This is a genomic window from Bacillus sp. TH30 (assembly GCF_016650875.1).
Lineage (GTDB): Bacteria > Bacillota > Bacilli > Bacillales > Bacillaceae_G > Bacillus_A > Bacillus_A mycoides.
Window position 1 is genome coordinate 749,730 of the sequence record NZ_JAEKEY010000002.1, and the last position, 57,671, is coordinate 807,400.

General features: G+C 34.8%; 47 protein-coding genes, 5 pseudogenes, 1 riboswitch and 2 other annotated features (2 of these 55 cut by a window edge). Of the genes and pseudogenes, 15 read left to right on the top strand and 37 right to left on the bottom strand.

The features are described from left to right. On the bottom strand, nucleotides 1-47 hold the 5' end (the start) of the coding sequence (locus JFU20_RS06000) for a multicopper oxidase family protein (protein WP_242488150.1). It extends 1,345 nt beyond the left edge of the window; only the first 47 of its 1,392 coding nucleotides appear in the window; its start codon is at nucleotides 45-47; its stop codon lies off the left edge, out of view. A gap of 483 nt (nucleotides 48-530) precedes the next feature. On the opposite strand from JFU20_RS06000, the gene msrA reads away from it, so the two are divergent. Next, a complete protein-coding gene (gene msrA / locus JFU20_RS06005; RefSeq protein WP_044440446.1) occupies nucleotides 531-1,064 on the top strand; it encodes a peptide-methionine (S)-S-oxide reductase MsrA in 534 nt (177 codons plus the stop codon). 166 nt (nucleotides 1,065-1,230) lie between these two features. Here msrA and JFU20_RS06010 read toward each other — a convergent pair whose 3' ends face one another. From JFU20_RS06010 to JFU20_RS06030, 5 genes and pseudogenes are all read right to left on the bottom strand, one after another. After that, complete coding sequence (locus JFU20_RS06010) at nucleotides 1,231-1,431, bottom strand: hypothetical protein (protein ID WP_002141267.1); 201 nt, start codon at nucleotides 1,429-1,431, stop codon at nucleotides 1,231-1,233. Between the two features lie 204 nt (nucleotides 1,432-1,635). Next, the gene (locus JFU20_RS06015) at nucleotides 1,636-2,532 is read right to left on the bottom strand and encodes an RCC1 domain-containing protein (RefSeq protein ID WP_201038452.1); all 897 of its coding nucleotides are present in this window, start codon (nucleotides 2,530-2,532) and stop codon (nucleotides 1,636-1,638) included. Between the two features lie 162 nt (nucleotides 2,533-2,694). Beyond that, nucleotides 2,695-3,337 (bottom strand): annotated as a pseudogene (locus JFU20_RS06020) (FusB/FusC family EF-G-binding protein). A gap of 110 nt (nucleotides 3,338-3,447) precedes the next feature. Further along, complete coding sequence (locus tag JFU20_RS06025) at nucleotides 3,448-4,134, bottom strand: DUF421 domain-containing protein (RefSeq protein WP_002126773.1); 687 nt, start codon at nucleotides 4,132-4,134, stop codon at nucleotides 3,448-3,450. A gap of 155 nt (nucleotides 4,135-4,289) precedes the next feature. Beyond that, nucleotides 4,290-4,553 (bottom strand): CD3324 family protein, encoded by a 264-nt coding sequence (locus JFU20_RS06030; RefSeq protein WP_002012161.1) that lies wholly within the window; start codon nucleotides 4,551-4,553, stop codon nucleotides 4,290-4,292. Between the two features lie 326 nt (nucleotides 4,554-4,879). Here JFU20_RS06030 and JFU20_RS06035 point away from each other — a divergent pair, with 326 nt between their 5' ends. Continuing rightward, nucleotides 4,880-5,584 (top strand): polysaccharide deacetylase family protein, encoded by a 705-nt coding sequence (locus JFU20_RS06035; RefSeq protein ID WP_201038453.1) that lies wholly within the window; start codon nucleotides 4,880-4,882, stop codon nucleotides 5,582-5,584. 39 nt (nucleotides 5,585-5,623) lie between these two features. On the opposite strand, the gene JFU20_RS06040 is transcribed toward JFU20_RS06035, so the two are convergent. Continuing rightward, nucleotides 5,624-6,967, bottom strand: a complete 1,344-nt coding sequence (locus tag JFU20_RS06040) for a sodium-dependent transporter (RefSeq protein ID WP_002012165.1) — start codon at nucleotides 6,965-6,967, stop codon at nucleotides 5,624-5,626. A gap of 303 nt (nucleotides 6,968-7,270) precedes the next feature. Continuing rightward, nucleotides 7,271-7,493: a binding site (T-box leader), on the bottom strand. 220 nt (nucleotides 7,494-7,713) lie between these two features. On the opposite strand from JFU20_RS06040, the gene JFU20_RS06045 reads away from it, so the two are divergent. Continuing rightward, nucleotides 7,714-9,348, top strand: coding sequence for a putative polysaccharide biosynthesis protein (locus JFU20_RS06045; RefSeq protein WP_201038454.1), 1,635 nt, complete (start codon nucleotides 7,714-7,716; stop codon nucleotides 9,346-9,348). Between the two features lie 41 nt (nucleotides 9,349-9,389). Here the strand turns inward: JFU20_RS06045 and JFU20_RS06050 are convergent, their stop codons facing one another. The 6 genes from JFU20_RS06050 to JFU20_RS06075 form a co-directional block, all read right to left on the bottom strand. Continuing rightward, entirely contained in the window at nucleotides 9,390-10,214 is an 825-nt protein-coding gene (locus tag JFU20_RS06050) for a DUF4037 domain-containing protein (RefSeq protein ID WP_201038455.1), read from the bottom strand. A gap of 93 nt (nucleotides 10,215-10,307) precedes the next feature. Beyond that, nucleotides 10,308-10,820 carry a GNAT family N-acetyltransferase gene (locus JFU20_RS06055; protein ID WP_305455150.1) on the bottom strand — a complete coding sequence of 171 codons (513 nt, stop codon included), beginning with the start codon at nucleotides 10,818-10,820 and terminating at the stop codon, nucleotides 10,308-10,310. Nucleotides 10,821-10,913: 93 nt separating this feature from the next. Next, the gene (cysK, locus tag JFU20_RS06060; protein ID WP_201038457.1) at nucleotides 10,914-11,831 is read right to left on the bottom strand and encodes a cysteine synthase A; all 918 of its coding nucleotides are present in this window, start codon (nucleotides 11,829-11,831) and stop codon (nucleotides 10,914-10,916) included. Nucleotides 11,832-11,841: 10 nt separating this feature from the next. Beyond that, the gene (locus JFU20_RS06065; protein ID WP_002012170.1) at nucleotides 11,842-13,053 is read right to left on the bottom strand and encodes an MFS transporter; all 1,212 of its coding nucleotides are present in this window, start codon (nucleotides 13,051-13,053) and stop codon (nucleotides 11,842-11,844) included. Nucleotides 13,054-13,342: 289 nt separating this feature from the next. Beyond that, nucleotides 13,343-14,602, bottom strand: coding sequence for a GTPase HflX (gene hflX / locus JFU20_RS06070; RefSeq protein ID WP_002012171.1), 1,260 nt, complete (start codon nucleotides 14,600-14,602; stop codon nucleotides 13,343-13,345). A gap of 480 nt (nucleotides 14,603-15,082) precedes the next feature. Further along, the gene (locus JFU20_RS06075) at nucleotides 15,083-15,637 is read right to left on the bottom strand and encodes a hypothetical protein (RefSeq protein ID WP_002165983.1); all 555 of its coding nucleotides are present in this window, start codon (nucleotides 15,635-15,637) and stop codon (nucleotides 15,083-15,085) included. A 181-nt stretch (nucleotides 15,638-15,818) separates the two neighbouring features. On the opposite strand from JFU20_RS06075, the gene JFU20_RS06080 reads away from it, so the two are divergent. Further along, the gene (locus JFU20_RS06080) at nucleotides 15,819-16,802 is read left to right on the top strand and encodes a ketoacyl-ACP synthase III (protein WP_201038458.1); all 984 of its coding nucleotides are present in this window, start codon (nucleotides 15,819-15,821) and stop codon (nucleotides 16,800-16,802) included. A 48-nt stretch (nucleotides 16,803-16,850) separates the two neighbouring features. On the opposite strand, the gene JFU20_RS06085 is transcribed toward JFU20_RS06080, so the two are convergent. Then, nucleotides 16,851-18,128, bottom strand: coding sequence for an MFS transporter (locus JFU20_RS06085; RefSeq protein ID WP_201038459.1), 1,278 nt, complete (start codon nucleotides 18,126-18,128; stop codon nucleotides 16,851-16,853). 179 nt (nucleotides 18,129-18,307) lie between these two features. Between JFU20_RS06085 and JFU20_RS06090 the strand changes: the two are divergent. Beyond that, nucleotides 18,308-20,132, top strand: a pseudogene (locus JFU20_RS06090) (leucine-rich repeat domain-containing protein). Between the two features lie 37 nt (nucleotides 20,133-20,169). On the opposite strand, the gene JFU20_RS06095 reads toward JFU20_RS06090, so the two are convergent. The 4 genes from JFU20_RS06095 to JFU20_RS06110 form a co-directional block, all read right to left on the bottom strand. Continuing rightward, nucleotides 20,170-21,918, bottom strand: a complete 1,749-nt coding sequence (locus JFU20_RS06095) for an MFS transporter (protein WP_201038460.1) — start codon at nucleotides 21,916-21,918, stop codon at nucleotides 20,170-20,172. A 36-nt stretch (nucleotides 21,919-21,954) separates the two neighbouring features. After that, a complete protein-coding gene (locus JFU20_RS06100) occupies nucleotides 21,955-22,494 on the bottom strand; it encodes a PadR family transcriptional regulator (protein ID WP_201038461.1) in 540 nt (179 codons plus the stop codon). Nucleotides 22,495-22,673: 179 nt separating this feature from the next. Beyond that, on the bottom strand, nucleotides 22,674-23,486 hold the full coding sequence (locus JFU20_RS06105) for a polyphosphate kinase 2 family protein (protein ID WP_201038462.1): 813 nt from the start codon (nucleotides 23,484-23,486) through the stop codon (nucleotides 22,674-22,676). A 327-nt stretch (nucleotides 23,487-23,813) separates the two neighbouring features. Then, nucleotides 23,814-24,122 carry an alpha/beta hydrolase gene (locus JFU20_RS06110; protein WP_201038463.1) on the bottom strand — a complete coding sequence of 103 codons (309 nt, stop codon included), beginning with the start codon at nucleotides 24,120-24,122 and terminating at the stop codon, nucleotides 23,814-23,816. 89 nt (nucleotides 24,123-24,211) lie between these two features. On the opposite strand from JFU20_RS06110, the gene JFU20_RS06115 reads away from it, so the two are divergent. After that, nucleotides 24,212-24,676: a hypothetical protein gene (locus JFU20_RS06115; protein ID WP_201038464.1), complete on the top strand. Its 465-nt coding sequence runs from the start codon at nucleotides 24,212-24,214 to the stop codon at nucleotides 24,674-24,676. A 19-nt stretch (nucleotides 24,677-24,695) separates the two neighbouring features. On the opposite strand, the gene JFU20_RS06120 is transcribed toward JFU20_RS06115, so the two are convergent. From JFU20_RS06120 to JFU20_RS06135, 4 genes and pseudogenes are all read right to left on the bottom strand, one after another. Then, nucleotides 24,696-24,974, bottom strand: a complete 279-nt coding sequence (locus JFU20_RS06120) for a hypothetical protein (RefSeq protein WP_002135550.1) — start codon at nucleotides 24,972-24,974, stop codon at nucleotides 24,696-24,698. Nucleotides 24,975-25,002: 28 nt separating this feature from the next. Next, a pseudogene (locus JFU20_RS06125) lies at nucleotides 25,003-26,254 on the bottom strand (MFS transporter). Between the two features lie 197 nt (nucleotides 26,255-26,451). Further along, nucleotides 26,452-27,864 (bottom strand): S-layer homology domain-containing protein, encoded by a 1,413-nt coding sequence (locus JFU20_RS06130; RefSeq protein WP_201038465.1) that lies wholly within the window; start codon nucleotides 27,862-27,864, stop codon nucleotides 26,452-26,454. Nucleotides 27,865-28,119: 255 nt separating this feature from the next. Then, a complete protein-coding gene (locus tag JFU20_RS06135; RefSeq protein ID WP_201038466.1) occupies nucleotides 28,120-29,364 on the bottom strand; it encodes an N-acetylmuramoyl-L-alanine amidase in 1,245 nt (414 codons plus the stop codon). Nucleotides 29,365-29,536: 172 nt separating this feature from the next. Between JFU20_RS06135 and JFU20_RS06140 the strand changes: the two genes are divergently transcribed. Next, a complete protein-coding gene (locus tag JFU20_RS06140; protein WP_201038467.1) occupies nucleotides 29,537-30,022 on the top strand; it encodes an 8-oxo-dGTP diphosphatase in 486 nt (161 codons plus the stop codon). A gap of 28 nt (nucleotides 30,023-30,050) precedes the next feature. On the opposite strand, the gene JFU20_RS06145 is transcribed toward JFU20_RS06140, so the two are convergent. Genes JFU20_RS06145 through JFU20_RS06155 form a run of 3 tightly spaced genes read right to left on the bottom strand, consistent with a single transcriptional unit; the run spans nucleotide 30,051 to nucleotide 33,206 of the window. Beyond that, nucleotides 30,051-31,676 carry a YndJ family protein gene (locus tag JFU20_RS06145; RefSeq protein ID WP_201038468.1) on the bottom strand — a complete coding sequence of 542 codons (1,626 nt, stop codon included), beginning with the start codon at nucleotides 31,674-31,676 and terminating at the stop codon, nucleotides 30,051-30,053. A 5-nt stretch (nucleotides 31,677-31,681) separates the two neighbouring features. Then, a complete protein-coding gene (locus JFU20_RS06150; protein WP_201038469.1) occupies nucleotides 31,682-32,293 on the bottom strand; it encodes a DUF4166 domain-containing protein in 612 nt (203 codons plus the stop codon). Nucleotides 32,294-32,297: 4 nt separating this feature from the next. Then, on the bottom strand, nucleotides 32,298-33,206 hold the full coding sequence (locus JFU20_RS06155; RefSeq protein WP_201038470.1) for a DoxX-like family protein: 909 nt from the start codon (nucleotides 33,204-33,206) through the stop codon (nucleotides 32,298-32,300). Nucleotides 33,207-33,398: 192 nt separating this feature from the next. Continuing rightward, nucleotides 33,399-33,585, top strand: a riboswitch (Lysine riboswitch). A 202-nt stretch (nucleotides 33,586-33,787) separates the two neighbouring features. On the opposite strand from JFU20_RS06155, the gene JFU20_RS06160 reads away from it, so the two are divergent. The 3 genes and pseudogenes from JFU20_RS06160 to JFU20_RS30130 all read left to right on the top strand — a co-directional run bounded on the left by JFU20_RS06160 (nucleotide 33,788) and on the right by JFU20_RS30130 (nucleotide 38,576). After that, the gene (locus JFU20_RS06160) at nucleotides 33,788-35,017 is read left to right on the top strand and encodes an aspartate kinase (RefSeq protein WP_002126737.1); all 1,230 of its coding nucleotides are present in this window, start codon (nucleotides 33,788-33,790) and stop codon (nucleotides 35,015-35,017) included. A gap of 356 nt (nucleotides 35,018-35,373) precedes the next feature. Next, a complete protein-coding gene (locus tag JFU20_RS06165; RefSeq protein WP_060751544.1) occupies nucleotides 35,374-35,826 on the top strand; it encodes a VOC family protein in 453 nt (150 codons plus the stop codon). Nucleotides 35,827-37,094: 1,268 nt separating this feature from the next. Further along, a pseudogene (locus tag JFU20_RS30130) lies at nucleotides 37,095-38,576 on the top strand (IS110 family transposase). A gap of 314 nt (nucleotides 38,577-38,890) precedes the next feature. Here JFU20_RS30130 and JFU20_RS06180 read toward each other — a convergent pair. Then, complete coding sequence (locus JFU20_RS06180; RefSeq protein WP_201038473.1) at nucleotides 38,891-40,321, bottom strand: IS4 family transposase; 1,431 nt, start codon at nucleotides 40,319-40,321, stop codon at nucleotides 38,891-38,893. 213 nt (nucleotides 40,322-40,534) lie between these two features. On the opposite strand from JFU20_RS06180, the gene JFU20_RS06185 reads away from it, so the two are divergent. Both JFU20_RS06185 and JFU20_RS06190 read left to right on the top strand, forming a co-directional pair. Continuing rightward, nucleotides 40,535-40,870, top strand: coding sequence for a PadR family transcriptional regulator (locus tag JFU20_RS06185; protein WP_002191906.1), 336 nt, complete (start codon nucleotides 40,535-40,537; stop codon nucleotides 40,868-40,870). Next, nucleotides 40,857-41,528 (top strand): hypothetical protein, encoded by a 672-nt coding sequence (locus JFU20_RS06190; RefSeq protein ID WP_201038474.1) that lies wholly within the window; start codon nucleotides 40,857-40,859, stop codon nucleotides 41,526-41,528. The genes JFU20_RS06185 and JFU20_RS06190 overlap by 14 nt, the downstream gene beginning before the upstream one ends. A gap of 179 nt (nucleotides 41,529-41,707) precedes the next feature. Here the strand turns inward: JFU20_RS06190 and JFU20_RS06195 are convergent, their stop codons facing one another. The 3 genes from JFU20_RS06195 to JFU20_RS06205 form a co-directional block, all read right to left on the bottom strand. Beyond that, nucleotides 41,708-41,914 carry a helix-turn-helix transcriptional regulator gene (locus JFU20_RS06195; RefSeq protein WP_000651002.1) on the bottom strand — a complete coding sequence of 69 codons (207 nt, stop codon included), beginning with the start codon at nucleotides 41,912-41,914 and terminating at the stop codon, nucleotides 41,708-41,710. A 3-nt stretch (nucleotides 41,915-41,917) separates the two neighbouring features. Then, nucleotides 41,918-42,223, bottom strand: a complete 306-nt coding sequence (locus JFU20_RS06200) for a DUF6442 family protein (RefSeq protein ID WP_201039216.1) — start codon at nucleotides 42,221-42,223, stop codon at nucleotides 41,918-41,920. A 490-nt stretch (nucleotides 42,224-42,713) separates the two neighbouring features. Beyond that, nucleotides 42,714-43,928, bottom strand: a complete 1,215-nt coding sequence (locus JFU20_RS06205; protein WP_201038475.1) for an IS110 family RNA-guided transposase — start codon at nucleotides 43,926-43,928, stop codon at nucleotides 42,714-42,716. Between the two features lie 413 nt (nucleotides 43,929-44,341). Here JFU20_RS06205 and JFU20_RS06210 point away from each other — a divergent pair, with 413 nt between their 5' ends. Then, the gene (locus tag JFU20_RS06210; RefSeq protein ID WP_000717614.1) at nucleotides 44,342-44,644 is read left to right on the top strand and encodes a hypothetical protein; all 303 of its coding nucleotides are present in this window, start codon (nucleotides 44,342-44,344) and stop codon (nucleotides 44,642-44,644) included. A gap of 243 nt (nucleotides 44,645-44,887) precedes the next feature. Here JFU20_RS06210 and JFU20_RS06215 read toward each other — a convergent pair whose 3' ends face one another. Then, a complete protein-coding gene (locus tag JFU20_RS06215; RefSeq protein WP_033717956.1) occupies nucleotides 44,888-45,595 on the bottom strand; it encodes an IS6 family transposase in 708 nt (235 codons plus the stop codon). A 251-nt stretch (nucleotides 45,596-45,846) separates the two neighbouring features. Here JFU20_RS06215 and JFU20_RS06220 point away from each other — a divergent pair. Then, nucleotides 45,847-46,014: pseudogene (locus tag JFU20_RS06220) on the top strand (transposase); the annotation flags it as partial. A gap of 399 nt (nucleotides 46,015-46,413) precedes the next feature. Here the strand turns inward: JFU20_RS06220 and JFU20_RS06225 are convergent. Both JFU20_RS06225 and asnA read right to left on the bottom strand, forming a co-directional pair. Continuing rightward, complete coding sequence (locus tag JFU20_RS06225; protein ID WP_201038476.1) at nucleotides 46,414-46,854, bottom strand: helix-turn-helix domain-containing protein; 441 nt, start codon at nucleotides 46,852-46,854, stop codon at nucleotides 46,414-46,416. 144 nt (nucleotides 46,855-46,998) lie between these two features. After that, on the bottom strand, nucleotides 46,999-47,982 hold the full coding sequence (gene asnA, locus JFU20_RS06230; RefSeq protein WP_201038477.1) for an aspartate--ammonia ligase: 984 nt from the start codon (nucleotides 47,980-47,982) through the stop codon (nucleotides 46,999-47,001). 70 nt (nucleotides 47,983-48,052) lie between these two features. Continuing rightward, nucleotides 48,053-48,312 (bottom strand) — a binding site (T-box leader). Nucleotides 48,313-48,720: 408 nt separating this feature from the next. Between asnA and JFU20_RS06235 the strand changes: the two genes are divergently transcribed. Beyond that, entirely contained in the window at nucleotides 48,721-48,852 is a 132-nt protein-coding gene (locus JFU20_RS06235) for a DUF3934 family protein (RefSeq protein ID WP_000047589.1), read from the top strand. A gap of 135 nt (nucleotides 48,853-48,987) precedes the next feature. On the opposite strand, the gene JFU20_RS06240 is transcribed toward JFU20_RS06235, so the two are convergent. From JFU20_RS06240 to aspA, 5 genes are all read right to left on the bottom strand, one after another. Then, entirely contained in the window at nucleotides 48,988-52,194 is a 3,207-nt protein-coding gene (locus JFU20_RS06240; protein ID WP_201038478.1) for a DEAD/DEAH box helicase, read from the bottom strand. A 119-nt stretch (nucleotides 52,195-52,313) separates the two neighbouring features. Then, nucleotides 52,314-53,246 (bottom strand): response regulator, encoded by a 933-nt coding sequence (locus JFU20_RS06245; protein WP_201039217.1) that lies wholly within the window; start codon nucleotides 53,244-53,246, stop codon nucleotides 52,314-52,316. A 2-nt stretch (nucleotides 53,247-53,248) separates the two neighbouring features. Beyond that, nucleotides 53,249-54,547, bottom strand: a complete 1,299-nt coding sequence (locus JFU20_RS06250) for an ATP-binding protein (RefSeq protein WP_088292916.1) — start codon at nucleotides 54,545-54,547, stop codon at nucleotides 53,249-53,251. A 64-nt stretch (nucleotides 54,548-54,611) separates the two neighbouring features. Then, nucleotides 54,612-56,324, bottom strand: a complete 1,713-nt coding sequence (gene malS / locus JFU20_RS06255) for an oxaloacetate-decarboxylating malate dehydrogenase (protein WP_050000287.1) — start codon at nucleotides 56,322-56,324, stop codon at nucleotides 54,612-54,614. 74 nt (nucleotides 56,325-56,398) lie between these two features. After that, a protein-coding gene (aspA, locus tag JFU20_RS06260) for an aspartate ammonia-lyase (RefSeq protein WP_002012229.1) crosses the window boundary here: on the bottom strand, nucleotides 56,399-57,671 show its 3' portion. Its footprint extends 167 nt past the window's final position; the window shows 1,273 of its 1,440 coding nt (coding positions 168-1,440); its start codon lies off the right edge, out of view; the stop codon is at nucleotides 56,399-56,401.

Genomic DNA, 57,671 nt, shown 5'->3' on the forward strand with positions numbered 1-57,671 from the left:
GATGTTCCATCAAAGGTCCATGCATCTACCTTTTTCCCATTTCCCAAATCTACACTTGCTACTTTCGCCGTAATATTAAAAGTTTTTGTAACCCTATTTTCTGCATTTGAATTCGTAAGAGATGTAATTGATTCTGAAGTAGATGTTACGTCTCTTAACTTCTTTTTTCATTTGTACCTGGGTAATTATTAATTAAAAAATATCCGAAAATAACTAACCCTAATAGTAAACATGCCGCAATCAATATATTTCTTAAATCACTTTGTATAAATTCCTTTTTCATATTAGTCTCTCTTTCATTTTTTGTTGTAAACTATTAATTTTCATACGTGGATGCATTGCCTATCACCTCACATATTCACTTCGATTTACATCATAACACTCAGAAAAAAAGAAACTTTGAAGGAATTTTAAAGACTTTATAAAGAAATATATTTCAATTTTTATTCACTTCTAAATCTTTTTTATTGCGCAATAAAACATTTTATATAATACTGTATAAAACATATATATTTAGGAGGATTACAGCAATGTCTGAAAAAACATACGAACTCGCAACCTTCGCAGGCGGTTGTTTTTGGTGCATGGTAAAACCATTTGATGAGCTTCCCGGTATTCAAAAAGTACTTTCCGGCTATGCAGGTGGTCATGTAGAAAACCCAACATACGAACAAGTAAAGACTGGAACATCTGGACATTTAGAAGTTGTACAAATTACATTCGATCCTTCTATTTTTCCTTATCAAAAATTACTAGATTTATATTGGCCACAAATTGATCCAACTGATGACGGCGGACAATTTTTCGATCGTGGTCCATCTTACCGCACAGCAATTTTTTATCATAATGAAACACAAAAAGAGCTTGCAGAAAAATCAAAGCAAACTCTAGCAGAAAGCGGTATGTTTAAAGGTCCTATTGTGACTGAAATCCGCTCAGCTGCACCTTTTTATGAAGCAGAGGAATACCACCAACATTTCTATAAAAAGAATCCAGAGAAATATGCTACTGAGCAAAAAGAATCTGGCCGTGAAGACTTTATAAAAGAAAATTGGCAAAAATAATAATAAAAATGCATCGTACCTTTTAAGTACGATGCATTTTTATCTTTGAAAAAAGTACCATACAATGATGAGAACAACCACTGTTAATATCCAAAGTGCTATTTCATTTTTCACTCTACTCTTTTTCTTAGTCATTTCCTCTCCTCCTAATAGCAATACAACGTATTCAAGATTTCCTCTGTTTAATTGTCCACCTTATATACGTGAATACATCCTTACAAATTCTTATAACAAAACCACCGACGATTCCGATTGCAATTGAAATTACTAACATCTGTACAAAACTAAGAGTAGTTGTGTATGTTATGTAGATAACAATGCATACAAGTAAAACATCCGGTAAAGAAAGCAAAAACTTTTTAAGCATTTCTTCAGCTCTCCTATGCTTTATTTGTAATTTATACTTTCTACTGTAGCTTTGAAATAAAGTTTGTTCAAAAATTCCATTTAGACACTCATTTTATGGAAAAAGAATAAGAACCTCTTTTAAAAAGGGATTCTTATCTACATATCCTATCCCATAATTACTCCTAAACTAGAATAATATTACTAGTGATTTGTTGTGAATTAACTATTTGCCAGGCAATCGGATGTTACGCCAACTACCTACATCGCATTGACCGTATGTATTATCACCTACTGCTACCACCGTGCCATCTAATTTCAGACCGACCGTATGCGCACAACCCGCCGCTATCGCTACAATATCACGCCAATCGCTTACATTACATTGACCATACTCATTCCAGCCGACTGCCACCACGGTACCGTCTGATTTAAGTCCGATTGTATGATTCGTACCAGCTGCTATTGCCATAATATCTTTCCAGCTGCCTACATCGCATTGACCAAGTTTATTATTACCCACTGCCATCACTTTGCCATCCGATTTCAAACCAACAGTATGAAGATAACCTGCCGCCAACTCCACCATACCACGCCATCCACTTACATTGCATTGGCCATATCGATTATTCCCCACAGTCGTCACAGTTCCGTCCAATTTAAGACCGACTGTATGCCAGTCACCCACCGCGACCGCCACAATATCTCTCCAGCCGCTTATATTGCATTCTTCTTCTTTATTTCGCCCCACCGCTATTACCGTGCCATCCGGTTTAAGGCCAATAGTACGACGCCATCCCGCCGCAACCGATACAATATTATGCCAGTCGTTTACATCGCATTGATCATGCTTATTCCACCCCACCGCTTCCACAGTATTATCACTTTTAAGAGCGATTGTATGAGCGTTCCCAGTGTTCGTCGCCATATGAACATTGCCCGCAGCGACTGCTTCAATATCACACCAGCTGCTTACATTGCATTCACCTTCTTTATTTCGCCCCACTGCTACAACCGCGCCATCCGATTTAAGTGCAACAGTATGACCACGCCCCGCTGCTATCGTATCTTTAGGCCACCGTTTCATTTTTAATATCTCTTCTTTCGGTGAAATGTAATTCATGTTTTACCTCCTTGTATATAAGCAACCATATCAAAATAAATATTTTCATCAAATTTTATTATAAATGATCTGACTTTTTATAAATCTATATCTACGAAAAAGACTACTATTACTTCTTTTAAAAAATAAAAACCTCCAGTTTAAATACTAGAGGTTCCTTCTTTATTTCTTCAATCGTTCAATAAAATCGTTCAATTTATCAAGTGATTTCATATTCTGATTACAAGCTACACCATCTTTGCAAATATAGTTTCCCTTTTTCACGAAAGTTCCTGGTATATTACCTTTAATTTCAACTAAAAACATCCCTACTTCTTCATGTCCATGACATAATGAACAAATGCTCTTTTTATTTAAACTTTGGAACGTCCCTTGCAGACCAACAAACTTATTTTTATCATTTTTCGCTATAATAAATTTCCTGCTTGACCCTTTATCAATCCAGCTTAAATAAGATAATTCTTTCATGTCCAGTTCTTCCATATCAGGGAGCTTTAATTTTTTCGCTTTAGGAAATAATTTTTTTTAATGTTTGTGCTGTAACTTCTTGAAACGGAATGACATACGGATTTATTTTCATTAAAAACGATTCTGCATCTTCTCTATTTTGAACTGTTAATACCGTATCAATTAACTCTTTCTGTTCATCCGTTAAATTCTCAAATACATGTATTATCTTTTCAATCGCAAGTGATTTTAACGCTTGAATTACACCTCTATCATTTGCCGTCGCATGTCCATTTGCTAAAATATAAGCTTGTGACTTTATAAAATTGTATTGATCACTTCTAATAAAAGCTTCCATCTTTATCACTCCATACAAATTGTTGATCTAGTCTTATTGTATACAATGATTCAGCTTTTTGATATGTAAAAGATAACTTAGAAATGAACATTACATACTCTGACTATGTTCTACCGAGGCATTTCCTGACAAAAGAAACCATCATCTGTTTTCCATTCTGCATATAATACATCTTCAAATTTAGTAATCCCTTTTTGCTTTATTTGTTTATAAAGCCATCCTTCATCAAAACCTGCTTCCCTCAAATTATCTTTCACTACTTTACCATCACTAATTAATGAAATCGGTAAGTATACAGGTTTATGTTTTAAACTTAAATCATTTATAGTAGGAGATTCATATTTGCTTTTCTTCAGAACACTTATGTTTCCATTAGGTTCCAAAATCATATATTCAACTTCTCGGATTGAAAATATATCTTTTTGTTGTCTTAGCATTTGTTGTAGTTGATTAATATCCAAATGATTTGAACTTAGTTGTTCCCGGTCAATATATCCATTACGGATAATGATTGACGGAGAGCCTTCAAAAAAACTTCTCGTCCCTCTAAATTTTTGCGTTATCACTTCTATTGTATAAATTAACACTACCCATACAAGTACTGCATATAAAATAGACCATACTTTTATTTCCGGATCATATATAGTATTTCCTACTAATTCTCCGAGAACTATGGCAGAAATAAAATCAAATGGCGTTAACTGAGATATTTGTGTCTTCCCTAATATTTTAGTAGCAATCAATAGCACAAAAAAACCAAAAAATAGTTCTATCGTTATTTGTCCTAGATGATTCATATATGCTCACCTTTCTGCTTTTCACTCAAATGCTCTATATTCTATTTAGTAAAAAGCCGGCACATTTTTTCTATTATCTTGCCCATTCATATCCAATAGATACAAAACAAAAAGAGTCTAGTTCAATTTAATAATTGAACTAGACTCTTTTATTTTCATTTAGAATACACAATCTTTTTAATCGTTTCTCCGGAAAGAAAATGCTCCTCCGCAAGTTGATGAATGGAAATTCCACTTTTAAACGCTTCTTTAATAGCTTTGTTTCTTTCATCTAGTTGTTTTCTTCCTCCAGATTGTGTACCCCATTTATAATGTTTTGTTTCTTGTTTTGGAATGTAAATTGTTTCACCTTGTATATACTTTTGAATTTCAGCAATTAAACTTTCTGGTAAAACCGTCGCAGCTTTAACGTATTTCATTTCTGCTCGCCCCTTATTTTTTATGGTTCATTTCAATAAGGTGCAAAGCCAAATATAAAAAATGATACGAGCTCATTTAGGCGATTGTATATTACTTGTCTACCCCACGCAAAGTATCGCCATTTCCATACTTGGCTTTGCATGAGACGCTGCAGTGTCTGGCAATTGAATTATAATCGCCATATAAACACCTCCTAATATACCTTTTGCATTTTATTATATGATAAATTTCTTCCCCTTGCATCCACATCCTTTTTAAAGCACGAAGTTACTTAGTTTGATATAATACTTTTTAGTCCAATCCAAAAGTATAGTGAGGTTGCGTTATGAAAAAGAATATTATCATTACAATCGTTACATTATTCATTATTACTGTAGCATTATTCGGAACATACAAATTGATGAACGCAAGAAGTTTTCAATTGTTTGGAGGTTTAACAAACCGAGTAGAAACAAATGAAAAAGTGATTGCTTTAACTTTTGATGATGGTCCTACTAACAATGTAAAACAAATATTACCGCTACTAGATCGATACAATGCAAAAACTACTTTCTTTTTAATCGGAAATGAACTAGAGAAAAACCTATCGTTAGGAGAAGATATCGTACAATCTGGACACCAAATTGGAAACCATACATACTCTCATAACAGAATGGTTTTCAAAACTCCTTCTTTTATTAAAGAAGAAATAGAAAAAACGAACTCGATAATCCGTCAAACAGGATATACAGATGAAATTGATTTTAGACCACCTAACGGTAAAAAGCTAATTGGTCTGCCCTATTATTTAAATAAAAACAATATCGAAACAATCACATGGGACCTTGAACCTGATACTTTTTATACATCTACAGCTGATAAAATTGAATATGTTAGTAAAAATGTAAAACCAGGTTCTATCATTTTATTACACTCTATGTATGATGAGTCTAATGAAAATTTACAGACCATTGAAGGTATTTTAGACTCTTTATCTAAGAAGGGCTATCAGTTCGTAACAGTAAACGAATTACAAAAAAGAGCAAAATAAAAAGGTAGCGTATCATAGAGCGATACGCTACCTTTCTTTTTATATAATTCCAAGTACATTTAGGAATACGATAATAATCGCAATTGGTGCAATATAGCGAAGTAAGAATAACCATAATACGAACAGTTTATAGCCTTTATTTTTACTTACACCAAGTTCTTTCATTAATACATCTTTCTTCATTTTTAAAGGGACAAAGATGGAAACTAATAAAACACCAAGTGGCATTAGTATGTTACTAACCGCATAGTCTGCTAAATCAAAAATTGTTTTCCCAAATGGTTTCACATCACTTAACAAACCGAATGATAAGGCTGATGGAACCCCTACAACAAAGATTAACAAGCCAACAATTAATGCCATTTTTTCACGTTTCCCTTTACTTTTACCTTTAGTTGTTAAAGACGCAACACTAATTTCTAACATCGAAATTGCTGATGTAATAGTAGCAAAGAAGAATAGTAATAAGAAAACAATGAAGAATAATTTCCCGAACGCCATTTTACTGAAAATAGCTGGCAGTACGATAAACAATAGCCCCGGCCCTTGAGATGGTTCCATTCCAAATGCGAATACAACTGGGAAAATCGCTAGCCCTGCAAGTAATGTAATAACAAGTGTTAAAGCTACGATAGAAAATGCTGAACGCGGTAAACTTTCTTCTTTCGGTAAGTATGAGCTATACGTTACCATAACGGCTACACCGACGGATAGCGAGAAGAACGATTGCCCCATTGCATATAAAATGATTTCTGATGTTACGTTTGAGAAATCAGGTTGTAAGAAGAATCGAACTCCTTCTCCAGCACCGTCTAACGTAAGTGCACGAACAATTAATACGAAGAATAAAACGAATAGCGCTGGCATGAAATATTTATTTACTTTTTCAACACCGTTTTGTACACCTTTACTTACGATGAAAATAGTAATAAGGATGAATAATAGCTGTGATCCAACTGCTAAATACGGATTGGAAATGATTTCACCAAACGTAGCTTCGTATGCTCCATTTCCTTCCCATAGTCTACCTGTAATTGCATTCCATAAGTATAATATAATCCATCCTCCTACAACACTGTAGAAAGAAAGTAATATGAAACATGTTACAATCCCTAACTTCCCTAACCATGGCCATAATGTTTTTGGTGCGATTTCTCTATATGCATCAACGGCCTCTTTTTGTGTACTTCTTCCGATAACGAACTCAGCTAATAATAGCGGTAAACCAATTAATAATGTGAAACCGATGAAAATAAGGAAGAACGCGCCGCCCCCTCCAATTCCGGCCATATACGGGAACTTCCAAATCGCCCCTAGACCAATTGCTGAACCTGCTGCAGCTAATACGAAACCTAATTTTGATGTCCATTGCTGTGAATTCATTTGTTAATCTCCTCTCTTTATCTTTTTCTGTTTTACAATCCGGTATTTATATTGTTCTATCCATACTCTTTTCTAATACGTTCACTTCCTCCCTAATAATAAAAAAAACGCCCCTACGTAAATACGTAGGGACGACAAAAATATCGCGGTACCACCCTAGTTATGAAGATAAACCAAAGTTAGGACCTAAATAAAAAACGTCCCTACGCAAATACGTAGGGACGATAAAATATCGCGGTACCACCCTAGTTATGAAGCCACACCAAAATTAGGACCTAAATAAAAAACGTCCCTACGTAAATACGTAGGGACGATAAATATCGCGGTACCACCCTAGTTGTGAAACAATCTTCACCACTTTATTTGATAACGGTATAAACTACCGTCTTTCATTTCCTCATAATGTGAGATTTATGAAAGATGCTCCAGGACGAACTTCATGAATAATCTATATACTGATTCACACCAACCATCAGCTCTCTGAAATAGGGAGATATTCACTACTATACCCTTTCATTGCCCAAATATTATTTTCCGAATTGATTACTATCATTTTTATCATACATTAAAAATAGTGTCAACTTATATTTTGAAATTTTATGCATTACATTCTATTTAAAAATTCAAAATATGACTTTTGTATGAATAGTATTAGAACATTTATGGTTTATACTGTATTAACTTCTCTAGCAGGTTTATAGTAGTATACGATAAATGCAAGACAGCACGAGTAGGAGGAAAGAATTTTGTCTACTTCAAAAGTTTTAAAAGGTACCGCTTTATTAAGTGGTGCAACAATGATTTCACGAATTTTAGGTTTTATATACTTTTTCCCCTTTCAATTATTAGTTGGAACGCAAGGGGTCGCTTTATATGGATACGCATACTCTTGGTACGGTATTTTATTAAGCTTTTCAACAGCTGGTATTCCTATTGCCGTCTCAAAATTTGTTGCAAAACATAATGCACTTGGTGATTATAGTACAAGTAAAAAATTGTATAACTCGAGCGTAAAGTTAATGATGTTTATGGGCTTTTTAGGATTTTTAACTTTATTTATTGGAGCACCGTACATATCACAATTTATTATTCGTTCGAAAACACCAGATCCACAATTTATCGCAGACGTAACACTTACAATGCGAGCATTAAGCTTCGCGCTTATTATCGTACCAGCTATGAGTGTTACACGTGGTTATTTCCAAGGTTTTCAACATATGAAACCAAGTGCTGTTTCTCAAGTCGTAGAACAAATCGCACGTGTCGTTTTCATTTTAGTTGGTAGTTTTATCGTCTCAAAACTATTAGGAGGTTCAGTAGCTTCTTCTGTTGCAGTTGCTACATTTGGTGCTGTTATCGGGGCACTTGCAAGCGTCTCTATTTTAATGATGTACTGGAAAAAATATAATGGATTAAAACCTCCTGAAGGTGAGCTGAAAACGAGATCATCAAACATTCCGTTAAGAAGTATTTATATGGAATTACTACGTTATGCAATTCCAATTGTATTTGTAGGCATTGCAATCCCGTTCTATACGTTAGTAGATCAATATACCGTAGCTGATGTCCTTAGAGCGATGGGAGAACCTTTAGAAACCGCGAATGCAGTTTTCGCTTATATAACGAACTATGCCCAAAAGTTAATTATGATTCCGGCTTCACTTGCAACTGGATTCTCATTAACAATTATTCCGGCTATAACGAAATCATTTACAAGCGGGAAGCTAGATGAATTACAAGGACAAATTTCAAAGATATTTCAAGTGTTGTTATTCTTCACTATCCCAGCCGCATTCGGTCTTGCTAGTATCGCTTACGATGCATTCCGCATGGTTTATGTAAATCCTGAAATTGCACTTGGTGGATCACAATATTTAATTTCATTTGCACCTTCTGCTGTATTAAGTGCAATTTTCACAGTTTCAGCCGCTATATTACAAGGAATTGATTATCAAAGAAAAACAATGATTGCATTCTCAGCCGGTATTCTCGTTAAAATTGTGGTGAACACACCGCTCTTACATTTATTCGGTGGACATGGTGCTGTACTTGGAACAATTCTTGGATATCTCGTTTCAAATATTATTATGTTGTACTGCATCGTTAAGTTTGCGAAATTTAAAATTGGCGAAACAGCAAAAACAGTATTTCTTATTACGATTTACTCCGCAGCAATGTCTGCTGTTGTGATCGTATTAAGAGCATTTATAAGCTGGATTATTCCTGGCCAATCTTATGTAGAATCACTGATTATTGTATTTATATGCGCATCAGCAGGAGGACTTGTTTATCTTTTATTCGTATTAACGAGTGGACTTGCTTCGCATATTCTCGGTGATAGGATTCGACGATTACCTGTATTAGGAAAGTTAGTAAAATAAAAAAACAAGAGATGTAACGCGTTGTTACATCTCTTGTTTTTTTACTTCGCATATTGAATGTGCTTTTGTTGTTCAGCAATATTTAATTCTGGAGCATATTGTTCTACTAAATGTAATACCTCTTCGATCAACACTTCTAACTCCTGTACACTATACTCTGGTTCCCCTATCAGCGTATCCGCCATACGCTCATATAGATTTTCAGGTTTAATATTCATACGCTCTACATTATAAGCCATCCATTTAAATGCAGGATGGTGCACGTACATTCTATTCAAACCGAATAAAACACCGAATAAATCCCTTTGTACTTCACAAATAACATCATAAAGCATAAGCCAGTCTTTTCGTTTTAAAAGCGCCTCTCGATTATGCCAACGATTGCTTAACCAAAGGTTTTCTGAAATCATCCTTTTCGCCAGTTCTTCTGGAAATGCTTCAACTCTAGCTTTTAGAGCATGTACTTTCACTTCTCCATAAAAACTCACACCATCATGAACCGATGATACAATACATTGTTTCTCATAATTTATATCATGCTGCTCTATAACTTCTGAAATAACCTTTTCTACTGTCACTGTTAAAAAATTACTAATCTCTAGTTTAATTCCTTCTTTCGTCAAATATGTTTCCGACCATTCTTCTTCCTCGTAAGGATGATATGACAAAATCGTTCCACCAATATTGTTAATAGGTCCTTGACGATCCTCATCCTCTGGCGGTGCTGACCATAAAATATGTAATTCAATATCTGAATGTTCATCTTCTAACTTTCTAGCTACAGATCCTGCTAAAATAATAGCTTCGACTTTCGGGTTTTGCCTATAAATCTCCGACATTTTTATCGCTTTCTCTTTTAATCCCATTTCATTTCCCCCTAAAACTGCAGTACTCCCCTTACTTTTCATTTATCTATTTCAATATTCCGCATTACATTACCTTTTCAAATTCCTACTAAATTATATTTCTACCCAATAACGCTGAACAATTTCGCCAGTATGAGTAGAAACTACTTCATTTTCTAACACACCGCCAACCTTTTGAATCGTTTTAGCAGAACCAATATTTGCTTTATCACAAGTTATTAACACTTTCTTCAATCCTAATTTTTGCGCCTCAGCCAATGAAAGTTGCAGTTGCTTCGTAGCGTAACCTTGGCGACGCTTATGCGGATGGACACTATAACCAATATGACCACTTTCCAGCAATAATTCTGGATTTAACCGATGTCGAATATTCACAAAACCTATTAATTTTCCTTTCTCCAAACTTAAAAACTGACTAGACGGCACTCGATTAAATGGTAAGTTTTCGCCGGCTTCTTGTATACTCACTTTTTCAAACCATTCATCAAGAGAATCAAAATTTTGGATAGAACAACTACCGTGCGGTTGTTCTCCTGAATTTAAAAATGCCTGCCGATACTCCATAATTTGTTCGCTATATTCATATGTTGGTTTCAATAGTTTCATTGTCATTCTCTCCATTCACCCATTCTCTATTTTTCTAAAAGAAACACCTTAATAGCGGATTTTCATCCTACTACTAAGGTGCTTCTATCACTTTTATTCAAATAGCCCCATACTTAAATAACGTTCCCCTGTATCCGGTGCAATACATAAAACTTTTTTACCAGCACCTAGACGCTTCGCTATCATAATTGCGGCGTAAACAGAAGCTCCTGAAGATGGCCCTACTAGTAATCCTTCTTGTCTTGCTAAGTTTCTCATTGTAGTTAATGCTTCTTCATCCGCAATTTGAATAATTTCGTTATACACTTCTGTATTTAAGTTTTTTGGAATAAAACCAGGACTTGTTCCTACTAGTTTATGAGGGCCTGGAACACCACCAGATAACACTGGTGATCCTTTCGGTTCTACTACTGCAATATATAAGTTTGGTAGTTTCTCTTTTAATGTTTCACCGGTCCCTGTAATTGTTCCACCTGTTCCTGCGGTTGCTACAAGTGCATCAAGCTCTCCATCCATTTGTTCATAAATTTCAAGTGCAGTCGTATAACGATGAATATTCGGATTTGCTGGGTTTTCAAATTGCTGCGGAATAAAACTATTTGGAATTTCTTTTTGTAACTCTACCGCCTTCGCAATTGCTCCTGGCATTCTTTGTTCTGCTGGTGTTAAAACTACTTCTGCGCCGTATGCTTTCAATAAATTAATACGCTCTTTGGACATATTATCTGGCATAATTAAAATAGCTTTATATCCTTTAGCAGCTGCATTCATCGCTAAGCCAATTCCTGTATTTCCACTTGTCGGTTCAATAATTGTATCACCTGGCTTAATGAGACCGTGTTCCTCGGCAATATGAATTAAGTTATAGGCAGCACGATCTTTCACACTGCGTGACGGATTAAACATTTCCAGTTTTACATACACATCCGCTGCGTCCTCTGGAATAAATTTAGATAATCGGACAATAGGTGTATCTCCTATTAATTCTGTAACGTTTTCACATAATTTCATAGCGCATCCCCTATTCTATCGTTTTCTTATCATTTGGCAGTAACAATGAAGTAAGTCCAATTAATGGTAGACCACTACATAATAGCATAATAAATTGAAGACTATACATATCAGCTAATTTCCCAAGGACTACAGCACCTAATGCTCCAAGACCAAACGCAAGACCGACAATTAATCCTGACACCATTCCAACTTTCCCTGGAACAAGTTCTTGTGCATATACAACGATTACACTAAAACTACTAGAGCTAATAAATCCAATGCATAAAAATAACGGTACAACCCACATAAGAGAAACGTGAGGTAACAATAGTGCAAGCGGCGCTGAACCGAGCATCGAAAAGACAATAATCTTTTTCTTACCGAATCGATCCGCTAGCGGACCACCAAAGAAAGTACCTAATACACCAGCAATCATAAAAGCGAAGACGAAATACTGTGCATTTTTTATAGATAAACCGTAATGCTCTATTAAATAAAATTGATAAAAATTCCCGATACCAGCACCGTACCAAGAACGTACGAATGTTAGAAAAACAAGAAGTATAATAACAAATTTAATGTGCGTACTTACAATCGCATTTTCAGCCTCAAGTGCAGCCCTCTTTTTCCTTCTTACAGCACCAGTGGCTAATTCATTTTTATACCAATTTGATACGAAAATTAGTAATACAATTCCAACTGCTGCAAAGGCTGTAAAACCTAAAGAACCAATTTGACCGAGCGGAACGAAAATTAATGCTGTAAAAATAGGTGCTAGAGAATTCCCTGTATTTCCCCCCACTTGATAAATCGCTTGTGCTAAACCTCGTTTTGCACCGGCTGCCATGTAAGCAACACGAGCGCCCTCCGGATGAAAGACCGCGGAACCTAATCCAATAAATAAAACAGAAATAATAACAACTATAAAGTTCGGTGCAAATGCGAGTCCAATCATCCCAAGCATACTCGAAAACATACCTAGCGGTAATAAAAATGGTGACGGCTTCTTATCTGAATACATCCCAAAAACCGGCTGCATAATCGATGACGTCATATTTAACGCAAACGCAATCCACCCTACTTGCATATAGGATAAATTCATCGTTTTTTCCAAAATAGGAAACAACGCTGGCACAACTGCTTGCATCGAATCATTCAAAAAATGTCCGAAACTAATCGCAAATAATATTCGATATATTGTCGGTGTTTCTACTGTATTTTTTTGTGAAACTGCCTGCATATGTGTATTTCCCCTTCCTGTACAAAATATATATTTATTACAGTTAGTGTAATAAATTTAGACTTTAATCAGAATAAATTCTGAGTTTTGAAACATTTCTATTCTATACTGGTTTCATTTCTTTTTCCAGAAATTCAACTTCTAAAAAATATATTTTTTCTATGTGCTTTGTCGGATTTATTTATATGAACTCTTTGTATTTTCTTTTATACTAAGGCAGGATGAAAGGAAGGCTTGCAACTATGAAGAAAAAGACGATCCTAAAACATATTAGGATCGCCTTTTTTTATTAAATAGAAAAACGCTTATATTTCTCATAATCACTCGTCTTACATTCTAGTGCCATTTTCGTACCTTCGTTTTCATAACTCGTAGATAAAACGTGTGCATGATTGTTGAAATACGAAACTACCTGCCCTTGATCATACGGAATTAACATTTCACACTTCGTATACTCTTTATAAATGTGTGAACGAACTACTTCTACAAGCTCTTCAATTCCAACATGTTTCTTCGCAGATAGATAAACGCGATCTTCTTGCACTTTCGGAATTTCAACATCTACCAAATCTGATTTGTTGTATGCATAAATCGTCGGGATATTTTCCACGCCAATTTTCTTTAACGTTTCATTTGTAATATCAATTAATTGCTCATAATTGGGATTTGAGTAATCTACAACATGAATAAGTAAATCTGCTTCCGCCACTTCCTCTAGAGTTGAACGGAATGCTTTCACAAGATGATGCGGTAATTTACTTACAAATCCAACAGTATCCGTTAATAAAAATGATTTATTATCCGGCAAATCAATATTTCGTACAGATGTCTCTAACGTCGCAAATAACATATCTTTTTCAAATACTTGTTTCTCTACAGTACCATTAAAAATTTCAAGCATTGTATTCATTATCGTTGATTTACCTGCATTCGTATATCCTACTAACGACACAACTGGAATTTCATTTTTCTTACGTTGTTTACGCTGCGTTTGGCGCTGTGCAACAAGTGCTTCTAATTCTTTATTTAGAGCCGCAATTTGTTCTTCAATTTTACGACGATCTAATTCTAACTTCTTCTCACCGACACCTTTATTTTTCGTGCCAACTCCCCCGCTTTGTCTTCCTAAAGATTCACGAAGACCGATTAAACGAGGCATCATGTACTGAAGATGGGCCACTTCTACTTGCAACTGCGCTTCTTTCGTTTTCGCACGTTGCGCAAAGATATCTAAAATTAAAATGGTACGATCAATTACTTTACAATCTAAATCCTCTTCTAAATTCCGAATTTGTGAAGGAGATAATTCGTCATTAAAGATGACCATATTTGCATCTGCTTCTTTCACATACGCTGCTACTTCTTCAATCTTCCCTTTTCCAATATAATGCGACGGATTTACTCGTTGTAAATTTTGCGTCACTTGACCGATTACTTCCACATCACAAGCTTCCGTAAGATTTGCTAACTCTTCCATCGAATATGCAAAATCAGCTTCCTTACCTAAATTTACTCCAACTAATATTGCTCTTTGTAATAATTCTTCCATATATTTATTCCTCCATTTCGATTACGCAAAATAAAAAACACAGGTCACTGCCTGTGTTTTCGTAAACGGATAAGGGTTCACCAAAGAAATAGAAGAAAGCAGTGCTTTCGTCCTATACATGGTCAAAAAGTCCCAAGATAGTATACGTATCCAACAAGTGTTCACCTATACTATCCCATTCTATTTATAAAGGCAAAACAAAAAGAGGGCGTATTCGTCCCTCCCTCTTTTTCACATATAAGCTTAATAAAGGGTTCCTTTAAAATAGGCAGACCAATCCCGTTCACTCTGTACACAGACAGAGCCTTTGAGCGCTATTCAATTATCGGCACAAAGTATTGAGACGTAATCTGATTAAGATCAAAGGAAGCCCCTCCGTTCATTTTAAGTTACATAAAGTGTAGCATAAGTAATTCGCTTTCACAAGATTAAACCACTTATAGAAACAGAAAGAAAATCTTTATATTTTTACTTTAATCGTCATTTTTTGCGAGTTCTTCTCACAATAAAAATAACAACAGCAATTATCAATAACACACCTATAGAAATGATAACAAGCTGTCCCCATCTAAAACCGTTAACCATATCCCCTTTTAAATTCACTTTCTTCGTTGGAACATACTCTTTTGCAATATGACTTAAAGCCGTTTTCTCTACATTCGCCTCATCTAACCTTTTCGTACCACTGCAGCTATGTGTGTATAATTGTTTTTCTGATCCTCTTTGAGAAGAAAAAACTAAATACTCTCCTCCATCTATGAAGTGAAAGGCACAATCACCGCCATTTGTATATACGATAATTTGCGAAGAACTTGTCCCTTTCCAAATATTCTTCACTTCAAATAAAACTTTAGTTCCAATCCCTTCTTTCCTTCCAACCTCAATTACTTTCCCCTCAAACACCACATCATTTTTTTGAAATGCATCCTCTGGAGATTTTTTAATACAGTCACAAGCATAAGATTTATCTGGAAAAACAATAAGAATAAAGCTACAAATAATGACAACAGGCAACATGCGCAAAATTATTTTCAAGGAGCCCCACTCCCTTCATTATCAATTTCAAAAGCTTCTTGTATATTATTTTTACGCTACTCGCCAAATTCCTCCAGAGTAAATTAAACATTATCGTTTCCATACAATAAAAGTCTTTATTGACATTTTTATAACCTGATATTAGTATCAGGTTATAAAATAAAAATTAGGAGATGTCCCTATGAATTCTAAATCTCGTATTACCGCAATTGGTACTTATGTTCCAAATCAAGTATTGTCTAATAACGATTTAGAAAAGATGGTCCATACGAATGATGAATGGATTGTACAAAGAACAGGCATGAAAGAAAGAAGAATTGCTAACGAAGACGAATACTCCTCACACTTAGCCATTAAAGCCATCGAAAATTTATGTACAACATATAAGAAAAACTTTGAAGATATTGACTGTATCATCGTCGCTACAACTACTGCTGATTATGTTTTTCCTAGTGTCGCTTGCCAAATACAACAATACTTCAACATACCTCATACACTAGCTTTTGATTTAAATGCAACTTGCGCTGGTTTCACATACGGACTGCATGTCGGTAATAGCTTAATCACTTCTGGATCACATCAAAAAGTACTCGTCATAGCGACAGAGACATTATCTAAAGTTACTGATTACACCGATAGAACGACCTGTATTTTGTTCGGTGATGGCGCTGGAGCTATTTTATTAGAAAGAGATGAAAACAAACCAAGCTTTATCGCTGCTCACATGGGAACAAACGGTGACGGTGGCATTCATCTATACAGAACAAACTTATCTACTACTATGAATGGCACACCACTACAAACAAGTGAAAAAATCGTTCAAAATGGAAGAGAAGTATATAAATGGGCTGTACGAACAGTACCATACGGCATAAAAGAACTATTACATACTGCAAATTTGCAAATAGATGATATAGACTGGTTCATACCACATAGTGCTAACTTAAGAATGATTGAATCTATTTGCGAAAAATCAAAAATATCTATTCAAAAAACATTAACGAGTGTGGAAGATATGGGGAATACATCTTCCGTCTCTATTCCACTCGCTTTAGATTTAGCTAGAAAAGAAGGAAGATTAAATAACGGAGACACACTTTTACTATACGGATTTGGCGGTGGACTTACGCATTTAGGGCTTATTGTGGAGTGGGATTTAAGTTAAACGAATTAAAAAGAGGTTCTAGGAAATAACTAGAACCTCTTTTTAATTTCATGAATTTTTTTTACCTAACCGAGACCACATCACAACAGGAATTAGCAATAATGCTAACAATCCTCCCGCTAATGATAATGCCGCATAACTGGAATTAGCTACTACCATTCCTGACATCGCTCCACCTGAAGCTCCGGCTAACGCAATAAAAACATCTATTTTCCCTTGTGTTTTAGCACGTGTAGAAGGAGTTGTGGAGTCAACGATTTGTGCTGTACCACTAATCAATCCGAGATTCCATCCTAATCCAAGTAAAGAAAGAGCAACAATTAATAATAGTAAAGAATCACTCGGTGCTATCGCAGCTATGACACCCGCTGCAAGTAAAATCACCCCACCAGCTATACTCATCTTAGTACGGCCAATTTTATCAATTAACATTCCTGTAACAAGTGATGGAAGGTACATTGCACCTACATGAAAACCAATCACGAGACCTACTGCACTTAAACCATGACCGTGGTGTCCCATGTGAACTGGAGTCATCGTCATAATCGCAACCATCACTATTTGAGTAAGTATCATTACGACTGCTCCAACAGTAACACCACGTTTATTTTCTATCATTTCTTCTGTTACTGGTTGCCCTTTATATGTATGTTCTTGTTTATATGTTTCTATTATGTTAGCAATAATTAACGGATCTGGACGAAGCATAACAAATAGAACAAGACCCGCAAGTATAAATGCCGCTGCTGATAATATGAACGGACCAGCAAGGTTAGGAATTCCAATTGAATCAGCAAAATCCCCCATTACACCTACTAAATTCGGACCAGCTACCGCACCAAAAGTCGTCATAACCATCGTAATACTAATAGCAGTTGCTCGCTGCTTCTTATCTGCTAAATCGGTACCAGCATAACGAGCTTGTAGATTCGTCGCTGTACCTGCACCGTATATGAGTAAAGAAACTAGTAAAAGAATAATACTATTTGTTAACGCAGCCAATACAACTCCAATAGCTCCTAGTCCCCCTACTATAAACCCTGTTGCAAGTCCTATTCGGCGACCATATTTTTGCGATAACTTCCCAACAAAGAAAGCCGCTATTGCAGATCCCATTGTAAACATAGCAGCCGGTAATCCTGCATACGCATCCGTCCCAAGCATTTGCTGTGCAAGAAGTGCACCTACTGTAATTCCAGCAGCTAATCCCGCTCCGCCAAACATTTGTGAAATACTTACGATTATTAACGTTCGTTTATATAATTTTTGTTGCTCTTCTTCTGTATACATATGATTACTTATTGAAGCATCCGCCTTATCTAGCATTTTCTCACCCACTTAATAAAATTCATTACTCTTGTTAATGTACTATGTTTAACGTTACATATTCAATGTCATTTTTCATCCGTCGCTTTAATTATTAAAAAATCTCTAACTCTACTATACTTTACTTATCTCATGCTATATTAAAAATACTACTATTCACAATATACAAAGAGAAAACAATGAAAAAAACACTAGAATTATGCGAAGCTTGCAAACATAATCCAGTACAGCAAATAGAAGAATCTGATGAAGCAAATCAACCTTATAAATTATGTAGCCAATGTCATGAACGTCTTATCTCGTTATCTTTACATCCAAATGAATGGTACAATCTTGCAATCATTCATTCACCTTATAAGTATTATTTGCACGACGATTTTTATGAAGGAGATGGTGAGGCGACGCAACCAGAATTAGAGATGGATGAGCACAAACTTTAAAAACTTACTTGATTACACAATGACTCGATGGTTTCTTCAAGAAGAAATTGAAGCTCTTAATATGTACGATAAAAGCGAAATATTAGATGCTGTTATGAACCGCTTTTCTAACACGATAAATGGCGTAATTAAAACTCGATTACTCGAGATTGTTATATGTGTATTAGGAGAAAATGCCTCTGATTGGATAAGAAAACTGTGGAAGGAATTTGATGAAGATTTAATTGCACCTCTTTCACACGTTGCCGCTTACTGTTTACCATTTGAAGAAGCATTTCCTTTAGTAATAGAAAAGCTAAAATCAGTATTAGAGAGGGAGCTTCCGACCACATCCTTCATTTGTTTACATTCTTTTCAATCCTCAGCAACATTAGATTGGATAGAGGAAAACGCAGTATCATTTCATAGCGATTGGGGACGATTAGCTGCAGTATCACAACTAACTTGGACACGCATTAAATCTTGGCTAACAAAAGGACAACCATTAAGTTTAATAGCACTGAATACAATGATAAACTGTATCCCTTCAAATGAAGATATAATACATGAAATGAATCCCACAATTTTATTAACAGATCCGTCAGAAATAGAGTCTATTTTAATAGCATACAAAGAAAAAGACAGTGTTTCTAATGTTAAAACAAGTATTGAAACTATTTTAGAAAACAAAACGGTAATATTTCAATATGCGAATCCTTTACAAATATCTATCAAGAAGAAACCAAAAGACTTTTTAGTTATGGATGGCACCGTACAAATTCATGAAAACAGACTGGATGAATACGTAGAATTCATTAATACAAACAACTATACCCAAGTTTACATTAATGACCTTAGGTATAGTATGGAGCACCTTGATTTTCTAGAACGCTGTCCGCAAATCGAAGCGCTACAAATTAATAGTACCTATATTACCGATTATTCAGCTTTATATAAATTAAAAAACTTAAACTCTTTATCACTAGAAGAACCACAAGTCCCTTTAAACTTAACAGCACTAGAAAGCTTTAAAAATATAGAGGAGCTTTACATACAGTGGAATAAAAACATTACAGGGTTCAAATCTTGTTCTAATTTAAAAGAACTATACATTTGGAAATACAAACCGAAACAAAAAAACCTTGAAGAATTAATGTCTTTACAAAACCTTGAAAAACTAAGAATTACACAAGGGAACATTAACTCATTAAAAGGATGTAGAGCATTTCCCAAATTAAAACATTTAGAAATCAATTATGTAAGAACTTTAGAACATATTGATGAAATTGAAAACAATGCTTCAACTTTAAAATACGTCGAATTCGATCATTGCAGTAAAATTAAAAATCACGACTATTTGCGTTATTTAACAGAGTTAGAAACGCTCATTCTATCAAGTTGTGGTAACATACAAAATCTACAATTCATTAAAGAACTACCAAAGTTAAAACATTTAAGCTTCGTGGATTCTAAAGTTGTAGATGGTAATTTAGAACCTTGCATCGGCATGGATTTTGTTGGTTTTAATAATAAGAGGCATTACAGTCATAAGTTTAACGAATTAAACCCAGATTTTTCATACTAGCGTAAAGAAAAACAGGCTGCTATTAGCCTGTTTTTCTTTACACTTCCTCTACCACTCTTTCCCTTCTCTTTTTACTCAAAGCCTTGCCTTCCCAAAATAACAAACTTACTAAAGCACAAATTAAAATAACTGGAACACTCGCTTTATATAAATCAGTAAAACTCATAGCCATCTTATTTTTGGCATACCGACTTACATCTTTTGAAAATGCAAGTACTTCTTTCTTTATACTCTCCTCTTGTTTTTCAACTTCTTTTGTTACTTGATTCGTAATTTCTTCTCTTTTTATATCTCTATATTCTACTGGAACGCCACTTAATACTTCATCCACTTTTTGGTGAATTAGTTCGTCTTTTTTCTCTTTACTTAATCCCACCAATGTTTCATTTTGTTTCTTTTCTACATTTGTTTCTATACTTTGTTTCTCTATTTTTTCTTTTGTTACCTGTAATATCTCAGCTTGCTGAGCACTATTCACATGAATATTACGCACTTTTTCTTCTGCATAACGATATACATTCTCTTTATTTAAAGATAAGTTGTGAGTTAAATTAGATACAAATATTGCAACCGCTAATACAATCCCTACTTGCCGCAACATTGATACAACACTTTGAGAAGCAGTTAATAATTCTCCTTCAAACGAAGATGCACTTAAAACTGTAATTGGTCCCACTACTAAACCATATCCAACACCTAATATCATACACGGAATAATAATTTCTATATTTGTTGAATTGACGTCAATCATTTGCAACCAATAGTAGGATAGGCCCATAACAAGAAACCCTGACAAAATAATAGTTACTTTTCCAAGCTTTTTAATTAAAGTTGCTGCAACAGGTGAGATAAAAAATATCATCGCTGAAATAGGTGTCACTAGAAAAGCAGCTTCAATTTCTGTTCGGTGCTGTATTTTTGTCAAAAAAGTTGGAAGCAATACAGTAACGCCAATTAAGAATAAATTACTTAATATAACAACGATAGACGCTCCGACAAACATTCGATCTTTAAATAAATTTAAATTCACCATTGGATTATGAATCTTTCGTTCCACTAAAACAAATAGAATAAGAGAAATAGTGCTAATTGCATAACAAGACCAAGCGATATTACTTTGCCATCCCCACGTATTGCCTTTCACTAATACGAGAGTAAAAGAAAAAATCGCTAAACTACTTAATATGAGTCCAATCCAATCAATTTTTGAAATAATACATTCTTCATTTTTTACTTGTAACATAATACAGCATAAAATGATTCCAATAATACAAATCGGAACATTGACGAAGAACACCCATCTCCATCCTACATTTTGCGTAATAATTCCGCCTATTACCGGACCAAGTGCAGCTGACAATCCTTGCGTTACTCCTAAAATAGCAAGTGCAACATGCCTCTTTGCTAACGGCATAGCTGATACACCAATTACCATACTTGTCGGAAATAAAATTGCTGCTCCAACACTTTGTATAAAACGAGAAAAAATAAGGAAGTCACCTGTATTAGCAAAAGCACAAAGCACTGATCCACCACCAAAAATAATTAAACCGAGAATATACACCTTTGCTTTCCCAAAAATATCAGCTATCCGTCCTAGCGGTATTGCGAGTACTGCAATCGTCATTGTATAAACATTTAATACCCAAGACATCTTCTCTAATGAAGTATTTACACTCGATTGTATTGCTGGTAAAGCTATATTCATAATCGTTGTATCAATCATACAAAGAAAAATACCTAAGCACATTAAAAAGACAATCTTAATACCCTTTGACTGCTCCATGTTAATCTACCCCTTTATTTATTGTGAACGTGTTTTTTATTCTTCCGTTTTATTGTTTTCTTTTGCTTCTAATTGCTGTAACTTCCTCTTCAACATCTCTACTTGTGCACTATATGATGCAATACCTACATCGAGCGAAATTTCTTCAACGAAAGTAATACCTTCTCTCCATTTTTCATATTTCAAACGAAGATCCGCAATGTACGCTTCTTTCCTTTCAATTTCGTCTTCAATCCATTTTTTTATCGCCCTATCATCACTATAATTACCAAAATACATCCTCATTAAAAAATCTGAACGTAAAACGTCTTTCTCTACATCCGTTTGCATGTATCTATAAAACTCTTCACGCCCTTCATCTGTAATAAAGTACATTTTCTTATTCGGTTTCCCTTCTTGCATGACAATTTCTTTTTTAATTTTCCCCTCCTTTTCCAATTGTCGTAACGTTGGATAAATCATTCCAAAGCTTCCATCAAAAAAGTAAGTAAATACATCCTCAAACACAATTTTAATGTCATAACCAGACAATTCTTTTTCCATTAATAAACCTAAAACAACATCTCTTCCCTTCAAAATAAGACCCCCACACAGTATATAATCAATAATCATATTAACAATGTTAATATGATTATTGATTATATACTTTATTCTGTAAATTGTAAAATGTTTCTAACTAAAAAAGCTGTCTTGTAATTTGGTTTTACCAAATTACAAGACAGCTTCCCTTCATATTTCCTATACAAACCTTTTTACTATTTGACTCCTGCATCTTGCACAGATTCAATTTTCTTTTTCTTTCCTTCTTTTATTTCATTATAATAAGAAGGTAATTCTATATTATGCTCTAAGAAATAATCCTCAATTAATGAAATAATTACTTTCAATGTTTTCAAACGGGCGTATAATTTATCATTACTCGCGATAATATGCCATTTTGCATTCGGCTTATTTGTATTTTCAAACATGTCTTCTATTGCTTCGACATACTCATCCCATTTTTCACGATTTCGCCAGTCTTCATCTGTAATTTTCCACCTTTTAAGAGGGTTGTTCTCTCTTTCTGTAAATCTCTTTAACTGCTCATCTTTACTAATATGATAGAAAAACTTTCCTATTATGTAATGATCATCTGTTAATAGTTTTTCGAAATCATTAATTTCACCATACGCTCTCGTCCACTCTTCGTTTGTAGCAAAGCCTTCAACACGTTCAACTAATACACGCCCATACCATGAACGGTCGAATATAGTAATTTGCCCGTACTGAGGCAGTTTCCGCCAAAAACGTTGCAAATAATGATACCGTTTTTCATGAGGAGCAGGCGCTCCAATTGGATTTACTTGGAATCCACGCGGATCAAGATGTTCAGTCACTCGCTTAATTGCTCCGCCTTTACCTGCCGCATCCCAACCTTCCATAACGAGCATAACAGCTATGTTTTCTTCTTTTAAAATCTGCTGTAGTGCCAATAAGCGCATTTGATATTTTTCAAGTTTCTTATTGTACTTAGATTTTGATTCAATTCTTTTCGTTAAATCTACTTTAGCAAGATGCTCTTTTTCCATCAAACGAATCCCCCTTGTTATATGACAATGTTATTTTAACATATTTATTGGTAATATTTTCATATTAATATCTCTTTTAACTAATACTCGTACCCCTTCACCTATATCTATCTTTTATAAGTTGGACGCTACTTTATATTAATAAATTAATCCCCCTGATATGCTTTTTCGTATCCTTTAGCAAGCATTTATTATTAATCAAAAAAACAAAATAAGGAAACTATGCCGAAAAATCTCTACACAGTTTCCTTGTTTTTTTAAATGTGCGTGTGACATACTTGGGAAGATTAATAACGAAAAGATAGGAGCTCTATCGATTCACTTATACTACAAACGAATTACAGGCGGAATATCTCCTTCTCGTAAAAAGTAAGCAAACACTGTAAATCCAATAATTAATATTGAAAATAATGTTATTATAATTCCACCTGGTAGTGTTAGAAAAATAGTATTCAAGCTACCCTTCATAGAGAAAGCAATCGAGTATATTCCTAGCAGAAGACTGATTATAGCAATAGCCACATAAACCACTACCGCATACCATGGATTGAGTTCCAATAAAACAACAGAAATAAATATATACAAAAATAACAGTTGTAGAAACATGCTGCTTCCCATACTTACTAATTCTTTCAATATACCCTCCCCTAAACTACATGGTATATTATCTTAAAAAGAGAAGATAATAACAAATAAATCCTTTAAAGAATGGGAGCTCTCTAAAGATGAAACGAAAAATATTTTCTCTCTTTGCACTAATCTGCTTAGCACTACCAATACAAGCTAGTGCATACACATTTCAATCACTACCAATTGCGTCAAAGTCTAAACAGTGGTATATCGAAATTGACAAATCTCATAGCTCAAACAAACAAGCCGTGCAGCCAAAACAAGGTGTATATGATACGTATAGTTTACTCTTAAAAAATATTGGTAATGATGTTGCAAATGTATCGGTGGAAATACTTGATAACACACCTACATCTAAAGCTACCTTTAATCCTACTTCATCTAATAACAACGTTTCAAAAAGTCATACAAGCTTTGACTACATGGTATTCCCATTAGACTTTAATAGCCATAATTTTAAAGTTGTCATTACTTGGGAAGAAAAGAATTTCTCTTACAACGGTCATCCAGTACATGAGAGTAAAAAAATGAAGCAAACATTTGTGTTTAATGAAGAGTAAGCCCTAATTTGATTAGGGCTTACTCTTTATTTACAAAACCCGATTGAATTGCTTCTGTCACTTCTTTTGCAATATGTATTTTTGTAGCGTCTACACAGATTTTTTTGTCCCAAACATGTACGGAAGGCTCTTCATTAGACAAATGCTTAATTAAGATGAATCGATTATATGTCATTTTATTTTCTATAGGAGTAGCAATATACACCGTGAAATTCCTTGCTTCAAATACCTTTTCTCCCAAAACGTATTTACATCCCAACTCATGTACTACTAAATCATGTAGATTTTCTATAGTCATATACCATCCCCCCTTTTTGCCTACATAATCAATCGAACCGCCGAATACTTGGTACAGACAATGCCATTCCAATTGTTATGAGTACTAAAATAGCTAGCATTATAATTGTTATCTTTCCACCTATTACAGTAGCTAACCAGCCTACCATCACATACCCTAATGGTAATAAAGCAAATGAGCCTAACATATCAAGACTTGCCACTCTTCCAAAAGCTTCTTCTGGTACAAGCTCTTGTAAACTTGTTTCCCAAATAAGCCCAAATATCATAATACCGAATCCTTCAATTGCCATTAATCCAATTAAGGCGGGTGCCCAAGAAACGAAAGGCATAATTAATAACGCCATTCCACTAATTAAAACACCACCATACGCAAGTAATCCTCTCTTATGCCACCGCTGCCTCCCACCAAAAATTAGTGCTGCAATTACAGCTCCAGCACCAGAAGCAGCCATACACGTAAGCTTCAAAATGATGATGAACATTAAACAACCATGGAATTAATACAACGATAACGCCTGCATAACAAATATTAACGAAAGAAAAGACTAGAATGGTAATCCACAACCACGGATGACTTTTTAAAACTAAAATACCTTCCATAAACTCTTGTTTGTAATCGATCTTACTCTTTTCAATAGGTTTTACTTTTTTAAACTTAATTTCTTTTAAAAATAATAAACATAAAAATGATAACAAATACGTTACTGCATCCAAACCAAATCCTATTCCGGCGGATGCAACTGAAACGATCAATCCTCCAAGAGCCGGTCCAATTAGTCGTATTCCTTGATTACTCATTTGCGTTAATGCATTAGCTGCATTTCGAATTTCCGGTACAAATACTTTTGCTCTTACAGCTGAATACGCCGGCTGAAATATCCCTTCCATAAGTCCATATAACGCTACGAGTACATATAGAAGTGGAATTGTTAAAACGTCCATAAATATAAGTGTTGCAAATAAGAGCATTAATGTACAGCGAATTATATCTGTAAATAACATCAATTTCACCCGGTCAATTCGATCCACGACTAATCCAGCAAACGGTAACGCAAGAATATTAGGAAGCATGTATATTGCCATAGTCATTCCCATTACAACTGTTGAACCAGTTAATGAATACACAACGACTGGCAGAATAACCATCGTTATCGAACTACCTAAAGTCGAAAGTAATTGCCCAATCCATAAAAACTTAAAGTGCGGTGACACTTTAACTGGCAATAACAATTTACCGACATAACCTAAATTTTTCTCTGTTGGTATTTCCCCTTGCATATCTCTCTCCTCTTTTCAAATTAAGTTAATACTCAAAGAAAAACACAGAAGATTCAATCTTTAATAACTTTAATTATATATGAAACTGTTAAATTATTGGTAGAAATATAAAAAAGAAAATCATAATGAATCTACAAATATTACGTGTTGAATATAAATAAAAAAGGTGTTTTCATATATGAAAACACCTTTCCACTTTATAATTTTAAGTTCTTCTTCAATGTCCAATATTTTTCTGGAGCATTTTCAAGTGAGAATTCTACCCAGCCATTTGGATCTTCACGATATACGTTTACTTTTGTACCATTCTCTAATTTTCCAACTTCATTTTGTGTAACGTTTGGTACACTCTTAATTGGATTGTTAAACGGGAATGGAACTTGATAGTAAGATCCTACAGTTTGAACAGTAGCTTTCGCATCTTTTGCATAATCTTTATATGGAATTGTTTCGCCTAATGCCTCTACATTTAATGTATTAGGATTTTTCGGCAATCGTGTTACATTTTGATAATCTTTCTTATTAAAAGGTTTAATACGCTCCATAATATTAGCGATTTTTCCAGCCCATTCTTTATCGGTTGCATACTTAACATTCATATCAGGTAATGTGTAACCATTGAAATGAGGAGCACCCTTCTCTAAGTAGTTCTTTCTTACATAATCAGCATTGTACGAAATACTTTGCCCGTAAGACGGTAAATATTTTGCATTTGCAAATGGATCCCAATCAAATGCCTTTAGCCCAAATAAATTATGTTTACGATATGCAATTTCTGATTTTCCGTACCCAGATTCTAAGATCGCATGAGCTGCTAAATATAAAGCGTTCACACCATACTCATTTTGTGCTTTTATAAAATCTTGTCCAGTCCCAACAAGCGGGCTGTCTGAATGATACTTTCCAATGAAATTATCAATCTCTTGCGCTGTTATATTAGATGGTAATGTTACATCTAGATTAATATATGATGGTTGTTCAACCGGAATATCATTTTTCACTTGCATTGCTTTATATAAAAGTTGTGCATAACTTTCACGCGTTAATACACCTGATGGATCAAATCCGCCAAGCCCATTCCCTACCGATACACCATTGGATTGCAATGCACTAATTGCTTCTTTTGCCCACCAGTGTGTTGCATCTATATCGTTAAATGTATGTGGTGCTTTTACTTCTAATTTAAATGCTCTTTGCAAAATAACAGACATTTCAGCACGAGTTAATGATTCTTTCGGTCTAAACGTCCCTTTACCATCACCTACGAAAATCCCCATATCTGTTAATGCCAAAATTTCCTTTGGGAACATTGTCGTTCCTGCACTAATATCAGAGTATGGATTTTTATAATCGCTTTTTGCTTCTGGTTTTAATGCGCGATACATTAATGCTGCTACTTGCTCACGAGTCACAACATCTCCAAAGCCAAATTTACCATTATCGTACCCTGCAATAACCCCTTTTGACGTTAAATCAGTAATCGCTTCAAGTGACCAATGATTTTTCGGAACGTCTGGAAATTCTTTTGTAGATGCAAACGAAGTTGCTGGAGCCATCACTACTTGAAGTGCGACTGTCACTGCTAACACATTAGAAATAACTTTTTTCATAAATTTTTTAACACGTTATATATATGCTTGTCCCGTGTTAACTTGCCTCCCTTTATCGTATAATTTTCCCTATTAAACTAACAAACTCTTAATTAGTCAACAGTAAAAGTATACGTGATAAAAATAAACTAATCTAGCATTATTTTATTCATAATCAGCATAATACGATATATCTTTTTATTCCGATAAAAAATTACAGAAACTTACATAAAAAGCCCATCTCTATATAGACGATGGGCTTAGCAATCAACATTGTTATTTCGTTAAACGAGATTTTGAAACATCAAAACCCTTCCACTCATAATAATCTAAAATCCCCGCATAAATTGCCTCAGCAGCTATTTGTCTTCCAGATTCTGAGGCTAACTTCTCATAATCTGCGCTGTTATCTAAAAATGCTAGCTCCGTTAGTACTGCTGGCATCTCATTTTCTCTTAATACATAAAGATCTCCTTCTCTCACACCACGATCTCTTGTATCTAGAGCTTTAACTAATCTCTTTTGTATTTTATCGGCTAACATATAACTATCTTTTTCACGCTCATTTAATTCTTTCTTTTCAGACCCTTTATAATAAAAGGTTTCTGTTCCATATCCATCATGATTTTTAGAAGCATTTGCATGGATGCTTACAAAAACATCTCCATTATGTTCTTTCGCGAAATCCACACGATTTTTAAGGTCTTCACCTTGCTTTTCACCAAGACGAATATCTGTTTCACGCGTTAACATCACACGGAATGGAGTATTTTTCTCTAGTAAACTTTGTAATCTTTTAGATGTATCCAATACAATATCACTTTCATGTAACCCTTGTGTTGCTTTCCCAGGATCTGTTCCTCCATGACCTGGATCAATAATAATCATCTGTTCTACTAAAGGATTACCTACTTTAAGTGAATCAGCCTTTGCAATAAACTGCGCTGCTTCTGCTTTCGTTACAGTTTTATTAGGTAACCAAGCTGTTTTAGTTATACCTTGTGAAATATTTAATTCTACTAAAATGTTGGCTTTATCTTTTCCCCAACTATCATTTAAATCTGCAAATTTTGTTTGTAACGGTTGTTTTACTTTAGCATCTAATTTATATGCTTCAACAAGCATCGATGCCATTGAAACTCGGTCAATTTTCCCAGTTGGATCAAATACGCCTGGGCCTTTACCTTTAACGACGCCAGCTTTTTCTACAGCTGCGATGAATGGAGTATACCATTCGTTTTGAGAATCACCGAAAGATGGTTTAGCATTATTATCGATTGGTAAGTTTAAAATTCGAGCCATCATTGTAGCTGCTTCTGCACGAGTGATTTCTTTTCCAGGCTCGAACATTCCTTTATCATTACCTTTAACTGCACCTTTCTCTACTAAATAGTAAATAGAATCTTCTGCCCAGTGTTTAGCTGGGACATCTGGAAACGTTTTTGTTTGTGCAAAACTACTAGATGAATAAGATAATATACTGGCTGCAATTACTCCTGCTGCGATTATTCTATTTTTCATAGAATATATTCCCCTCTCAAGTACAAGTTTTTATATAACAGAGTAATTATAGTTCTGAAAATTAGTAATAGTCAATTGTATTTTGTATAATTTTGTCTTATTATTGTATTTTTTGGAACAAATAACTATAGTTAAACTATATGAAACTCATTTTATAAGAGGAGAGATTCGTATGAGTACGAATTGGAAAAGTATCGAACACCGCATTTATACAATGTGTATGATTCAGCATAATAATGAAGTATTACTAATACAACGGTCGGATCATCTAGGCTTCCCTGGTTACATCGCTCCGGGCGGAAAAGTAGATTTCCCAGAAAGTATCGTTCAAGCCGCTATAAGAGAAGTAAAAGAAGAAACTGGATTACTTGTTTCTAATTTAATCTTTAAAGGATTAGACGAATATGTAAATCCAAAAGAACAGGTTCGCTACATGGTTTTCAATTATTGGACAAATTCATTTGAAGGTAACCTTCTCCCTCACCCTCCAGAAGGAGCATTAGTATGGGTTCCAATTGACTCTGCGTTACAGCTTCCCATGCAAGAGTGGTTTAAAGAAAGATTCCCATTATTTTTTGAAAAAAGCACTTTCGAAATTCAACGTGTTTGGGATCGTGACTTAGATAAACAAGTTGCTATGACAATTACCCATACATAAAAAAGCTTGGAATCTCTCCAAGCTTCTCTTACTTCTCCTCTATTTTCTTAATCTCATAATCAATTTCTAAAAACTTAACTCCGAATATCCACATTCTATGGTGAGCTGTTAACATTTGGTCCGCGCTCTCTTTAATGATAAATGTCTCTGCTAATGGTAAACGTATTGTAAAGAAACGAGTATATAAATAAATCCCCTCATCTCCCCTGCCGTTCTCTCTTAACTTACTTGTAATGATTAAAGCATTATCATCATTGCATAACTTCAAAATACCAGTCATATTCGAATATGGTAAAGGTAATGCGATATTCATATATGTATCTTTCTTGTATGTATGCTTTGAATAAAGAGCTACAAAAATTGTCTCCCCTGCTTCATTTTTTCTTAGCCAAGCCCTTACATTCTCTCTTCCATCCTTCTCATCTATTATCCCAATGATAGAGCCATGCATCGTTTCCCACTTGCCGCCCATTCCTAAATGTATTTGTCCTACACGCTTATTCATTTTCTCATAACAAAATGCAACCGGGCGGAACCAACGAGTCCATTTAATATGCGATTGTAACTCATACTCTTTTGTATTTTCATAAAAACGAATAATACTTAAAGGAATCTTCGCCATGTCAAATGCCTCACTATGAAAATCATTCATTTTATCAACTAAACCTTTGTATTCCTTGCTATCTATTAAATTTCTGTTATGTAAAAATGCTTCACCAACTGTCGCATTTCCTCTTAACCTGCTCATTGTTTTCCCGTAATATTTATAATTCGGAGTACTCTTTTCAATCATCCAGCCAACAAATGCTGGTAACGCTACTCCAATTCCATTTACAACACCGTGAATCCAAACCATTTGTGCAATTGTAATCGTCATTACTTGTTTGAAATTTCCGTATGAATATATGAGTGAAAACATTATTGTTACCATAAGTGTGCTAGAAGAAAGAACTAAAAGTACCTTCGCACTTATAGTATTGAATTTCGTTCTCCACACGTAAACTCCATATCCATAAATCGCACATAAATATATGAACACTGCAAAAAATTCAAATATCCTTGAGTATGTAATTCCTATCGCAACTGTCATAGGTGAAATGACTATGATAAACATAATAGCATCATACACTTTACTTCTCTTTTCTCTTTTCCTCCCTATTAAACCCGCTGATAATGGTAATAAAAACGCCGAATAATGAAAGTGTGCCGCTGTAAGTAAAACAATGTCAGAACTAAAGTGCATAATTGAAACCTTTGCTACTGAAGCAAAAAACCAAAAACCACCTAGAAACAAATAAATAAACGCACTATCTATAGCTGTTTCTTCTAGAGGTTTCCATCCTCTTTCTAGCAATCTACTTACACCAAATAACGCCACAATTCCTGTATATACAAACCAAAGTAGCGCAAAGAAATAGTGATTTGTTACGAAAGCTAGCATTGCACTGATTGCTGCGATTGGATATAACAGCGATACAAATTTATAAAATAATAAATACGATCCATTTCTTGTTTCTTTATCAATAATACAAAATGACATCGGTATAAATAACAAAATAGATAACAAAATAATTGCTTCAACAGGATTTACATTCGACCACTCGTATATTAGAAATACAATATAACAAGCAAGTCCAAATAGTATATTTTTCATCTCGTTTATTTCCTTTCTCCAAATGTTCCCTTATATGAAAATAGTGGACCAATTAACGGATTTCGTACTTGTACATGAATTCGAAAACATTGTAGTGTCTCATCATAACTTTCTACAATTTTTGCCTCTCCGTATAAAAATCTAGGTAACGGTATTTTTCTTCCAAACATAAAAAACCATTGTTTCTTTGAAGAAATATGCATCCCGCCTTTTTCATCAATATAAAAATTCAACGTAGAAACGAGTATATGCGGTTCGCCAAAATAATCTACAATTTCATTATTCTCTTCATCCAACTTCATAACAGCGTTAAAATACCTTTTCTTATTTTGAAAATAAAACGTACGATTCCATCTTACAAATTCTTTCCCCTGTTCATCTCGCTCAGCGGTATTATGTATCGTAAATGGCACTTTCTTTCCTCGCTCAGAAAAAAACATTCGAAACTTCGATGCAATTTTCAAAATCAATTTAACGAAAAAAGAGCCACCATAAATTTCATCCATTTCCCCTTCGCCAATAAAGCTATTTTCCTTTGTTATCGCATATCGTTCCTGCAATTTTGGATGAAGCCTTTTATAAGAATCCCCTAATAATCTTTCATATATATTGACCATATACTTATCCCTTTCTCGTCCTTTTACAATTTTTTGCGCTTGGCAAATTAGTGCTATTTATATAACCGACAATCGATACCCCTATTAGAAGAAAATTCAATGTAATCGGATTAAACGGTTGCGTAAAACTTATGATATTCGTAACTCCTGCCACTATAGTTAAGCCTATTAACATAACAATATGCAATATAAACAACTTTCGTTTTTGAAAGGGCAATAGCCACATAACACCCCATATTATTTCTAAAAATCCAACTATTTTAAGTATAAAAATACTACTATCATTCGATCCGATTAGCGCAGAAAGCATCTTTACTTCTTCTGAATGAGTAAACATCAATTTCGGTACAATCCCTTGATATAACCATACGAAAGCAACTAAAAAGCAAACGAGCCAATACGTCATCGTTCTTCTAATTAGCAACTTAGGATGAAGTCCCTTTTCTAACCATAATTTTAAAGCATCAAAACTCCATGCAGTTGCCCAACCTAATAGCGGACGAAAAATATATGAATCTATCACATTCCCTATACGACCAAACCTTGTATCATAATCATATTGCGTTTCAAAATGAATATGTTCTCCATTCGGGGTATACTTCCAATAACCTCGTCCTATTTGTATAAGTGATAGCTTATTGTCTGTCCAAAATTTCAAAGAGGAAATGCGCTCTCCAGTTTTTTTTCTTATTTCACCTATCGATTCCCCTTCTCCGGCTATTTCAAGCCCGAATCCGATCTTTGTTTTATATAAAAACTTTTGTGGCTCCCCTTCTTTTTTCTCTAAATACGAAATTTCCGTAAAACGGGCATCCCACTCTGTATGTATATCAGGCTCTTGTGTATATGCCCATAGTTTCTCCATTGTTATGTTCATTTCTGTCGCTACATAAATAGGCTTTTTCTTCCCCATCCTTCCACCTCCCATGCTCTATATTTTTAATGTACATGCACCGAATTTATTTTGCTACATTTTTCACAAACTAACCCTTAAAAAAGATAGAATTTTTAAAATATATATAAAACACTTGATTCCCTGAAAAATTTAAATTATTATAAAACAAATGTTACCAACAACTTCATAAATCAAACACTCTCGCCTAAAACGTGAGATAGAGGTTGCAACGCTTATAAGTATTCTAAAGGAGACACAGAGATGTCTATGATCTTAGAGGAAAGGAAGTGTTGCCGAAATTGATAAATTTCTCTGCATTTATCAATTGGGGCTGTTTTCGAATAGAAACAGAACTGTCATATGTACAGACGTGTACGTATGAAGAGCTATCTACAAAAAAGAGATATCATTTTTATGATATTCCTTTTTTGGCGGTTTTTTTTATTAGCTCCGTTTTCTGTTTCCCTTTTCCTGTAACAGCACCACCCTCACTTATTTGAGATGGTGTTTTTTGTTTTTCTCTCTGGTAACTACAGGAATATTGGGATTTGTATATGTCCTAACCTATTCTTAAAAATGGACGAAAGAAGGAATTCGTAATGGAAACGATTGTACAAAAATTTGGCGGTACTTCTGTCGGAAGCGTCGAACGCATTCAACATGTAGCAAATTTAATTATTGAAGAATATGAACGAGGACATAGTATTGTCTCTGTCGTTTCAGCGATGGGAAAAAGTACGGATAAACTTGTAGCACTTGCTAACGCTATTACTGAAAATCCAAGTAAACGTGAAATGGATATGCTCCTATCTACAGGAGAACAAGTAACCATTTCATTATTAACAATGGCACTACAAACAAAAGGTTATAATGCAATTTCATTAACAGGATGGCAAGCTGGTATTACGACAGAATCTGTACATAGTAGTGCACGGATTACTGACATTAACACCACTCGTATTCAGTCTCATCTTACTGAAGGCACGATTGTTATAGTAGCTGGTTTCCAAGGAATAAGTGAAGAAAATGAAATTACCACACTTGGTCGCGGTGGCTCCGATACGACTGCTGTCGCATTAGCTGCTGCACTAAAAGCAAAAAAATGTGATATTTATACGGATGTGACCGGCGTATATACGACTGATCCACGAGTTGTACAAGATGCTTATAAATTAGATGAAATTTCTTATGACGAAATGTTAGAGCTTGCCAACCTCGGTGCTGGCGTATTACACCCACGCGCTGTTGAATTTGCTAAAAATCATAATGTAATTTTAGAAGTTCGCTCAAGCATGGAACAAGAAAACGGAACAATTGTAAGGGGAGAATGTAACATGGAACAACAATCAATCGTTAAAGGTATCGCATTTGAGGATAATATTACACGCGTCACAATTAAAGGGTTAGAACAAGGTGCACTTTCAACAGTTTTCTCTACATTAGCAGCAGCACATATTAATGTAGATATTATTATTCAAAGTATTACAAATGAAGGAACTGTTCACCTCTCCTTCTCAATCCATTCTAATGATTTAAGAGAAACATTAGAAGTATTGGAACAAAATCAAGAAGCACTTCACTATGAATCTGTAGAACATGAAAATCATTTAGCAAAAGTATCAATTGTAGGATCTGGTATGGTATCTAACCCAGGAGTTGCTGCGAATATGTTCACTACTTTAAAAGAAGAAGATATTCATATTAAAATGGTAAGTACATCAGAAATTAAAGTATCTGTCGTTATTGACCGTCTTCATTTAGTAACGGGTGTTGAAGCACTTCATCAATCATTTATGGCGAAAATTGAACCTTTAGTGCAAATGATTTAATTTCCACCAGTAAAACTTACAACAAATTATACGAATCTATTTCCTTCCTATATAAATAGAAATAGGGTGGGAATATTTTGCGGGGAAGTCGAAGTTCTTTTATCAAATAGCAACTACAGTATCAAATTCTTGAAACTACTTGAAATGATAGTATTCACGAAACAAAGTTCGCGTATATTTCAATAGTAGAAAGTTTACGAAGTGTTTTTTGTTAATAAGTTGTTATATGACATACCCGAAAACACCTTGTCACATTTTCCTACACTGTGACAAGGTGTTTTTTGTTTAGAAGAGATTCTAGTATAATTATGAGGATAATTAGATAATAAATTTATACATATAAGGAGATAAAGACAATGACAAAAAACAAATTACTAAGAATGGACAATATCAGCATCGTTGTAGAATCTCTTGATAACGCAATCTCTTTCTTCGAGGAGATTGGCTTGAATCTCGAAGGGCGAGCTACTGTTGAAGGTGAATGGGCTGGTCGCGTAACTGGACTCGGTTCTCAGTGCGTAGAGATTGCTATGATGGTTACGCCAGATGGTCACAGCCGAATTGAACTTTCGCGATTTCTCACCCCACCTACTATAGCAGATCACCGGACAGCTCCTGTAAACGCCCTCGGTTATCTGCGCGTCATGTTCACCGTCGAGGACATTGACGAAATGGTATCCAGACTTACTAAGCATGGTGCTCAGCTCGTTGGAGAAGTAGTTCAGTATGAGAACTCGTATCGACTCTGCTACATTCGTGGAACCGAAGGAATTTTAATCGGTTTGGCGGAAGAACTCGATAACAAATAAGTAAGTGATGTTTTATAAAAAGCCTTTACTGAAATATTCATTACTGAATTAAAAATATTTGAAGCACATTCTTACTCCATAAAACTTAAATTTTCAGCCCCGTCCTAACTTTAGAACGGGGCTATACTCGTTTGAGCTTTTAAAAATTTCCGTAGCCTTTTTAATATAAATTAGTTAAAAACAAAAGACTACATACTATACGCGAAAGAGTATAAAACAGAGGAATTATATAAGGGGTTAATTGGTTTTGGAGGAGGACATAGCCCATAGCGGGAGGCGTATCCGCAGATGTGAAGCACCGAGGAACTTAAAAATAAGAATAATCAACTAAACAAAGGTTTTTAAATCGAATAATATAATCAGCTGTCTAGAAAACTATTAGACGATACAATACAATATGAAATATAATTATAATGCCAATGCATCTGTTTATTTAATGTGGGTACGCTTTCGAGCAGTAACTCTTTTTAAAATTTTGGAGCATTGGTTTACACAGAAAAAAGACTCCGAAGCAAGAGGATCTTTTTTTATGCCTCTGATTCTAACGATAGTGCTAACAACTAGAACTATCGTTAGAATCAAAAGTGAGTTATAATAATGATGGCAATGCATCTCTTTCTATAATGTGGGTACGCTTTTGAGCAGTAACTCTTTAGGCATCTTTGGAGCATTGGCTTACATAGAAAAAGACTCCTTTAAAAAGGAGTCTTTTTTATGTTTCTTGCTTATCATAAGAAAATAGGTTCATTTACAATGAATATAGACAAAGGTTTTTATTGGTAATAAACCGATTATCCCAGTAAATTAGTTAAACAAATAAGAGGTTTATCTAAGGTGTGCAGAGCCTTGTACCCACAGGTAGTGGAGTGCCCCAATTGCATATAAGAGGTCTAGGATATATAATGCTAGCCCCAATCCAGTTATGGTCGGAAACACCTTAAAAGGTCACTGCACACACTCATTATAACAAATTAAACAAAAAAGATAAAAAATTCTGTGAACAAGGTAGGAAATAGGATACTAGATAAAGAATTTTTCTTTTAGAAATTTAAAAGACTATATGCAAATGAAATTCAAAAATGTATATAGTCTTTAACAAAATTAGCGATTGAAACTCTTTGGTTATTTGGGGCTGGTTCCTGACTAGACCTCTTTACTTAATGTGAGATTTACCATCTGGCGTTATAGTCCTGACATACTACATTGGGCATTAAGCTCTAACGGAAAATTGGACAGTCAGATGTATATATCGCTAGGAGGATTTATGTATGAATGAAAACACAGTTGTACCCTTTAGTTTTATAGAGGAATCCAAAGAAAAAGAGAAAGAAACTAAGAGGAAGATGTACCAGTTATTTGTGGGAATTGACATTGGTGCCTCTTTTCACGTCGCTAGTTGTATCTCCTTCCAAGCCTTTTTAGACCCAAAGGGACGTGAATGGAAACGGACAAAGACAATGAAGTTTAATGCGGACAGCCTGGGAATGACACAGTTCTTACAAGCCTTAGAACAAATGGAAAAACAATTAGGAATTCATAGATCGGATTTCCTAGTTTTACTAGAACCAACAGGTGGTCACTACTCTTACCTGCTTCAACAAGTCCTTTTGAACGAAAATTTTGATGTATTCCTAGTGGAAAATTCCGCAGTAAAAGACTTCCGTGAAAAGCATTTAGGCATTACTGAAAAATCAGATGCGGTAGACGCAAGGGTAATGTCCTATATGGGATGGCACAAGATCTTACACCCTCATATGAAAGGAGTTAGCTTACTTAAACCAGCTTCTGTAACCCAATCTATTTTTCGTTCGTTAACCCGTGACCGATGGTTATTAAATACTCAGTTAACACGGCGTAAAAATCAGGTGCAGCAACTTTTAACTGTTACGCACCCAGACCTCAAAGTAGCATTTAAGAAGCTTGGTACCACTTCTGCGATGAAGTTCGTATTAAAGTATCCTACTGGTAAAGATTTGAAACTAGCCTCACAGGAATAACTACGACAAGCAATGATTGAATCTGGGGCAAAGCGAATAGCTACGAAGGCGTCTGAGGCACTAGCAAAAGTTACAGAAAAATCTATAACAATTGATGTCCCTCATTTAGTTGGAAGACAAAATTGGATAATTGAAGAAGCATTACGTATTGAAGAAAGTATTAAAGGGATTGACAATCACATTCAAGAACTACTTCACGGAAACTCAAGCAAAGGTATTAAACCTCATCCTTATACAGAGTTATTATATTCTTTCCCTTTTATGAGCGATAATTGGGCTTGTACCCTTATCGGAGCCATTGGTGATGTTGAACGATTTAATACATATAAAGAGTTCAAAAAATATCTTGGTGTTTCGGCTGAAAATAAACAATCAGGGACATCAGTAAAGGGTACGAGAATGACCTTTAGTGGTGTTCGAGATGCACGTCGAGTGCTCTTTCAAATGGCAATGATTATCATTGCGACAAAATCCCAACCATCCGTATTCAGCTCCTATTATCATCGCCTTGTAGAGCGTAAAATGAATGGAAAAACAGCAATTGGGCATATGTGTGGCAAGATTGCCAAGATCCTTTATATGATGCTTAAAACAGGGCAAAAATATGACCCTGTAAAACACGCCCAAGCAACGGGTATTCCTTGGGATTCTGTTTACGACAAAAGAACAAAAAATACAAACTCGGAGAAATTTTATCAAGAAGCATTAAAGTTTGCAGGGGATTCAACATCTGACGATGTTGATTTAAAATAAAGTCCGATAATTTATAAAAAAGATTGATAACTTAAAATAAAGTTTGATAAAAATGACTTACTAGGAGTCACCATACATGCCCATCAAGTTAACAAATGTAAATACCCTCAAAACGAGAAATTCGTACCATTTTCTCGTTTTGGAGGTTATAAAATTCTTAAGTTGATGGATATGTGACGCTACCCCATGCCCATCAAGCTAAGCTTATGTAAAATCAATTTCGGGTGAGAAGATACCTATTTTTTAAAGACTAATTGTATATTGTTTAATGAATTGCATACGAAATAAACCCTAATGGGTTTTGATTTTTTAAATTAAGCTGCATGATTATGAGACATGGAATAATTGTATACGACGCCTAAAATATCAAAGACTGTTTTCTTCTCGTACCTATGGGATTTCCGCCCATTTTGCTGTAGAAGATTGAACAGGCGAAGTAGTATCTTTGATAACTTTTGGGTGTCTTTTTGTATTGTTTGGAATAGAAGAAGAAAATAGTCTTTAATCATATATATGGCTTTATATTCACTAAGCTCTCGTTTTTTCTTCATGAGGAGTAATTGACGCATTTGAAACATGATAGAAGAACAAAGTAGAATGGCAATCAGTTGACCATACAAATGGCATTCCAATCGTTCTGGTTTTATTTTTTTACAATGATGAATTTGAAAAAATGATTTCCACGTTTTAAAGATAATCTCTATTTGCCAACGCAAAGAATACCAATCATGTACGTGTCCCATCGGGACAATATCTGTAGGGGTGTTTGTCATATATACATTTATACCACTGAGCCGTTTACTACGAGGAGAATATGTCATTCCTTTCTTTTTTTCTCTTACAGCTTGATCTTGTAATCGTTTTTGTTGCTGTTGTTTTGTTAATCGATGAACAATTACACGAGATGGCACTTTATCAATCATTCCTACATAAGCATCAGCTATTTCACATGTTTGTCCTGGTTCAAGGGAGTTCATTAACGTCTCCATATCTATCTGTATATACTCTGTACCTTTCTTAATTCTTCCGTCTTGAAAATAATTAGGGTTAGAATTTTTTTGATAAATACGTGTATTCGACTTGATACGAGAGATATAGTAGGCCTCTTTATCTTGTATATATTGAAGGTCTTTTAAATGAAAATAACCTAAATCTCGGATACATAAATCATTCGCTGTCACAGTTGGGGCACACAGAGAGCCGTAAGTACGATCATGTTGTTTACCTGGACCTGTATGAATATGTAGGAACTGTCCATTTAACAAATCATACTCAAGTTGAATTTTTATCCCAGCTGTATGGCTGCATCCTCCTGCACCTGGATAAACAAATGCAAAAGAATCTGGGAGTTGAAAAGCGGTTGAATCTAAAATACGGATACGCTTGAAAACAGAAGTATATGGAGATAAAATCGGCATAGATGAGGTCAATTTTTGCTTTAATAGTTCAGCTAATAGATGTTGTAAAAATTGGACAGCCGCTTGATTAAATCGTTGATTCAGTCCTTCAGGACTGATGAGTACTTCTGTTGATGCTTCTAAACAGCTAGATAACTGAGTTAAAGACGTCGTAGCGACATTTTGGTTCATCCATACACATAAAGCGACTAGATCTTTTGCTTGGTACTTACTGGTTCGTTGCACAAAACCAACATCTCTAGCAAGAGTTCGTAAGATATTTGGGGATAAAAAGCTTTGAATTTCTTGAGCAAATAATTGTAATTCATCAGATACAGAAATAGACATACAAAAACGCCATCCTTTCCTATGATTCTACAGAAAGAATAGCGTATTTTTTCATTTTAGAAAACCATGCAATTTTTAATTTGCTGACAACGTGGAGTAATACAAAACATAAATAGAAAAAGACTAACAGGTGACTTGCAAAGCAAGTTACCTGATGTTACACTCTAACTACATACTAACTTGCATAGCAATCTACTGAAAGGAGATGAATCGATGCATAGCCAGATGCTAAAAGGTGTATTAGAAGGCTGTATTTTATATATCATCTCACAAGAAGAAGTATACGGTTATGAACTAAGTACCAAATTGAATCAATATGGCTTTACGTTTGTAAGTGAGGGCAGTATTTATCCACTTTTATTGCGTATGCAAAAAGAAAAGTTAATCGAAGGAACTTTGAAAACCTCTAATCTAGGACCTAAACGTAAGTATTATCATTTAACAAAGAAGGGATTAGAACAATTAGAGGTATTTAAGGAAAGTTGGGATATGGTATCAACAACTGTAAATCGGTTACTAGGAGGGGAAAAACAAAATGAAACCAGATGAAATGGCTAAAATAAATAATGAAAAAAGAAAGCTACTAACAGAAGAAAATGAACTAGCTTATGGAAATATGTTAGTGTATATTCGCTGTTCAAATGTTCCTGAAAGGCAATCAGAAGAACTATTATTGGAGATTTTAGACCACCTTCTTGAATCTCAAAAAGAAGGAAAAAATGCTTATGATGTATTTGGGGAGGATCTTCCAACGTATTGTGACGAATTAATTGCCGCCCTACCTCAACAAACAATGTTTGAAAAATTTTCAACAATTGGTTTTATTATTAGTTTACTACTTGCTATTCAATTTGGAATAGATACGATATCTGCTGTAATAACTTCGTTTTTTCAAAAAAACTATCCAACTGAAGGTGTGTCATTTGATATTCTGGAAACCACACTATCTGTCATAATTCTTATTGGAGGTCTTTATATTATTTTATATGTAATGAAAGAATTCTCGTTTAAATTCATAATGAATTGGAAGAGCCGAATTATATTTGTATTATCAATTTCTATTCCATTTGGAATATCAGTATTATTACATATGTATTTTAAAAAACACCCTTATCTTTCTTATAACTTAAGTTTATGGCAAGGTGCCTTGATAGCTCTATTTTTCTATATTTTATATAAATTTTTATTTAAAGCATCAAGATTCTAATAACTTATTTAAAGAGCATATATATCGCTATTAAGCTAACAAAATTAAATTTCCTTAAAATGAAAAAATACGCACTTCTTTCTGTAGACTCATAGGAAAGGATGGCGTATTTTTTGCTTTATGGATAATAAAAAATTAGATTGATAGGGATTTGTTTTGACTCCCAGTACACCAATTAATCAAAAATAAAATAATTCTTCAAATTTTTTATCTAGTGCTATACAAAGTACTAATGCTAACTTTGCAGTTGGACAAAATTGTCCTGTTTCAATAGAACTAATTGTTTGCCTAGATACTCCTACCATTTCAGCTAATTCACCCTGTGATATTTTTTTCTCAGCTCTTGCTACTTTCAAACGATTTTGCAGTACTAATTCATCTTTCAATTATCATCCCTCCAGAAAGAAAGCTATGGCACTTGCAATTGTACTCATTATTGCTAGGATGCTTGCAATAAGAAATTTTTGTGCTTTCAATTTTTTAAACTTATAAAAACTTGTACTAGCTATATAACCAGAAAAAATTGAAATTAATTCGTAACTTTTAATACCATGCATCAATTTCCAAGAACCAAAAAATAGGACTAAAACAAGCACAGCTATTAAACCGTAACTAGATGAATCTAATTCTATAAGTTCTTTACGTTCATCTCTCCCCATTTTTTTGTATTTTCTTAATATCTCTTCTTTTTGCATCATTAGTAACCACCCCTTATTAATTATATTTTTATTGTACAGTTTTATTATCATTATGACAAGTTAACTTGTCATAATGATAATAAAACTTGTCTTCGAGGTGCATAGTAATACAATTTGTATAGATATAAAATTTTCATTCTGGGGGTAATTAAGAATCTTAGCTTGATAGCGATGTGACGCTACCCCATAAGCTATATTTTTAAAATAAATTATCTTAAACTCAATGTTTTTTTCGCAAATTTATTGTTACAATATAAATTGTAACGGTTACATAAAGTTAAATAAGACTTGTGGTATTAAGTCAAGTATATGATTGATAAAAGCTAGAGAAGAATTTCTAAAAAAGAGCGCAGGAAACTAAACCTTAGGAATACACAGAACGTTAGTTCGTATTTTTAGATGGGAAACATGAATGTTTGTTCATATCCCTAAAGCCGCCTTGAAAGGATATCAAAAGCAGTAGTTAGCTCTTGATTTACACGCTCCTTTATGGCATGTAGAGTTGGTGGTTGCGTAGTAGCACATCCACCAGACGCACTAGTTTTCTCGCTGTTAAGACAAGGGCTCTTTTATGTTTGTATTTCGGAACTTCATCATATTTCTTTAAATAATAAGCACGGTAAGTAGCTTCACGAAGTTGTACAGAGTTGGCAGCTTCAACCATGTAATAACGAAGATACTGGTTTCCCGTTCGTGTCATGGGTGTTCGTTCCGATTCAAAGTTTCCAGATTGCGATTTTTCCCAGTAAAGACCGGTGTATTTGGCCAATTGTGCTTCGTTCTCAAAGCGTTCAATTTGTCCAACTTCCGCAATGATTCCCGCGGCGTATACGACTCCAATGCCTGGAACACTTGTTAAATATCTCGCTTCTGGAATGGCTTCGAATAAAGCAGTAATGCTTTTTTCTATCTCTTTGATTTGTTTTTTCAATGTTTGAATCAATCGTGCATAAGTGGCTAATACAACGTCCACAGAGTCTTGAACGACCTTACCTAGTCGGTAGGAGTCACGTATGGCTTTCTTGATGGTTTTCGCTAAATCTTCCGGGTCGCTAAAGCGTCCTTTCCCCTTTTTCTGAAGAAGAGTAGCGAGTGCTTCTAGATCCATTTCTGCGATTTCATCCAACGAAAGGGAATCTGAGAGTATTTCCATCATCGTCGCACCAAAAACAGAGGTATTTAACTCTTTCGATAACGTATTACATTTGTAGTAAAGGTTCTCCAGAAAGTGTTGCTTACATTCTGTTTGCTGGTGAACGAGTTGATATCTAGATCGTGTTAAACGTTGAAGGGCAACGTATTTTTCCTCCTTGATAAGAAACTTATTATACCGCCCGATTCGTAAAAAATCGGCAATACGGAAAGCATCTATTTTATCGGTCTTATCTTCTTCAAAGAGTTTTTTATACCGATGGATGGCTTTTGGATTTTGTACGACCACTTCCACGTCTAAAGCCCTCAAATCCTTATCTTCCGTTAGGAACATGGAAGGATGGAAACTATAGACGGAAGTAGATTCCATGCCAATGACAATTTTTTCATAGTTGTACAACTGGTGAAAATGGAGAACATCCTCCTTAATGGCGTTGGCACCATTCACATCGTTTGAAAGACAAATTTCTTTCAAAACAGTGTCATGACTGTCAAGAAAACATACATCAAGTTTTTCAGAGCTTACATCAATAGCTACGAATAATCTCATGGAAAGGACCTCCTTTCTTTGAATAGTATTTGGAATGAGCTTGGATACTGTGGGATCTCCCTAGAGTCCAAAACATAGCCACAACCTCGCGTATGAGTATTCAATGATTGCCTTCACCTAAGCTGCCCTCCCACCACTATGAGAGGTAAGTGAAGGAAACCGATACAGCTTGTGCGTATGCAGTGCATTTTGGTCTGGGTCACAGTCTTTTAACGTGGTCGAACTACAGGAGGAGTAAGCATATTCCCGATGGATCCATTTCCATACTTCCATTATCTAGGGAAATCCCCCAGTATCCAAGACTAAATTTTACCCATACATCATTTTTTTGATGTAGCTCTTGAAGATAAAAACTATTTAATTTTCAAGGAACAGTTATTAACTTAAAACTTATTATACGAGGAGGGTGTATCATGAAAAAAATATGCTTTGTATTAATTGTCGACGCTGGTATAAATTATGGTTCAATATTTTCTCTACCATTTTTAAGGAATCAGGATGATTTGAAGGAATATTTTTCTAAGTATTATGATGTTTCAATTAATTATATTAGGGATAAAAACTCAGTTGACTATTTGGTAGTTCCCAAACCGTGTCCACCTTTTGATAATGAAAATAATCTTCCAATAATTGAAGTACCAGCAATCTTATTTATGGAAAAGGATTTTGAAAAAATAAAGACTTATATAGACAATTATTTTTCTAATAACTCATAAAGAAAATAAAAGTACAGTAAAAAGAAGTCCGATAAAAAACGAGTGGCGTAGAATATTTCTATTAATCATTCGTTTTTTATTATATTTACATATATTTTTTAAAAGAGGATTATAGACGTTCTGAAAAAAATTAATTATAACAAGAACAGTGTTCGTGCTACCATCTACGGTTATTTTTTGGGTTCTGGTGCAAAGATAAAATAAAAGAGAATATAGCGCATATATTTCGAGCGGAATTGTATTTTATGCTGTTAGCCCAAACAATTGATGGATGAATTCTTTCTGATTTTGGACAGACTGGTCCCGTAAATCAATCTGTTCTTTTTTAATCATATGCATGGCTTCAACACCACTCAATATAGAAGTTGCAGTTTTAAATGACTTAAACCCCAACATAGGATGCACACGTTTCTTAATAAAACGATGATCTTGTTCCACTATATTATTGAGATATCTAACTTGTCTTAGCTTTATGCCTTCAGGCATATGTTTTTCTTCTTTCAACGCTTGAATTGCTACAGGATAGGCAGGGTTCTTATCTATTGTTATCACGCGAGGTTTAGAAACGTACGAAAAAGTCAGGGCTTTCTTGAAAAAACACTTGGCGGCTTGTTTATCTCTTGATTTACTTAGATAAAAATCAATGGTATTCCCTTCTGAATCAACGGCACGATATAAATACATCCATTGCCCTTTTACTTTAATATAGGTTTCATCGACTCTCCATGAATCATTTGTTGATTTTAGATGATGTCGTACTTTCTCTTCTAGTTGAGGTCCATATTGATGAACCCAGCGCATAATCGTTGTGTGAGCAATGGATAATCCTCTTTCCTCCATCATTTCCACCAGGTTACGGAAGCTCAAATTGTACCTTAGGTACCACCTTACTGTTAATAAGATTAGTTCCGGCTGATAATGCTTCCATTTGAACAAATTTCTCTTTTCCATACCGATCACACACCTTTTTTAGAGTAATACTATCAGTATGTCCAAGTTTAGGAGATTACTGGCAAGAGCTTTAGAGTTTTTGCACCAGAACCTATTTTGGTTCTGGTGCAAAAAATAATGTCATTGTGTACACTGAAATTATGCATAAAAAGTACGTCACTCTTTCTCGTTAATATAAAAGAATAGTAACGTGCTTTTAACTTTAAAAATAGCCTAAATGCTTAAGTTGATGGCGATGTGGTGGTACCCCTTCTACATATCAAGGTTCAGGAGGTAGTGGTCATAGTGCTGGTGTGAAAATTCAATTAGATTACAGATTTGCTTAGTGGTCAATTCTTACATGTTCATGTAAGTTCGGGAAAGAAAAATGATAAAATTTTGGTTCTACTTGCTTAACGTCTCTTCAACCGCATATGGTACATTGCTGGAGGATTACTATTATTTAATCTTTTATATTTTTTAGGCTATCGGAAATCTTAAAATGACCAAATATAATTTCTAACAATTAAAAGCCGAATTTATCCGTTTTGGTGCGCAAATTACTTAAGTTGATGAGCATGTATAGTGACCCCTGTACGTGTTTTAAAAGATAGAAAACAACTGTTTACGGTATAAAAATAGTGCTATTACTAAAAGGGATTTTTTACTTTTCCTTAGGATAGCACTACACTACATTAAATAACTTTATTATCATTTTACACATAGATTTCAAGACTCTATACAAACAGCTTTTAAACATATTACCTATATCTAAAAATCGTTATAAAATAATTAAATTATTCGCAATACCTTTTCCTAGGAAATATAACGGGCTCTTCTCACTTCTTATCATATATATCTTTTCCTTTAAATAACGAGCGAAATTCATTCAAAATAACTTTCTTCACGTCGGAATAAAAGACCATCATGAATAGCGCAGCCCCTAATAAAATCTCTTGAATTCCTTCGTAATCAATGAAAGCACTCATAATTAGCAAACCAAATCCAATATAAAAGCCAAACTCATTCTCTTTCTCAAAATCCTCATCTTCTTCATCAATATGTATTTTCTCTTTAAAGTTTTGATTCCCTTTTATTAATTCATCGAGCGTAACGTTGTACATTTCGCTCAATAAAATTAAATTATCAATGTCAGGGTAACTTTTATCATTTTCCCACTTATACACCGCTTGCCTAGTTACACCGATTTTCTTTGCAACATCCTCTTGCGAAAAACCCTTTGACTCTCGTAGTTTTTTTAGCTGTGCTCCTAAGTTCATAACGTCCCCTCCTTTAACAAATTATTACATAAAAGGAGATGAAAAAGAAAGAAACTATTAGTAACACTCACTGTAAACCAGCAGTTTACACAATAAAAAAGGGAGAGTAACTCTATTTTCGAGCCACTCTCCCTCATATTTCTATTAAAACAAATGAATGTTTTCTTTCTTGCAAGCTTCACGTAAATCGTCAGGCCATACAGAAGATTGAACTTCACCGATATGTGCTTTACGTAAGAAGTACATACACATTCTTGATTGGCCGATACCACCACCAATTGTTAATGGTAGTACGTCTTCTAATATACCTTTATGGAAATCATACTCACGTTTGAAGTCTTCACCCGTTTTCGTTAATTGTTCGTCAAGTGCTTTACTATCAACACGAATTCCCATTGATGATAATTCGAATGAAGCTTGTAATACTGGGTGCCAGAATAAAATGTCACCGTTTAATTTCCAATCATCATAATCTGCTGCGCGTCCATCATGCTTTTCACCTGAACGGAGTGCATCACCAATTCCAATAATAAAGACTGCACCATGTTCTTTCGCAATTGCATGTTCACGATCTTTCGGTGTTAATTCTGGATACTTATCTTCCAGTTCTTGAGAAGTGATGAAAACAATTTCTTCTGGTAAATACTTTCCAAGGAACGGATACTTTTCAAATAAGTGATCTTCCAATTCTTTGAATATTCCATAAATTGTTTGTACTGTTTTTTGTAAATAATCGATAGTACGCCATTCTTTTTGAACGATTTTTTCCCAATCCCATTGGTCAACATAAATGGAATGCGTTGCATCAAGTTCTTCATCACGACGAATCGCGTTCATGTTTGTATATAAACCTTCACCAGCTTCATATCCATATTCATGTAATGCGGATCTTTTCCACTTCGCTAGTGAATGCACAATTTCTAATTCTTCTCCTGAATGTAACATATCAAATTCAATTGGGCGTTCTACACCGTTTAAGTGATCGTTTAATCCTGATTTTTTCGTTACGAATAATGGTGCAGATACGCGGAATAGTTCAAGTCGTTTTGCTAATTGATCCTCGAAAAATGTTTTAACTTCCTTAATTGCGATTTGAGTCTCTCTTACTGTCATTAATGATTGATACATGGTGGTTTCCTCCTAAAATGTTTGGATGTTGTGAAAAGAAGCCAACAAAAAAAGCCCTTCTTTCCCAAAAAACTGGGACGAAAGACTTTGGTTCCGCGGTACCACCCAAATTAGCAACAGAGGTTGCTCACTTATACAGTACGGAGATTAAAAAATCTCGATACTGTTCTTCTTGTAACGGCGAAGTTCCCGGCTAAGTCTACTTTCCTATAAAGGATTTCGGTTAGCGACTCCAGGAGGTTCTTCATAATAGGCTTCGTATCAGGCTCACACCGCCCCTGACTCGCTTAAACTACATCCTACTACTACTCGTCCTTTCATAGTCGTTTTATTGTCACATCTCTGAAACATTTTATTAATGATTATTCTATACAAAAAATAGATAAAGTCAACAAAAAGTTTCAAAAAATTTTTCAATTCTTTATTTTATGCCTTTACCGATTGTTCTTAATATAACATTTTTATTTCCTTTGTCTCTTCAATCCAAAAAACATTTCACTAATTGAAACTAACATATATACAACAACTAGTGTGATTGTTCGAAATATAGAATCCGCAGTATTTCTTATTATTTTCATTTTCTTTATAATTCCTTTCAGTTTACTCGCAATTTCATGATATACTATAGCATTCAAGCAGTTTGTTTTTATTTAAAGCAAGCATAGTCATTTATCGATAGTATTTTTCTAAAACATTGGCTATTATCAAATCAGATTTTTTATATAACGGAGTGATCATATGAGTAAAACGAAAGCAAAACCGAAAAAAGGTGTAGGACAAGGTACAGGAAGTAAAGGATGGAACCGTTGGCAATCAAGTGCGAAAAAGAAAGCTGCAAAACCATACAAAAGTAAAGGTACAAAGAAATAAAATAAATAGTGGGAGACGAACAACTCCCACTATTTAAAGTTTCACTTTATCTCTTTACTTTGTACAAAACAAAATATAATTATTACAACAAAAAAGCTATGCTTTCATCTCTATGAAAGCATAGCTTTTTCCATATTAAATCATAAGAATATCGCGGATTTCTTCCTCCGTAATAGAAGATAACTTCTCTTCTCCCGGTTCGATAATTTCAGCGATTAAATTTTTCTTACTCTCTTGTAACTCGTGCATTTTTTCTTCAATTGTTCCATGTGCTACTAACTTAATCACTTGCACTGTATTTTTTTGTCCCATTCGATACGCTCTATCCGCAGCTTGTTGTTCAACAGCTGGATTCCACCACAAGTCGTACAATATAACTGTATCTGCACCTGTTAAATTTAGTCCTGTGCCACCAGCTTTTAACGAAATAAGAAATAGATCCCCTTCTCCTTCGTTAAACCGATTGCATAGCTCTACACGTTCTTGCGCTGGTGTACTCCCGTCTAAATAAAAGTATGGAACTGCTTGACGATTTAATTCACGTCCGATTATCGAAAGCATCTTCGTAAATTGGGAAAAGATAAGAATTCTCTTCCCTGTACTTCTGCATTCCTCCAAAATTTCTAGAAGCTGATCAAATTTAGCTGAACTACCTTTATAGTCATCAACAAACAAAGCAGGATGACAACAAATTTGCCGTAGTCTCGTTAAACCAGCTAAAACCCGAATTTTATTTTTACGTAACGTATCTTTATCCAAATGTTTTAACGTTTCTTCTCTTAACTTTGCTAAATAAGCTGCGTAAAGCCTCTTTTGATCTGGTAAAAGTTCTGATGATTGTAAGTGCTCAATTTTTTCTGGGAGTTCGTGTAATACATCACCCTTTAACCTTCTTAACACGAAAGGTTTTACCCGCTTCGCAATATCTTCACGTCTTAAATCACCGAACTCTTTTCTTCCCGGTAATAATTCTGGGAAGACGACGTGGAAGATAGACCATAGCTCTTCTAATGAATTCTCTACAGGTGTTCCCGTTAATCCAAAACGGTACTCTGCTTGAATCGTTTTTACTGCCTTCGCAGTTTGCGTCGTATGATTTTTAAACGCTTGTGCTTCATCAAGAAATAACGTATGAAATGGCCTTGCATATAATCTTATATCTCTTCGTAGTAAAGGATATGACGTAATGACAACATCAAATTTCGTTATATCTTTTAAAATTTTTCGGCGCTCTGCTTGATTTCCATCGGCAATAACTGCTCTAATATGTGGAGCGAATTTTTTTAACTCGCTAAGCCAGTTGTAAACGAGGGACGACGGAGAAACAACTAATATAGGCAGTTTCTTCTCTCGAATTTCCGGCAAAACAGAGTCTATAAAAGCAATACTTTGCAACGTTTTCCCCAGTCCCATATCATCAGCTAAAATGCCGCCAAAACGATAATAGGCAAGTGTTTTCATCCACTGGAATCCGTATGTTTGATACTCTCTCATTATCGCATCTAAGCCACTTGGCACCGCAAACTTCAGCTTTTTAGGGTTTTGAATGTTCTCTACCAATTCTTGAACGGACTCATCTAAACTTAATACGTTTCCTTCTTGCAGTGAATTCATCCATTTCACACTACGAATAAGAGGGACCTCTATTTCTTCGCCCTTTAAAAATTCTTTTCGAATACTAGATTCTTTTATAAACTGATTAATATCATTAAACTCTTTACTCTCAAGTGATAGTAGAGCACCACTTGCTAAACGATAATATTTTCGTTTCTCCTCAAGAGCGACTAATACCCCTTTAATTTCTGCCTCTGGAATACCTTTTATATCAAAGCGGAATGATAACCAATCAATTCTCTCTTTCCTTCTAACTCTTATAAGAGGAGCTGTGTCTCCCTTATGAATTCGTAATTTGATTGCTGACGTCGCATAAATATCAACTAAACCTTTTAACGTTGGAACAGCATGATATAAAAAGTTATACTCAGCTTCTTCATTATGCATAAAATAACCGCCTTCCGTTTTCGCGAAGGCACTGTCACTCATAATGTCTAAAATCTCTTTTTCCTTTTTCTCATCACGATTAAAAACAGATGGCTGCCCATCCTCTTCTAACGGATTAATCACGACGTTTCCATAATGAAATTCGAGACCTGCTAACAAACGATTTTTCACTCGATCTAAATACAATTTTGCTTTTAGCGAAGGCGTTTCAACACGATCTGATATTACTTCATCAATTCGCACAGTACCAAGCTTCATTAACCCTGGTACAACTTTTGCTACAAAGTGTTCCATCTTATCTGCTGGAATATACAATTGGTTACTACTAGAACGATTCATCATTTTTTGTAATTCGATAAGCCGCTTACAATCCTCAGCGTTCAACTGATACAGTTTCCCTCCAAATAGAGCATAACTATACGTATCCATTACTTCTACTTGTTGTAAGCCGTCAATATAAAGTGTAAACCCACCGTTACTCCCTTTATTAAACTCAAAATGTAAAGGAAGTAGCCCTTTTGAAATTTGTAAACCGTGAAAAGATTTTCCATCTTGATTAAGTCCCACAAACTCAACTTTAGAAAGTAAAGAAAGCATATCCTTCCATGAAGCTGGTGGTATTAAAATCATACTATCATCTTGTTTTGCATGTACTTCCAGTGTATCCTCATACATTTTTTCATTATGATAAATTTTAATGAGCTGCTGAATAATCGCATCCGTTTCTTGCTTAAAGCTATGTACATCCGGTGTATATGTAAATTCATTCGAACAATTATAGGACTCTCTTTTCTCCACATTGGAAAGAAATTCTCTAATATGATTTACAAAATACATCTTGGCGAGTTTAAACTGAATACCTAGCAGTGCCCCACCATTCTTCGTAACTACTGGCGTACATATAAATTCAACATGCAGTATTTCACGTGTATCAAAACGGTGTTGTTTACTTTTTGGCCTCAGTGGTTGTTCTGCAAACAACTGAAACATCCCGCTTGTTAAGCGTTCATTTTTGCTCATGTTTCCGCTACTAATAGGCAACATTCCACCGGTTTGCTGATTATAATTTATTTGTATCAATACTGCCGCAACATGTTGACAGTACGTTTGAAAAGACGCTAATGAAGGACAACTACATTTCGCAACAACATCACCTTTTTTAGCTTTTTCTACTGTAACATGAAAATCTTCGTTCCCTTTTACCGTCGCCTCGCAAATTTCTTTATTCTCATCATAATGATTTATTATTACTTTATTTGATTTATAATAAGCTTCGCCTCTTTTATATGAGGTTTCTCCGCATACTTCTTTAATAATCGATTTGTTTAATGTAAAACCCATTGTTTTGACACTTCCTTAATTTAAAACCAGTTTCTCTTAACTAACATTTTACATGCTCTACGAGAAAATATAAAATGTAGATTTAATAAAAAAAGATGCTTACTTATAAGCATCTTTTTTCACTCTATCTCCATCAACCGTTTCGCCTCAAAATACAACACTTGAATAAATTTCTTCGTATTAATTCGTATATGACCAGAAGTCGCTACTTCATCTTTTGTCATTTCTGTCATCCGTTTTCTAACTATAGTAAAATCAAAAAATTTCGGAGCATAGCTTTCAAATTTCGGATTTGAAAAGTCTGTTAACCCAAGGGAAGCTAAGTGATTTAACGATTGATAAATCGCCCTTCTTACCCTTTGCTCAGATGCTTTTTTCTCTTTATCAATATCCGTATCTAAAGCTATATCCCCTAATTTCCTTATTGTAATATGATGGAAAATATCTTTTAACGCAGGAAATCCAAATTCAAATGTTTGTGCTTTTTCTTGTCCATATAAATATTCCAGCATACTAAGTAAATCTTTACTTCCATTCTCTCCTGCAATACCGAGTTCTGATAATAAATAGCGCCCTGAATCCGCTATTCTTTTTCCTTCTTGCATTGGCTCATTTCGAACTTGCGGCTGTTCCCACTTAAAAACGTTATTCAATGATTTTTGAATATCATGTATAGAGCGCTCTAAACGAATACGTTCCATTACTTTACGTACAACAGACACAACTTCAATTTTATTTAATGGTTTTGTAATATAATATTCAACACCAAGTGTATACGCCTCACCAATAAGCTGTTTCGATTCAACTTGAGAAATCATGATGATTTTCCCTGTAAAAGAGGATGCAATATGGCGAACTGTTTCAATCCCATCTCGCATTGGCATTAATAAATCAATAAATAAAATATCTACTTTTTTAAAATTTAGTTGATCTGCTTCAATAAAAGCTCCATCTTCCGACTCTCCAATTACTTCTCCAAGATCGCCATCTTCAATAATTTGTGAAAGCATGGAGCGGAAAACTTCATCATCATCTACGATATAATAAAACAACTTCATTCTCCTTCCCGCTTTAAACTGCACTCCGGTAAACAAACGACAAACTTACACCCTTCACCAGTTTCCAGGTCTTCCAATCTTACTTCTCCTCCGAGCTCTGTTACCATTTCGTTTATGTAAGAAAGTCCAATTCCTGTTGATGGTGTTCCCGTTTGATCATACTTTGAAGTAAATCCAGGCTTAAATACTAATTTCTTATATTTTTGTGCAATACCAGGTCCATCATCAATTACTTCAAAGAATATATGTTTATCAAGTTTATATAACTTAATAATAATAACGCCATTATCCGCAATTGCTTCAACTGCATTTGCAACTAAATTATTAAAAATTGATAAGACCGTATACACATGATATTCTGCATGCTCACCTTCTATATGTTTAGAAAAACGTATATCTTTTCCCAACATTTCAGCGTACTTCTCATTTATTCTCACAATCATTTCCGCAAGCTCATGTCCTTCTACATACTCAGCCACATTTTTATCTAATAACAGTTTAGATAACCCTGCAAAAATCCTTTGATTATCCTTTTTTATTTCATGTACTTCTCCCGCTATTTTCAATGCTGTTTTACTACTCGAATCATCGTTCGCTTGTAAATTCCGATATAATTGATACGCTGTTTGTGTAATTAACTCCGCATTTTGTAACGTTTTTTTCAAATGAACAGATTCCACATATAAGTTAGAAAGATGCAGCAACATTTTTTCATTTTCTTTTCGCACTTGTGATTCTTTTAATTTTGTTTCATACAAGTTCATCATATTTAAAAAACCAAGCGCAAAGAAACTACGAAAAATAGCAATAATAATTAGTTTATTCACTTCAGAAACTGTTATCGTTGTCCCCAGCACTAACATATGATAAAACGCAAGTTCAGACATACTTGCGATAATTTCAATTGTAATTCCAAGACATCCTATCACAATTGGCTTCTGATGAAACTTATTCACCCTACAAAGCGAAAAAAGACTTCCATAAATAAAATAATAAAAGAACACAGGATAACGCAAATAAAATGATTCTGTCATATGGAATGAACCTTGCAATACCCAGTCAAGACATACACGAAATAAGACTACAGATATACCTACAAGAATACCTGCAGCAGCTGCTGGCACTCTTCTTAAAAATAGTAATAAAAAGAAGAAAAGCGGTGTCCCGAAACTAACACGAAACATATCATTAAAAGGATGAAAATTCAGCTCTCCAGCAATCGGAACAACAACCATTAATATAATTAAAAGATACATATCTTTCTTCCATAATTGATTCCAATTCAAAGGTGCCACTTCCTATGCTTTTTTTCAATTGTAAAAGTGAAAGCCCGCTTATAATTATAAACGGGCTTTATTTCTATATTCTAACCTTTTCTACCGCTTTTATTTGGCGATACTCCGGTTCCCATATTGCTTCTTTTACTGCAATCTTAATATCGTCATCACTTAAGTTCTCTCTAGCAACACCTTCTGCAACTGCAACTTTCGCTACTTCAATCGCAACCAGTTCAGAGATATTACGTAACTCTTCAACTTCTGGCAAAATAGGCGCTCCTGGCTGACTTGTATCTACCATACTTGCAACTGCTTCTGCTGCTGCTGCGAACATTCCATCCGTCATGACGCTTGCACGAACAACAATTGTACCAAGACCTAGTCCTGGGAAAATAAGTGCGTTATTTGACTGTCCAATCACATACGTTACACCGTTATATGTAACCGGTTCAAACGGACTTCCTGTTGCAACTAATGCTTTTCCTTCTGTCCACTCGATTAAATCTGCTGGTTTCGCTTCAGCAAGTGGCGTTGGATTCGACATTGGTAAAATGATTGGTCTTTCTACGTGAGAAGCCATTTCTTTAATAATTTCCTCTTTAAATGCGCCTGCAACAGTAGATGTACCAATTAAAATTGTCGGTTTTACATGTTTCACAACTTCAGCAAGTCCGATAGCATCATTTTGTTTCCAATCACTTACTTCAGCTTCTTTTCTTGCATATGGAATTTGGAAATCAAGAAGATCTTCCATATTATCTGTAACCAACCCATTACGGTCAATACACCAGAAACGATTATGTGATTCTTCGTCTGATAAGCCGACACGAACCATTGCATCTCTTACTTGATCTGCGATACCGATTCCAGCCGTACCAGCACCAAACACAACTACACGGTGTTCACTTAACGGTACACCAGAAGCTTTTACTGCCGATAATACAGCAGCAAGTGAAACTGCCCCTGTACCTTGAATATCATCATTAAATGTACAAACGTCATGACGATATTTATCTAAAATTTTTCGTGCATTTCGAGAACTGAAGTCTTCCCAATGTAGAAGTGCTTTCGGGAATTGTTTATTTACCGCTTGAACAAACGTATCAATAAATTCATCGTAAGCTCCACCTGTTATACGAGGGTGACGATTTCCAATATAAAATGGATTGTTTAATAATTCCTCACGATTTGTACCTACATCTAAAATTACCGGTAATACACGGCTAGGATCGATTCCAACTGCGGCCGTATATACAGCCAATTTCCCGATTGCGATGTTAATTCCACCAACACCCCAATCACCAATTCCTAATATACCTTCTCCATCCGTTACAACGACTAAATCAATGTTTTCAGCTGTTGCACCGATATTTGCAAATGCATCTTCAATACCTGATGGATCGTTAATTGATAAATAAATGCCACGTGGTTTACGGTATTCATGACTATATCTTTGAATTGCTACACCTACAGTTGGTGTATATACAATCGGTAACATTTCACGTAAATGCTCTGTTAAAATACGATAAAATAACACTTCATTTCGATCATGTAACGCTGTTAAGTATACATTCTTTAATAAATCATCCGGCTGAGAACTAAATTGTTCATACGCTCGGCGTGCTTGTTCTTCTAACGTTAAAACCGCTGGCGGTAATAACCCTTTTAAACCTAACTCTTCTCTTTCTTCTTGTGTGAAAGCTACCCCTTTATTTAAAAGTGGTGTTGATAATACTTCTGCTCCTCTTAATGTTGTTTCTAATGCACCATTAGAAGCCACTGTAAACTTACTCATAACATCCCTACCTCTATTCATATATAGCATTTCTATATTGTAAACAAAAAAGAGGGGATTGTCCCCCTCTTCTTTTAATTTTTCTTTAAAAGAGTTGCTCCTGCAATCCCTGGGTGTGTCATTTCGAATGGATCTAGAATTAACTCTAATTCTTCTTGTGACAATACACCATTTTTCACACATAGTTCTCGAACGGATTGCCCTGTCGCAATTGCTTCTTTCGCAACGCGAGCTGCTGCTTCATAGCCGATATGAGGGTTCACGGCTGTAATAATTCCTACACTCTTCTCAACGTACTCTTTTAAGCGATCTTCATTCGCTTCAATTCCTTTTAAGCAATTATCTGTAAAGGCACGGAAACCGTTATTCATAATGCTAATAGATTGAAGTAAGTTGAAAACAAGTACTGGTTCCATAACATTTAATTCTAATTGTCCTGCTTCTGAAGCAAGGCAAATTGTATGGTCGTTACCAATTACTTGGAACGCAATTTGATTAATTACTTCTGGCATAACAGGGTTTACTTTCCCTGGCATAATAGATGAACCTGGTTGACGAGCTGGTAGCATAATTTCCGCTAATCCAACGCGTGGACCTGATGCCATTAGACGAAGGTCGTTCGCAATTTTAGACATGTTCATCATACATACTTTAAGTGCTGCAGATACTTCAGTGTACGCATCCGTATTTTGAGTTGCATCTACTAAATCTTCTGCACCAACAAGTGGTAGTTCACTAATTGTAGCTAAATGTTTTACAACTGCTTCAATATATTCTGGATCTGCATTTAAGCCTGTACCAACTGCAGTTGCTCCCATATTTACTTCATATAAATGTTGACGTGATTGCTTGATACGTTTCATGTCACGTTCAAGTACGCGGGAGTATGCTTTAAATTCTTGTCCAAGACGAATTGGCACAGCATCTTGTAAATGTGTACGACCCATTTTAATAACATGATCGAACTGTTCTGCTTTTAATTCAAATACATCATGCATATAACCCATTGTTTGTAATAAGCCTTCTAATGCATTTAATGTTGCAATATGAATCGCTGTTGGGAATGCATCGTTTGTTGATTGTGCCATATTTACATGACTGTTTGGACTAATATAATCATAGTCTCCCTTTTCCATTCCTAATAATTCAAGGGCACGATTGGCAATGACTTCATTTGCGTTCATATTCATTGAAGTTCCTGCACCGCCCTGAATTGGATCAACGATGAAATGATCATGCCATTTCCCCTCAAGGATTTCTTGTGATGCTTCTGCGATAGCACCACCCTTTTTCAATTCCAATCTTCCTACATCTGCATTAGCAAGTGCTGCCGCTTTTTTTACAATT

What these genes read in the sequence shown, in the direction of transcription:
- msrA (WP_044440446.1), top strand. Translation starts at nt 531, where the DNA reads ATGTCTGAAAAAACATACGAACTCGCAACCTTCGCAGGCGGTTGTTTT.
- JFU20_RS06010 (WP_002141267.1), bottom strand. Translation starts at nt 1,431, where the DNA reads ATGCTTAAAAAGTTTTTGCTTTCTTTACCGGATGTTTTACTTGTATGC.
- JFU20_RS06015 (WP_201038452.1), bottom strand. Translation starts at nt 2,532, where the DNA reads ATGAATTACATTTCACCGAAAGAAGAGATATTAAAAATGAAACGGTGG.
- JFU20_RS06025 (WP_002126773.1), bottom strand. Translation starts at nt 4,134, where the DNA reads ATGAATCATCTAGGACAAATAACGATAGAACTATTTTTTGGTTTTTTT.
- JFU20_RS06030 (WP_002012161.1), bottom strand. Translation starts at nt 4,553, where the DNA reads ATGAAATACGTTAAAGCTGCGACGGTTTTACCAGAAAGTTTAATTGCT.
- JFU20_RS06035 (WP_201038453.1), top strand. Translation starts at nt 4,880, where the DNA reads ATGAAAAAGAATATTATCATTACAATCGTTACATTATTCATTATTACT.
- JFU20_RS06040 (WP_002012165.1), bottom strand. Translation starts at nt 6,967, where the DNA reads ATGAATTCACAGCAATGGACATCAAAATTAGGTTTCGTATTAGCTGCA.
- JFU20_RS06050 (WP_201038455.1), bottom strand. Translation starts at nt 10,214, where the DNA reads ATGGGATTAAAAGAGAAAGCGATAAAAATGTCGGAGATTTATAGGCAA.
- JFU20_RS06055 (WP_305455150.1), bottom strand. Translation starts at nt 10,820, where the DNA reads ATGAAACTATTGAAACCAACATATGAATATAGCGAACAAATTATGGAG.
- cysK (WP_201038457.1), bottom strand. Translation starts at nt 11,831, where the DNA reads ATGAAATTATGTGAAAACGTTACAGAATTAATAGGAGATACACCTATT.
- JFU20_RS06065 (WP_002012170.1), bottom strand. Translation starts at nt 13,053, where the DNA reads ATGCAGGCAGTTTCACAAAAAAATACAGTAGAAACACCGACAATATAT.
- hflX (WP_002012171.1), bottom strand. Translation starts at nt 14,602, where the DNA reads ATGGAAGAATTATTACAAAGAGCAATATTAGTTGGAGTAAATTTAGGT.
- JFU20_RS06080 (WP_201038458.1), top strand. Translation starts at nt 15,819, where the DNA reads ATGAATTCTAAATCTCGTATTACCGCAATTGGTACTTATGTTCCAAAT.
- JFU20_RS06085 (WP_201038459.1), bottom strand. Translation starts at nt 18,128, where the DNA reads ATGCTAGATAAGGCGGATGCTTCAATAAGTAATCATATGTATACAGAA.
- JFU20_RS06095 (WP_201038460.1), bottom strand. Translation starts at nt 21,918, where the DNA reads ATGGAGCAGTCAAAGGGTATTAAGATTGTCTTTTTAATGTGCTTAGGT.
- JFU20_RS06105 (WP_201038462.1), bottom strand. Translation starts at nt 23,486, where the DNA reads ATGGAAAAAGAGCATCTTGCTAAAGTAGATTTAACGAAAAGAATTGAA.
- JFU20_RS06115 (WP_201038464.1), top strand. Translation starts at nt 24,212, where the DNA reads ATGAAACGAAAAATATTTTCTCTCTTTGCACTAATCTGCTTAGCACTA.
- JFU20_RS06120 (WP_002135550.1), bottom strand. Translation starts at nt 24,974, where the DNA reads ATGACTATAGAAAATCTACATGATTTAGTAGTACATGAGTTGGGATGT.
- JFU20_RS06130 (WP_201038465.1), bottom strand. Translation starts at nt 27,864, where the DNA reads ATGAAAAAAGTTATTTCTAATGTGTTAGCAGTGACAGTCGCACTTCAA.
- JFU20_RS06135 (WP_201038466.1), bottom strand. Translation starts at nt 29,364, where the DNA reads ATGAAAAATAGAATAATCGCAGCAGGAGTAATTGCAGCCAGTATATTA.
- JFU20_RS06140 (WP_201038467.1), top strand. Translation starts at nt 29,537, where the DNA reads ATGAGTACGAATTGGAAAAGTATCGAACACCGCATTTATACAATGTGT.
- JFU20_RS06145 (WP_201038468.1), bottom strand. Translation starts at nt 31,676, where the DNA reads ATGAAAAATATACTATTTGGACTTGCTTGTTATATTGTATTTCTAATA.
- JFU20_RS06150 (WP_201038469.1), bottom strand. Translation starts at nt 32,293, where the DNA reads ATGGTCAATATATATGAAAGATTATTAGGGGATTCTTATAAAAGGCTT.
- JFU20_RS06155 (WP_201038470.1), bottom strand. Translation starts at nt 33,206, where the DNA reads ATGGGGAAGAAAAAGCCTATTTATGTAGCGACAGAAATGAACATAACA.
- JFU20_RS06160 (WP_002126737.1), top strand. Translation starts at nt 33,788, where the DNA reads ATGGAAACGATTGTACAAAAATTTGGCGGTACTTCTGTCGGAAGCGTC.
- JFU20_RS06165 (WP_060751544.1), top strand. Translation starts at nt 35,374, where the DNA reads ATGACAAAAAACAAATTACTAAGAATGGACAATATCAGCATCGTTGTA.
- JFU20_RS06180 (WP_201038473.1), bottom strand. Translation starts at nt 40,321, where the DNA reads ATGTCTATTTCTGTATCTGATGAATTACAATTATTTGCTCAAGAAATT.
- JFU20_RS06185 (WP_002191906.1), top strand. Translation starts at nt 40,535, where the DNA reads ATGCATAGCCAGATGCTAAAAGGTGTATTAGAAGGCTGTATTTTATAT.
- JFU20_RS06190 (WP_201038474.1), top strand. Translation starts at nt 40,857, where the DNA reads ATGAAACCAGATGAAATGGCTAAAATAAATAATGAAAAAAGAAAGCTA.
- JFU20_RS06200 (WP_201039216.1), bottom strand. Translation starts at nt 42,223, where the DNA reads ATGCAAAAAGAAGAGATATTAAGAAAATACAAAAAAATGGGGAGAGAT.
- JFU20_RS06205 (WP_201038475.1), bottom strand. Translation starts at nt 43,928, where the DNA reads ATGAGATTATTCGTAGCTATTGATGTAAGCTCTGAAAAACTTGATGTA.
- JFU20_RS06210 (WP_000717614.1), top strand. Translation starts at nt 44,342, where the DNA reads ATGAAAAAAATATGCTTTGTATTAATTGTCGACGCTGGTATAAATTAT.
- JFU20_RS06215 (WP_033717956.1), bottom strand. Translation starts at nt 45,595, where the DNA reads ATGGAAAAGAGAAATTTGTTCAAATGGAAGCATTATCAGCCGGAACTA.
- JFU20_RS06225 (WP_201038476.1), bottom strand. Translation starts at nt 46,854, where the DNA reads ATGAACTTAGGAGCACAGCTAAAAAAACTACGAGAGTCAAAGGGTTTT.
- asnA (WP_201038477.1), bottom strand. Translation starts at nt 47,982, where the DNA reads ATGTATCAATCATTAATGACAGTAAGAGAGACTCAAATCGCAATTAAG.
- JFU20_RS06235 (WP_000047589.1), top strand. Translation starts at nt 48,721, where the DNA reads ATGAGTAAAACGAAAGCAAAACCGAAAAAAGGTGTAGGACAAGGTACA.
- JFU20_RS06240 (WP_201038478.1), bottom strand. Translation starts at nt 52,194, where the DNA reads ATGGGTTTTACATTAAACAAATCGATTATTAAAGAAGTATGCGGAGAA.
- malS (WP_050000287.1), bottom strand. Translation starts at nt 56,324, where the DNA reads ATGAGTAAGTTTACAGTGGCTTCTAATGGTGCATTAGAAACAACATTA.